Raw genomic sequence first — 55,626 nt, 5'->3', positions numbered from 1 at the left:
TCGACGAACGCCCGCCGGAACATCTTGTGCGGCGACATGCTCTGCATCAGCTCGTCGTTCTCGATCGTGCAGGCGTCCACCGTGTGCCGGAACAGCCGCCTCGGCCGCACCATCGTGCTGGACATCTTGCCGAGGACGATGTCCGCGTCAGTGCGCTTGGCGTGCTCGTACAGTCGCTCCAGCGCCTCGGGGCCCAGCTTGTCGTCGTGGTCGACGAACTGGACGTACTCGCCCTTGGCGTGCTCCATGCCGAGGTTGCGCGGGGCGCCCGGCCAGCCCGAGTTGGGCCGCGTGTGCACCTGGACGTTGGGGTGCCCGGCGGCGATCTTCTGCAGGCGGCTCAGGGTGTCGTCGGTCGAGCCGTCGTCGACGTAGACGATCTCGTACTCGTCGGCGGGCAGACTCTGCCCCAGCAGCGAGGGGGCGCACTCGTCGACGTACTTCCCGGTGTTGTAGACGGGAACGATCACACTGACCTTGACTCTGGGCATCCCAGGACACTACACAGCTACGTCACACGTCCGTCAAAGCACTCCCTTTTCCCCGTACCGGTCCCCGCGGGCAGGAAGCAGGCCCGGACCGCGGTTCCCGGCGCGGTCACGGCCATCATCGTGTACACGTACGTGTCCGCCTCCACCGCGTTGCCCACCTCGGCCGCGTGCCCGGAGCCCGCCCGGCCGGGCACGACCAGCTCGATCCGGTCGCCGATCCGGCCGCCCCACATCCGTGCCCAGGTCGTCCCGCAGATCTTGCTGTGCCGCAGCTCCACCCACGCGCCGGTGGCCGTCTCGTGCTGGGTGATGGTGTCCGGCTGAGGCGCACAGCGCATCGCCAGCGGGCTGCGGCCCTCGCAGTCCGCGCCCTGACAGCCAGGCCCGGACGCCACCGTCGCCGTGCTGCTCGCGGCGGTCGGCGACAGCGGAGTGGACCCGGAGGACCCCGGAAGCAGCACCAGGGCGAGGACCACGGCACTCACGGCCACCGCGCACACGGAGGCGAGCACGGCGAGCGCGGCGACACCGCGCTGCTCGGGGGCGGTGGGAGGAGCGGCGACCGGCGGAGTGTCCGTGCCCGCGGGCTTCGCCACCGGGGGAGTGGAGGCGGCCGTGGGCCCGGGGGCGGCAGGGGCAGTGGTCGTGGGCGCCGGTGCCGACGCCCCGCGTCCGCTCGCCTCCGACTCCGCGATCTCCCACAGCGCCACACACCGGCCCACCGGCTCCCCGGCCAGCCGGCACAGCTCCTCGACCGCCTCCCGGGGCGGCAGCGTCCGGCCGTTGAGATACCTCTCCCACGACGACTTGCTGTACGTCGTCTTCGCGGCGAGCCCCGCCATACTCAGCCCGGTCGCGGCCCGCAACTCCCGCAGTGCGGAGGCCAGTTGACTCATCCTCGCAGCGCCTTCCAGGTGTGCGGCCCGACCATGCCGTCCACATCGAGCCCGGACTGCTTCTGGAACGCCTTCACCGCGTGCTCCGTCAGCGGACCGAACATCCCGTCGATACCGCCCGGCGAGATCCCCGCCCGCCGGAGCAGACACTGCGCCTCGGCCACCGCGGGACCATTGCTGCCCGCGGCCAGATTCTCCTGCCGGGTACGGCTGTTGCCCGCGTACCAGTGCCCGCCGACCCGCTCCACCCGGCAGGAGTACGGCGACGGCGAGGCCGGCGCGGCGAGCGGCGCCGTCGACGACCGTGCCGTACCGCCACCGCCGTCGTCCATCAGCCGCACCGTCACCAGCACCGCCGACGCCACCGCCAGCACCAGCGTCACCGAACCCGCCACCAGCGCGATGCGCAGCACCCGGCGCTCGGGGGAGAGCGGGGGCCGCTGCGACAGCACGATCTCCGGCTCCGGGTCCGCCTCCGCCTCCGGTACGGCAGCCGTCCACGCCTCGGCCGCCACCTCGCGCAGCGCCAGCAGCCGGGTCGGGTCCTCGCCGCAGACCCGGGCCAGCGCCGCCACGGCCGGTACGGGAGGCAGGGCACGGGCGCCGAAATACCGCTCCCAGGACTTCGGGCTGTACTCCGTCCGCGCCGCCAACTGCCGCACGCTCAGCCCGCTGTGGTCCTTCAGCCAGCGCAGCCGCACCACCAACTGCCGGACCCGCGGGTCCAGTTCCGCAGGCAGCGCCTTCCAACGCGACATGTGCCCCCCAGTTCGCGTTCGGGGACCGGGGTCAGCGGTCCCTGCCGCGTCGCATTCTGCATCACGGACCACTCCTCGCACGGCTATTCGGTTCCGGCGCGCGAAGGGAATCGGCCAAGGTCCACAACGGTCCGCCGGGCGTCCCGTCCCACCGTCCCCGCTGCCCGTGTCCCCGCAGCTCAGAGGTGGTGGCGTCCCGTGTGGACGTCACCTCGGCCCAAGCCGTGGCGGGCTGCCCGGCGCGGCCCGCAATCTCGTTCCAGCACGACGACCGACTACCCGAAAGAGGAACCCATGCGACCGAATGTCGTGGCCAGGACCCTCGTCAGCCTCACCGCCGTCGCCGGTATCGCGGCCGGAGGTGTCGCGTTCGCCGCCCCCAGCTTCGCCGCGCCGGCCGCCTCCGTACAGGCCTCGTCCGTCTCGATCCAGGCGGTCCAGAACTTCGGCCTCACCGTCGCCGAGGCGAAGAAGGTGCAGACCTGGCTGAAGACGTACTGGAGCTACACCGACACCATCGACGGCCAGCTCGGCCCGAACAGCTGGAAGGCCTTCCAGCGCTGCCTGGCGACCTACTACGGCTACACCGGCGCGATCGACGGCGACCCGGGCGTCAACACCATCAAGGCCCTCCAGCGGCTGCTGCAGAACTGGGGCTACACCGGCGCCATCGACGGCGACGCGGGCACCGGCACCCGGGCCGCGTTCAAGAACTTCGCCAACGGCATCTGAGCGACGCCCTCCGAGGCCAACGGCGGCTGAAAATCGGTGTGTTGACGACCGCGGCCCGTCCTCTCCCGGGGGAGGGGACGGGCCGCGGTCGCGCGCTCCGTGGAACGGTCAGAGCTTCTCGGGCGTCCTGATGCCCAGCAGCGCCATGCCCCGGTGCAGGGTCCGGGCCGTGAGGTCCACCAGCAGCAGACGGTTCTCCTGCTGCTCCCGCGTATCGGCCTTGAGGACCGGGCACTGGTCGTAGAACGTCGTGAGCAGGGACGCCAGTTGGTACAGGTACGCCGTGAGCTTGTGCGGGGCGTACTCCTTCGCCGCGTCCGTGACCACCTCGCTGAACTGGTCCAGGTGCAGGCCCAACGCCCGCTCCGCACCGGTCAGTTCGAGCTCCGGACGGGCCAGCGGCCGGGCCTCGCCCGCCTTGCGCAGGATCGACTGGATACGGGCGTACGCGTACTGCAGGTACACCGACGTGTCACCGCTCAGCGACACCATCTGGTCCAGGTCGAACTTGTAGTCCCGCACGGCGGACGTCGACAGGTCGGCGTACTTCACGGCGCCGATCCCGACGTACCGCCCGTTCTCGACGATCTCCTCCTCCGTCAGGCCCACCTTCTCGGCCTTCTCCCGGACGACCGCGGTCGCCCGCTGTACCGCCTCGTCGAGCAGGTCCTCCAGCTTCACCGACACGCCCTCACGCGTCTTGAACGGCTTGCCGTCCTTGCCGAGGATCGTGCCGAACGCCAGCTGGAACGCCGTGACGTCGTCGTTCAGCCAGCCGGCCCGCCGCGCGGTCTCGAAGACCATCTTGAAGTGCAGGGACTGCCGGACGTCGACCACGTACAGGAGCGAGTTCGCCTTCAGGTTGAAGACGCGGTCCCTGATCGCGGACAGGTCGGTGGCCGCGTAGCCGTAGCCGCCGTCGGACTTGCGGACGATCAGCGGGGTCCGGTTGCCGTCCGGGCCCTTGATGTCGTCGAAGAACACGCACAGCGCGCCGTCCGAGATCTCCGCGACCCCGGACTCCTCAAGGAGCCGGCAGGTCTCGTCCAGCATGTCGTTGTAGCCCGACTCGCCGACGATGTCCGGGTCCCGGATCTCCATGTCCAGCTTCTCGAAGACGGAGAAGAAGTAGATCTTCGACTCGTCCACGAACTTCTGCCACGCGGCCAGCGTCTTCGGCTCGCCCGCCTGGAGATCCACCACCCGGCGCCGGGCCCGCGTCTTGAACTCCTCGTCGGAGTCGAAGAGTTTGCGGGCCGCCTTGTAGAGCCGGTCGAGGTTCGACATCGCCTCCTCGCCGGTGATCTGCGCGTCGCCGTGGTCCAACTCGCCCGGGTGCTCGTCCAGATACTGGATCAGCATGCCGAACTGGGTGCCCCAGTCGCCGATGTGGTGCCGCCGGACCACCGACTCGCCGGTGAACTCAAGGAGTTGGACCAGCGCGTCACCGATCACCGCGGAGCGGAGGTGGCCGACGTGCATCTCCTTCGCCACGTTCGGCTGCGCGTAGTCGATCACCGTCGTCCCCGGGTGCTCCGCGAGGGGCACGCCGAGGCGGGCCGGGTCGGCGTAGCGCGCGGCCAGGTTCTCGGTGATCGCCCTGTCGGTGATCGTGATGTTCAGGAAGCCGGGGCCGGAGACCTCGACGTCCTGGATCACACCGCCGGTCGTGATGTGCGAGACGACCTGCGTCGCCAGCTCCCGGGGGTTGGCCTTGGCCTTCTTGGCGAGGGCGAGGATGCCGTTCGCCTGGAAGTCGGCCCGGTCGCTACGTCGCAGCAGGGGGTCCGCGTCCGCCTCCGGCAGGGTGGCCGAGAGGGCGTTCGCGAGGCGCTGGTGGACTAGGTCGGTGAGCGACGTGACCGGAGCCATGGGGTGGGAGCCGTTCTCCTCGTGGGTTTGGTAGACACGGTCAGTATCCCACGGGGGGTAAAGCGAGTTTTTCGGGTGCGGGCCCGGTGGGGGCTGGTCGCGCAGTTCCCCGCGCCCCTTGTGGGCGGCTGCGCCGCCGTCCATGCCTCGGCCTTCGTGCGCCTGGGAGGTGGCTGCGCCGGCCCTCCGAGCCTCAGCGCCCGTGCTTCCGGGTCATGGCCTTGGAAAAGCCGTTTTCGTGGATGTCGGGTCGCCTGGGACAATGGCGGGGTCAGTCGTGCGACCGTACCGGCTGCCCCGTGCCAGAAAGAAGGACGTGCCGATCGTGGCTCAGAGCACCGAGACCACCGACTGGGTCTCCCGTTTCGCGGATGAGGTCATCGAGGAGTCGGAGCGTCGGGCCCCGGGCAAACCGGTCGTCGTCGCGTCCGGGCTGTCCCCGTCAGGGCCCATCCACCTCGGCAATCTGCGTGAGGTGATGACTCCGCACCTCGTCGCCGACGAGATCCGCCGCCGGGGTCACGAGGTCCGGCACCTCATCTCCTGGGACGACTACGACCGCTACCGCAAGGTGCCCAACGGGGTGGAAGGGACCGACGCCAGCTGGGCCGAGCACATCGGCAAGCCGCTGACCTCCGTCCCGGCCCCGGCCGGATCGCCGTACCCGAACTGGGCGGAGCACTTCAAGGCCGCGATGATCGCCTCGCTCGCCGAGCTGGGCGTGGAGTTCGACGGGATCAGCCAGACCGCGCAGTACACCTCCGGCGTGTACCGCGAGCAGATCCTGCACGCCATGAAGCACCGCGGCGACATCGACGCCATCCTGGAGCAGTACCGCACCAAGAAGGCCCCGGCCAAGAAGCAGCAGCAGAAGGCCGTCGACGCCGCCGAGCTGGAGGCCGAGGCGGGCTCCGGCGCGGCCGAGGAGGACGACGGCAGTTCCGGCTCCGCCGGCTACTTCCCGTACAAGCCCTTCTGCGGCGCCTGCGGCAAGGACCTCACCACCGTCACGGCGTACGACGACGACACCACCGAGCTGACGTACGTCTGCACCGAGGACGGCTTCACCGAGACCGTCCTGCTCAGCGAGTTCAACCGCGGCAAGCTGGTCTGGAAGGTCGACTGGCCGATGCGCTGGGCCTATGAGGGGGTCATTTTCGAGCCGAGCGGTGTGGACCACTCGTCTCCCGGGTCCTCCTTCCAGGTCGGTGGGCAGATCGTCGGGATCTTCGGCGGCGAGCGGCCCATCGGGCCCATGTACGCCTTCGTCGGCATCAGCGGCATGGCCAAGATGTCCAGCAGCAAGGGCGGGGTTCCCACCCCGGCAGACGCGCTCCAGATCATGGAACCGCAGCTCCTGCGCTGGCTCTACGCCCGCCGCCGCCCCAACCAGTCCTTCAAGATCGCCTTCGACCAGGAGATCCAGCGCCTCTACGACGAGTGGGACAAGCTGGACGGGAAGGTCGCGGACGGTTCCGCCCTGCCCGCCGACGTCGCCGCGCACTCCCGTGCCGTACGCACCGCCGCCGGTGAACTCCCGCGCACACCCCGCCCGTTGCCGTACCGGACCCTCGCGTCCGTCGCCGACATCACCGCCGGGGCCGAGGACCAGACGCTGCGCATCCTCGGCGAACTCGACCCCGCCAACCCGCTGTCCACCCTCGACGAGGTCCGCCCCCGGCTCGACAAGGCCGAGGCCTGGATCAACACGCACGTCCCCGCCGACCAGCGGACCATCGTGCGCGACGAACCCGACGTCGACCTCCTCAAGTCCCTCGACGAGCCCGCCCGGCAGTCCCTGCGGCTGCTCGCCGACGGACTCGCCGACCACTGGTCCCTGGACGGCCTGAGCCACCTCGTCTACGGCGTCCCGAAGGTCCAGGCCGGCTTCTCCGCCGACGCGACCGCGAAGGAACTCCCGCCGGAGATCAAGACCGCCCAGCGGACCTTCTTTGCCCTCCTCTACCACCTGCTCGTCAGCCGCGACACGGGCCCGCGCCTGCCCACGCTGCTGCTTGCGGTGGGGCAGGAGAGGGTGCGGACCCTGCTCGGCGAGTAGGCCGTTCTACGACGACGGGGGTGCCCGGTGCCATCGAGCACCGGGCACCCCCGTCGTCGTACGAGAAGCGCCTACGCGATGTGGTCTTCCTGGAGTTCCGCCGTGTGACGGTTGGTGAAACGGTTGACCATCCGGTCGGCCTCGCGCTGCGGGAGCGTGATGCCGTACGTGGCCTCCACGTCACCCCGGAACTGGCCCCCGGTCGGATAGCTGCCGTCTATCGACTTCTTGAAGATGAGGTAGTAGTCGTCCTCGGACGGCTCCGTGCCGCCGCCCGCACCCAGCTCACGGGTACGGCCCGGCCCCGCCGGGATCGGGAAGGTGCCGGTGTCCTCGGGCGAGGGCTCGGGTTCCGGCTGCTGCTCCTCGTACCGCTGTTGTTGTTGCGGGAACTGCTGCTGCTCGAACCGCCGTTGCTGTGCGAACTGCTGCTGTTCCTCCTCGTACTGCTGGAACTGCTCCGCCTGCTGCTGCTCCGCGTACCACTCCTGGTACGCGGCATCCGGGTCGTACGTCGGGTCGTAGCCGCCCTGGTACGCCACCGACTGGGGGTCGCGCGCCTGGAGCCACTGACTCTGCAGCTCGGCGTACTCCTGCTCCTGCTGTGTCTGCTGTTGCGGCCGCTCGTTCGCCGCGGGGGGCGGAAGCTGCTCCCGGACCGGCGCCGGGTTGTTCTGCACGGCCGGTGTCTGCGGCTCCGGCTCCCGCGCGGGTTCCAACTGCGGGGCGGGGGGCAGCAGTACGGGCTCGATGCCCGCCGCCGCCAGACCCGAGGGAGCCGTCTCCGCGAGCGGGACGCCGTAGCGCGCCAGCCGCAGCGGCATCAGGGACTCCACCGGGGCCTTGCGGCGCCACGCGCGGCCGAAGCGGGAGTGGAGCCGCGCCTGATAGACGAGACGATCCTGCTCCAGCTTGATGACCTGCTCGTAGGAACGCAGCTCCCACAGCTTCATCCGGCGCCAGAGGAGGAACGTCGGGAGAGGGGAGAGCAGCCAGCGGGTGAGGCGGACGCCCTCCATGTGCTTGTCGGCCGTGATGTCGGCGATCCGGCCGATCGCGTGCCGGGCCGCCTCGACGGAGACCACGAACAGGATCGGGATCACCGCGTGCATACCGACACCGAGCGGGTCGGGCCAGGCCGCCGCGCCGTTGAACGCGATCGTCGCGACCGTCAGCAGCCACGCCGTCTGGCGCAGCAGCGGGAAGGGAATCCTGATCCAGGTCAGGAGCAGGTCCAGGGCGAGCAGGACGCAGATGCCCGCGTCGATACCGACCGGGAACACGTAGGCGAAGTTGCCGAAGCCCTTCTTCAGGGCGAGTTCGCGTACGGCGGCGTACGAACCGGCGAAGCCGATACCGGCGATGACCATCGCACCGGAGACCACCACGCCGATGAGCACCCGGTGCATACGTGTGAGCTGAATGGGCGCGGACACCCGTACTCCCCTCCCCTTGCATGGTCTTGCGCGGAACAGGGTGGCACATGTGTGCGGCGTCCCGGGCGCCGGTCTGCCAGGAGCCCGGCGCCTACGAGAGACCGGGCTCCGTCAAATGGCTTGGCTGACCTGCGAGTTGAGGGCGAAAAACGGTGTGGATGTGACGGTCAGCTCTTCTTGCTCGCGGAGGCGGACGGAGAGGCCTTGGACGCCGGCTTGGACGGAGACGCGGAGGGGGACGCGGACTTGGAGGGGGACGCGGAGGGCGAACCGGCACCGCCGGTGCCGCTGCCCCCGCCGCTGCCGTTGGCCGACGAGACCGCCGCCACGACCTCCTTCGCGGCCTTCTCCGCCGCCTTCGTCAACGCGTCCGCGTCCGGCGTCTTGTCGCCCGCCAGACCCGCGCCGTTGTAGTCGATCGTGACGACCACGTTCTCGACCCGCGCCACCACCGTCTGCTGCTTGAAGGCGCCTTCCTTCTTCTTCAGGTCGTAGCGCACCGCCGTGGCCTCGGCACCCGCGCCCGCGAACGGCTCCGACTTGACGTTCTTCGCGCCGGTGACCGACTGCGCCTCCTGCACCTGCTTCGTGTAGTACGACGCGGCCAGCTTGTCGCCCTCGCCCTGCGTCTGCGAGGAGTCGAACCGCAGCAACGACACGTTCAGCCAGCGGAACTGCGAACCCTTGACCCCGTTGTTGTCCAGGCTCGTCCAGGAGCAACTGCCGCGCGACGCCGTGTCGGTCGACGTACCCTCCTTGCCCGACTTGGCCCCCTCCGGGACCAGGTCGGTCAACGTCTTCTTCGACAGCACCGCACACGGCTCGGGCAGCTTCTTGTACGCCGCCGCCTGCACCGGCGGAGCGGCCGTGGCGTTGGCGGAGGTCGTCGCGCCGACGCCCGTCGTGTCCTTGCCCGCCCTGTCCCCGGAACCGGAGTCCGAGGAGCAGCCGGCCGCGATCAGCATCACCGGGACCGCTGCCGCGCAGACAAGGACGCGGTGAAGACGCTTCGCTCGCTGGTGGTCCTGCTGGTCGCGCTGTGCTGGTTGATGCATGGTTCCTTCACTCATGACGCTCGTGGTTCCTGCCGTCGGATCGGGTCCGAGGGGCCACGGTACGCGGTGAGTCAGCTGTGCGGTCTCCGTTCACGGGCTTTGAGCGGGCCCCCGGAAGCGGCCGTCCGAGCCGCTAACCGTTGAGCGAGTCGGCCAGTTGCGCGGCCAGTTTCCGTGCCCTGTCCTGCATCTTCTGGCTGTCCGGGACCACGCCGACCGTCGCCGGCTGCTCCTCGTACTCGATGGTCACAATGACGTTGGACGTGCGAAACACCACAGTCACCGTCCGCTGCTTGGCCGTCGAACCGGAACTGCTCAACGCGTCGTCGAGGAACGCCTCGTCACCGAGATCGGAGAGCGTCCTGGGCTGGAGGGCGGCCGGGGCGGTGGAGTCGGAGGGGGAGGCGGAGGCCGAGTCCGAGGAGGACGCGGAAGAGGAGGGGGTGGTGGAGGCGGAGGCCGAGGCCGAGGGGGTGGCCGAGTCCGACGCGGCGCTCGTGCTCGCGGCCGGCTCCGGAAGATCCGCCGCCGTCTCCTTCGTCGCGAAGATCGTCTTCGCCTGGCTGTCGTCGCTCACGGCGTTGTCGTACGACACCACCCGCTCGAAATCGACCAGCAGATGGTCGGTCGCGTCCGTGGACTCCACCTTCCAACGGCAGCCCACCTTGCGGTCCGTGTCGTACGTCAGCGTCGCCTCGCCCGCGTAGGCCGCCGCGCGCTGCTCCGCGTCCGTCATCTGCTTGATGCCCGGGAGCAGGGAGTCCAGCGTGCTCTGGCCGACCGCTCCGCAGGGCTCCGGAAGCGTGCGGTACTTGCCCGGCTGGGCCGCCGCGGTCGCCGTACCGGCGTCGCCCGGGTTGGCGTCGTCCGTAGTGCCCCCGCTTCCCGAACCGCTCGTGCAGCCGGCCAGCAGCGCCATGAGGAGCGCGGCGGCGCCGGGTACGTATGCCTTCCGCTGCACGGTCGGGCTCCTCTCGACGACGATCAAGGGCTCTGGACGATGATCAAGGGTGCTGCCAGTGTCCCCGCTGGTTAATCGCTTGCCGCACCGGGGGACCTCCTGGAGACAATGTGTATCGCACGCACAGCCGTGAACGCCGGTCCGGTGTCCCTTTCGTTGACCTTGGCGCCGGTTTTGCGATTTTAGACTTCTGTTGTTTTCCGGGGGAATGAGGACGAAATGTCGTATGTGGAGATGCCGGGCGCGAAGGTCCCGATCCGTATGTGGACCGACCCGGCGTCGGTCGAGGAGGGCGCACTCCAGCAACTCCGCAACGTGGCCACCCTGCCCTGGATCAAGGGCCTCGCCGTCATGCCGGACGTGCACTACGGCAAGGGTGCGACGGTCGGCTCGGTCATCGCGATGCAGGGCGCGGTCTGCCCGGCGGCGGTCGGTGTCGACATCGGCTGCGGAATGTCCGCGGTCAGGACCTCCCTCACGGCCAACGACCTCCCCGGCGACCTCTCCCGCCTGCGCTCGAAGATCGAGCAGGCGATTCCGGTGGGGCGGGGGATGCATGACAGTCCGGTCGATCCCGGGCGGATGTATGGGTTCGCGACTGCCGGGTGGGACGACTTCTGGGGGCGGTTCGAGGGGGTTGCCGAATCGGTCAAATTCCGTCACGAGCGTGCACAGAAGCAGATGGGAACGCTCGGATCCGGCAACCACTTCACAGAAGTTTGCATAGGTGGCGATGGTTCGGTCTGGCTCATGCTCCACTCCGGATCCCGGAACATCGGCAAGGAACTGGCCGAGCACCACATCGGCACGGCCCAGAAGCTCCCGCACAACCAGGGCCTGGTCGACCGCGACCTCGCCGTCTTCATCGCGGACACCCCGCAGATGGCGGCGTACCGCAACGACCTCTTCTGGGCGCAGGAGTACGCGAAGTACAACCGCACCATCATGATGGCGCTCCTGAAGGACGTGATCCGCAAGGAGTTCAAGACGGCGAAGCCGACCTTCGAGCCGGAGATCTCGTGCCACCACAACTACGTGAGTGAGGAGCGGTACGAGGGTGTGGACCTGCTCGTCACCCGCAAGGGAGCGATCCGCGCCGGCTCCGGCGAGTACGGGATCATCCCGGGCTCGATGGGCACGGGGTCGTACATCGTGAAGGGCCTCGGCAACGAGAAGGCCTTCAACTCGGCCTCGCACGGCGCCGGTCGGCGCATGAGCCGCAGCGCGGCCAAGCGTCGCTTCTCGACCAAGGACCTGGAGGAGCAGACGCGGGGCGTGGAGTGCCGCAAGGACTCCGGCGTCGTGGACGAGATCCCGGGTGCGTACAAGCCGATCGAGCAGGTCATCGATCAGCAGCGGGACCTTGTGGAGGTCGTGGTGAAGCTCAAGCAGGTCGTCTGTGTGAAGGGTTGAGAAGTCAATGCGCCGGTCGCTCTGAGATCCTTCTGAGATCTCTGTGAATTCGCACTCTATTGCTGTGAATTCCGGCGGCTGGCGCATTTCAATTGATGTGCCGTTTGTGGAAACATTGGTTGCGCGCGTTCCTTATCGCTGGCCTCGAATTTCGCTGTGATGCTGCCCGAATGTTTCGCCGAACCCACCAGCAGCGTCTCGGAGGACAGCACATGTCTGAGCGGTACCAGAATCAGGGCGAGTTGAGCCGGCGGACCGTCGTGGCCGCCGGTGCGGCGACCGCGCTCGCGGCGACCGTGGTCGGCGGTGCCACCTCCGCCCGGGCCGCCACCGGCACCGAGGCGGCGGCCGGGCTGAAGGTCGGCGCCGGCAAGGCCGCGTTCACCCCCGCGGCCTCGCTCCTGCCGCTGGGCAACTTCACCGCCGTGCACGACGACCTCAACGTCCGTGTCCTGCTGGTGGAGTCCGGCTCCCGCCGGATCGCCCTCGCCGTGCTGGACCCGACCTCGATCAGCGCGGAGGCGATCGCGCTGATGCGGACCGCCATCACCGCGGCCAGTGGCGTCACCGCCGCGAACATCATGGTCACCGTCACGCACTGCTTCTCCGCGCCGCACGTCCAGGCGAGTTCGTCCTCGGCCGGTGCCGCCGCCTATCTGCAGAACATCGTCGCCGCGACCAAGAGCGCGGTCGCGGACGCGGTGAAGAACCTCCAGGACGCCGAGGTCGGCTACGGCACCGGTCGCTCCGACGTCGACGTCAACCGCAACGTCTCCACCGCCGACGGCTACTGGCTCGGTGTCAACGAGCAACTCCCCTCCGACAAGGGCGTGTACGTCGCCCGCTTCAACGACCTCGACGGCAACCCGATCGCCGTCCTGACCAACTACAACGTCCAGTCCTGCGTGATGCAGGACTCCGTCATGGCCGACGGCACCCTGCCCATCACCGCGGACCTCGCCGGCGCGGCCGTCGCGCACGTCGAGACCCAGTACCCAGGCGCCGTCGGCTTCTGGCTGGTCGGCGCGTGCGGCGACCAGTTCCCGGCCTACCGTTCGAAGCGGTACACGATCGACAAGGACAAGGGCTGGACCTACGGCGTCGATCTGCACGACGCCGGCTTCGCGCTGCTCACCGCGCAGGGCGAGCGGCTCGGCAACGAGATCGTGCGGGTCGCCCAGGGGATCAGCAAGTACGAGAGCGGCAAGAAGGTCGCCGTGCGGCTGGTCACCGACGACATCACCACGACGCAGGTCACCGGTCCGCAGGCCGGCGCGCCCATGAAGACCGTCACCTTCACCCCGACCGGCACCGCCCAGGTGCCCGTCTGGGTCTTCCAGGTCGGCAAGGGAGCCTTCGCGGGTGTGGAGCCGGAGTTGTCCACGACCACCGCGAATGCGATCCGCGAGAATTCGTCGTTCTCCAGCACTTTCGTCATGTCGATGTTCGAGGGCGGCGCCAAGAACATGCCCGACAAATGGAATTTCGACCAGGTCACCTACGAGGCGGTCGACGGCTTCTACATCCAGGGCACCGCGGAGAAGGCCGCCACCCGTATCGGGCGCATTATCAAGTCCCTGAAGTGAGGTGTGGAAAATGACGACAAGGCGCGCTTTCTGTGGTCGCCGCATTGGGCCTCGCGGCCTGCGACTCCGGCAGCGACAGCGGCAGCGGTAGTGGTGGCGGGCACGTGAAAGGTGCCACCGCCATCACCCAGGTCGTCGAGGGGCGGACCGTCACCAAGGTCTACGCCAACACCGGCGCGGCCCTCCCCGGGGCAAGGGCGGGCCGTACGTCATCGTGGAGCTCTCCCCGAACGACGACGGCGCGCTGCTGTGGGGAGGCGTGGGCGGGGGTGGGGGGCGCAGCGGGGAGCACCCAGCCGTCGGCGTCGTCATCGCCCTCGGCGTCCGATTCCAGCAGTCCGTACGTCATCCCCGGCCCGCAGGTCGGCTCGACCGGCGGACCCGCCACCATCAAGGCGGCGAAGGCCACCGTCGCCCAGGCCGGCACCGTCACGACACCGACGGCACTCGCTACGCCGCCGGCGACACCAAGGTAGCCACCGGCCACACCGTGAACCTGATCGTCGACGACTTCCAGCAGTTCACGTACAAGGACCCGAAGACCGGCAGGTCGCTGTCGTACAGCCTCTTCGTCCCGAAGGGCTACGACAAGACCAAGTCCTATCCGCTGGTCCTCTTCATGCACGACGCGAGCCTGATCGGCACCACCGTGCGGGCGACGCTGGTGCAGGGGCTGGGCGCGGTGTGCTGGGCCGCTCCGGCGGAGCGGCCGGCGTTCGTGCCGGCGCCGCAGTACCCGGAGGTGGTCGTCGGCGACGACTACAGGCCGACGTCGCTCTTCGACACCACCGCCGACCTGGTCCGGGAGCCGGCGGGCAAGTACAGCATCGACACCGAACGGCTGTACTCCACCGGGCAGTCGACGGGGGCGATGATGGCCCTCGGCCTGAACATCAAGTACCCCGATCTCTTCGCCGCTTCGCGACCCGCCGCCGGCCAGTGGCCCGCCGCCCAGGCCGCGCCGCTGGCGAAGAAGAACCTCTGGGTCACCGTCTCGCAGGGCGCCACCAAGGCGTATCCGGGGGAGAACGCCATCATGGCCGTCGTCGAGAAGGCCGGGACGAAGGTCGGCCGTGCGGTCTGGGACGGCCAGTCCACGGCGGCGGAGTTCGCTGCGGACGTCAAGGCCATGGTGGCCAAGGGCACCACGGTCAACTACTCGACGTTCAAGAAGGGTTCGACCCTGGCCGGAGGCCTGGCCAACGCGCACGGCGTCGAGCACAACTCCACCTGGCCGATCGCCTACACCATCGAAGGCATCCGGGAGTGGATCTTCCAGCAGCGGAAGTAGGCCCGCACCGGCTGGTCTCGGCTCAGCCGCCGAGGCGCTTCTCCAGGAGTGTCACCGCGTACGGGCTCCCCAACCCGCCGTCCTTCGCCCGCTGTTCGCCTACGACGGTGTAGCCCGCCGACTCGTAGTAGGCGCGCAGGCGGGGGTTGGCGGAGAGGCAGTCCAGACGGGCGTACGGGCGGCCCGTCGCGGTGATGCGGGATTCCGCCTGCGCGAGCAGCCGGCGTCCCGTGCCCGGCGGTGCCGTGTGCGGGGTCGTCATCAGGCGGTGGACGTAGCCGGCGTCGGGCGGGCGCGGGCCCCAGGCCGCCGGGTCGTCCCACCAGATCTCGCAGGCGCCGGCCAGGGTCTCGCCGGCGTACGCCAGCCACACCTCGCCCTCCCGCACGCGCCGCAGGAAGTGGGCCTCGTCCTTCTCTCCCGGCTTCCACTGGTCGATGCCCCGGGCCAGTTGCCACAGGGCCGCGCTGTCCCGGAGGCGGACGAGTGCGGCGGCGTCCGCCTCGGTGGCCTCGCGGTAGGTCAACTCCGGCCAGGTGGTGGGACGTTGTTCAAGCAGCTTGTCGCGCAGGGTGGTGGAGAGGGCCGTGGCGTCCAGGGGCAGGGCCTTGGTCACATAGTCCTCGACCGAGCCGTAGCGGCTGGTCAGCCCGGCCAGGAACAGGCGCATGACCGCTTCCGGGGCGTGGCCCCAGGCCGGCCAGGCCGGGGTGCGGCCGCCGTTGCGGGTCTGCCAGGCCAGGAGGAGGGCGGGGGTGGCGAGTTCGGTGAGGGTGAAGTCCTCCACGATCGTCTCCTCGGGGACGCCGAGCAGGCCGAGGACGAGTGCCGCGAGCAGGCCGGTGCGGTCCTTGCCGGACGCGCAGTGGAAGACGAGGGGGGTGTCCGTCTCGGCCGCCGCCGCGACCAGTTCCAGCGCCCGCGCGATCTCCTCCGTGCCGTCTTCTGCCACCTCCGCGTACCGCTCCGCCAGGTACGGCCCCGGGTCGATGTCGGGGGTCAACACCGCCTGGTCGTAAGGGCGATGCTCGATGCTCAGGTTGTGGTACGTGAACGACGCGTGCTCGGGGACACGGCCCCTGCGCTCGATCTCCCAGGGGTGGCGGAGGTCGATCACCGTGGCGATCCCGAGGCCGAGGAAGCGGGTCCAGTCGTCCGTGTTCTCGCTCAACTTGCCCAGGGAGTCGGCGCGGTAGAGGAGTCCGGGGCGGACGCGGCGGCCGTCCGGGGTCGGGTAGCCGCCCAGGTCACGGAAGTTGGGGAGATCGTCGAAGGGGAGGTGTCTGTCCACGGACGGTGACTTTATTCGGTGGCCGGGACTTCATACGGTGGCCGGTCGGCGGAACGCGTCGGCGTGGCGTGCGCACCAGTCGGCGAACGTGCGCGGCCTGCGGCCGAGCAGGCGCTCCACGGTGTCCGTCCCGAAGCCGACGGTGTCGGCGCGCATGAGTGCGAAGCCCTCGGTGACGGCGGCGGCGAGCGCCGGGGGCGCGCCGTGGGGGAAGCGGAACCGTACGATCTCGTCCGGTGTGGTGGTGGCCCTGACCTCGATGGTGCGGCCGACGGTCTCGGAGATGATCCGGACCTGCTCGGCGACGGTGAACGTCTCGTCGCCGGTGAGGACGTACTCCTCGCCCTCCTCCTCGTGGCCGGTCAGGACGTGGGCGGCGACCGCGGCGATGTCGGCGGGGTCGATCGGCGCGTAGCGGCCGGGGCCGACCGGGTCGAGGACGTAGCCGCCCTCGTGAATGGTGGGCAGCCAGTCGAGGGCGTTGGTCATGAAGCCGCCGGGCCGGAGGAAGGTGGCGGGGATGCCGGAGGCGCGGATGATCTGCTCGCGCTCGTGGTGCCAGCGGCCCATGGCGGGGACCGGGTCGAGCAGGACGTGGGCGGAGGACAGGTGCACGAGGTGCCGCACTCCGGCCGCGCGGGCGGCGGCCACCGCCGTGGTGGTGTGGTCTGTGCCGATGCCCTGGGTGAGCAGGAACAGTCTGTCCACGCCGGAGAGGGCGGGGGCGAGTGTGTCGGGGTCGCCCAGGTCTCCTACGACGAGTTCGGCGCGGTCGGACGGGGGCAGTCCGGCGGCTCGGGCGGGGTCGCGGACGAGGAGCCGTGACTTCTCGCCCCTGTCGTCGAGTTCGCGGGCGAGGGCCCGGCCGATGTTTCCGGTGGCGCCGGTGACCAGTATCATTGCGGCTCCCAAAGTCGTTTGCCGTCTAATGAGTTCGGGAGAACGCTAGCCGGTGAATGATTAGCCGTCAATCGACTTGCGTGAAGGGCCGCCATGTCCGAGTTCCTGGACCTGCACGGCAGGACGTCGAAGGTGCTCCGCTCCCTTGCCGACGCGGCCATGCGGCGCCACGGGCTGCACGTCGGCCAGAACCACCTGCTCGCCGTGCTCTGGGAACGCGACGGCGCCACCCCCGGCGAGGTCGCCGCCGCGCTGCACGTCACGACGCCCACCGTCGTCAAGATGGCCGACCGGATGACCGCGGCCGGACTCCTCACCCGGCGCCGCGACGACCGGGACAACCGGCTCGTCCGGCTCTGGCTCACCGACGCGGGGCGCGCGCTGCGCGAACCGGTCGAGGCGGAACGGCGGTTGATCGAGGAGCGGGTCACCGCGGACCTCACCGACGCCGAACGCGCGGCCCTCCTCAGCGCGTTGACGAAGGTCCACCGGTCGGCGAGCGATCTCCTGAACGGCGATCAGGTCTGACCGTCGCTCCCCGCTTCCTCACTTGTTCGGCGCATGCGTCACCGCGTAGATCATCACGAACGCGACGATGTGGATGCCGAAGAGGAAGTAGGCGAGGAAGTACCAGACCTTGCGCTCGTTCCTGGTCTCCTCGGCCAGCCGGCGCCGGTCCAGGGTCTCTTGGGAGTTGTCCGGGCGTACCTCTTCGTCCGGCATCACAGCTCCCGGTGCACCTTGGTGTTCGAGGCCTGGGCGCGTGGGCGGACGACGAGCAGGTCGATGTTGACGTGGCTGGGGCGGGTGACCGCCCAGGAGATCGTGTCGGCCACGTCGTCCGCCGTGAGCGGCTCGGCGACGCCCGCGTAGACCTTCGCCGCCTTCTCCGTGTCCCCGCCGAACCGGGTCAGCGCGAACTCGTCCGTCTTGACCATGCCCGGCGCGATCTCGATGACCCGGACCGGGGTGCCGACGATCTCCAGCCGCAGCGTCTCGGCGAGGACGTGGGCGCCGTGCTTGGCGGCGACATAGCCCGCGCCGCCCTCGTACGTGCCGTGGCCCGCCGTGGAGGAGACGACCACGACCGTGCCGTCTCCGCTCGCGGTGAGGGCGGGGAGCAGGGCCTGGGTGACGTTCAGCGTGCCGAGGACGTTCGTCTCGTACATCGTGCGCCAGTCGGCGGGGTCGCCGGTCGCGACCGGGTCGGCGCCGAGCGCGCCGCCCGCGTTGTTGATCAGGACGCCGATCGTCTTGAAGGCGGTCGCGAACTCGTCGACCGCGGCCCGGTCGGTGACGTCGAGCTCGTACGCGGTCGCCTTGTGGCCCGCCTTGTTGATCTCCTCGGCCAGCGTCTCGATGCGGTCCTTGCGGCGGGCGGTGAGGACGACGCGGTAACCGGCCGCGGCGAGCCGGCGGGCCGTGGCGGCGCCGATTCCGCCGCTCGCCCCGGTGACGACCGCGATACGGGATGCGGCGGACGGTGGGGCGGTGGCCATGGGCTGCTCCTCGGGAGGGATCAACTGGTTCGTGCGTACGACTCCGTCCAGGATAGGCGGGCCCGGCGGCGGCTCAGTTTCCGCGCGGCGCCCACATGATCACGGCCATCCCGGCCAGGCACACCAGGGCGCCGGCGAGGTCCCAGCGGTCGGGCCGGTAGCCGTCCGCGACCGCGCCCCAGGCCAGTGATCCGGCGACGAAGATCCCGCCGTACGCCGCGAGGATGCGGCCGAAGTGGGCGTCGGGCTGGAAGGTGGCGACGAAGCCGTACACGCCGAGGGCCATGACCCCGCCGACGGTCCACAGCCAGCCGCGGTGTTCGCGCACCCCCTGCCAGACCAGCCAGGCGCCGCCGATCTCGAAGACGGCGGCGACGACGAAGAGGGCCGCGGAGCGAAGTACGAGCATGACCGCCACCCCATCACACGGATGTCACCCGATCGCACGGGAGTCACCTGATCACCCGGGTGTCACCTGATGGACGGCGCCTGTCGCGTGCTCCGCGTGGGATACATCCGTACGACCACGGTGGCCTGCGGATGTACTGAGGAGTGGATGGCATGCGGGAAGTCGTACGGGTACTACGGGTCGGCGCCGTGGTGGGTGCCGCGTTCGCGGTGATGGGCGCGGCCCCCGGTGTGCCGGCTCCGGAGGCGGATCTCTCCTATCACGGCTCCGTCGCCATGACCGCGGGCCTGATCGACGTGCGGTTCACCCCGCGCAACCACGGTCCGTCCGCCGTCCCCGACGCGACCGTACGGCTGCGCTGGTCGAAGGCGCTCGCGGACCGGCAGACGCTGCCGGAGGGGTGTGCCCGGTCGGGGGAGCGGGTGGTGGTGTGCCGGACGGGGGCGCTGGCGGCGGACGAGGTGGGCGAGCGGATCGAGTTGCGGGTACGGCTGCGGGACGCGTCCTCCGAGGTGCTGCTGGAGCTGGACACGGTGTGGGGCGGCGGCGCGGTGGACGGGAACCGGGCCAATGACCAGCAGCGGGTGCTCGTCCTCGACACCGGTGACAGCTACTACTTCTGAGTCACGCCCGTAGTACCCCTGAGCCACTTGGCCGAGCTCGTCGTACGATCTCGATCTCCGCACGGCACAGGCGACGAGGGGTACGACATGTCCGGGAACGCGCGGGCGCGGCTGCTGGACGAGTTGTCCACCGTCTCGCGCCGGTACATGGCGTCCTACGCCCTGTTCAACCAGGCCGTCGCCGACCGCCTCGGGCTGCACCCCACGGATCTGCAGTGTCTGAACCTGCTCACGCTGGAGGCGGGGCCGGTGACGACGGGCCGGATCGCCGAGCTGACCGGGCTGACGACCGGGTCGGCGACGCGGCTCGTGGACCGGCTGGAGCGGGCGGGGTACGTCGTCCGGGAGCGGGACGCGGAGGACCGGCGGCGGGTCCTGGTGGCCACCGTCCCGGAGAAGATCACCGAGTTCGGCCGGATGTGGAACCGGCTGGGCGGCGGCTGGTTCACGCTCTTCGACGACCTCGCCGACGCCGAACTCGCCGTGATCGTCGGGCACATGAGGCGGACGGTGGAGTTCAGCGGGCGGCAGATCGCGCGGCTGCGGGCGGGGGAGGTCTGAGCGAGGGCCCAGGGGACGGCTAGGAAGGCGTTCCGTCGTCCCCGTCGTAGCGGCCCCGCGCCTCGTGGACTTCCTCGATGTGGGTCTCCGCCCAGTCCTTCACGGCGAGCAGCAGCATGCTCAGGCTGGCGCCGAGCGGGGTGAGTTCGTAGTCGACGCGGACCGGGACGGACGGGGTGACCGTGCGCGAGAGGATGCCGTCGCGTTCCAGTGAACGGAGCGTCTGCGTCAGCATTTTGGGACTGACGCCGGCGATCTTGCGGGCGAGGTCGCTGTAGCGCATCGGGCCCGGGGACAGGGCGGCGACGACCAGGCTGACCCACTTGTCGCTGATGCGGTCCAGCAGCTGGTTGGTGGGGCAGCTGCGGATGAACGCGTCGTACTCGACACGTGCCTGTTCGCGCTTCTGGGCCGCTGTCATGGTCGCCATGGGCCGTGGCCTCCGTTCACTTCCGGTCACTTGCGGGGTAGGTACACACCTTCAGGTAACTACTTCCCGATGGATAGTAGCTCTTCCTAGGGTTGTCGACAGCTGAGGAGATACCGAAGCGAACACCCCATACGAGGAGCTGTCCGGCATGCGTGCTGCAGTGGTGACGACGTTCGGCGGGCCCGAGGCGGTTCGGGTCGTGGAGACGGAAATTCCCGAGCCGGGCGCCCGGCAGGTGCGGATCAAGGTCGCGGCGGCCTCGCTGAACCCGGTGGACGCCGGAGTGCGCGCGGGCGCGTTCGGGGGCGCGGGCGAGCGGCTCGGATTCGGCTGGGACGTAGCCGGGACGGTGGACGCGACCGGCGTCGCCACCGGGTGGCAGGCCGGTGACGAGGTGGTCGCCCTGCACTACGGCGCGGTCAAGCCGCTGGGCACGCACGCCGATTACGTCGTCGTGGACACGGGCGCGGTGGCGAAGGCGCCGGAGGGCGTGGACGCGGTGCACGCCGCCACCCTCCCGCTGAACGCGCTGACCGCCGTACAGGCCCTGGATCTGCTGCAGTTGACGCCGGGTCAGACGTTGTTGGTGACGGGCGCGGCGGGGGCCGTGGGCGGCTTCGCCGTCCAACTCGCCGCGCAGCGTGGGGTATTGGTGACCGGACTCGCCCGGTCCGGTGACGAGGAGTTCGTACGGGCCCTGGGCGCAGCCGAGTTCACGAGCGAGGGGGTGCCTGCGGGGAGCGTCGACGCGGTGCTGGACGCGGCGGTCCTCGGGGAACGGGCGCTGGCGTGGGTGCGGGACGGGGGCGCGTTCGCCGGGGTGATTCCGCAGGCCGCGCCGGCTCCGGAGCGCGGGGTGCGGACCGGGGCGGTGGAGGTGAGCGCGGACGGGGCCCGGCTCGCCGAACTGGTCGCCCTGGTGGAGAAGGGCGTACTGACGCTGCGGGTGGCGGACACGTACCCCCTGGCGGACGCGGCCGGGGCGCACGCGCGACTCGCGGAGGGCGGGGTGCGGGGGCGGCTGGTGCTTGTGCCGTAGAGGATTCGGTCCCTTTGCCACGGGGGCCTGCCCGGCATCCGGGCCGTTCGGTATCCGGGCCCTTCGGCATCCGGCCCCGGGGGCGCCCGGTCGCCTGGGCCGTCCGGTCCCTTCGGCTCCGGCTTCGGAGCCCCTGGCACACGGTCCTCCTCGGCATCCGGAGCTCTTGGTGCGCGGCCTTCCGGGCGCCTGGCTTTCTTGGGGTCCGGTCTCCCTTGGGGGCCGGTCCCTTCGGTGCCCGGCCCGCCCGGTTTCCGGACCCGTTGGCACACGGTCCTCCTCGGCATCCGGAGCCCTTGGCGCCCAGCCCCCGAGCATCGGGTCCCCTTGGTATCCGGCCCCCTCCGCACGCGGCTCCCCTTCGCACCTACCCCCCTCCGCACCGGCCCCCCGAGCTGCCCCTAGGGGAGGGCTCCACCCTGCGTCTCCACCCGGATTTCCACCCGTGGGTCCGGGAGCTTTTCCGGTATCGGCGGGAGAGTCGATCTCAGGAAAACGCGAGGCGGGGCGACCGCCGGAGACCGAGGAGTGCGACGTCATGACGGACATGGAGCAGGCGCTGGCGATCAGCGGGGGCATCTTCGCGGTGATGATGCTGACGCAGTACGGGCGCCGGAAGTACGACCTGCACAAGGTGCTGATGCCGATCGGCACGGTGTCCGCGGTCGGCTACTTCTATCTGAAGGGGACGCCCACCCAGACCGTCGACATCGTGGTCTATCTGGTGGGCGCCGCGATCGGGCTCGCCTGCGGTGTCGTCGCCACCCTCACCACCGGCGTGGAGCGCGACCCGGCCTCGGGCAAGGTCCACACCCGCTGCGGTGCCGGCTTCGTGGCGATCTGGACGGCGGTGGTCGCCCTGCGCGTCGCCTTCATCTACCTCGCCGAGCACAACACCTGGTTCCGCGACCAGCTCGGCACGTTCATGGCGGAGCACCACATAGTCCAGGACGCCATCGCACCGTTCTTCGTCATCATGGCGCTGGCCATGGTCCTCACCCGGGTGTTCCTGCTCCTGGCCCGCGTGCGCCTCCTGGCGCCGGCCGGGGCCCAGGGTCAGGCCCTCATCCAGGAGTCTTCACCAGTCCGTGGATGAACGCGTACTTCACGGCGTGCGCCCGGTCCCGCAGATGAGCCTTGGAGAAGAGGTTGTTGATATGGGTCTTCACCGTGGCCTCGCTCACCACCAGCCGTTCGGCGATACCCCGGTTGGTGAGCCCCTCGCCGATCAGCGTGAGCACCTCCACCTCCCGGGGGGTGAGGTCCGGGGCGAGTCCCGCCCCCGCCCGCTGGACGGGGGCGCCGCCCCGCGCCGCGGCGGCGACGAGCCGGTCCCGTACGGCGGGGTCGAGCACGGACTGCCCGGCGGCCGCCGCCCGCACCGCGCGGGTGATGTCCTCCCGGCCGGACTCCTTGGTCAGGTAGCCGCGGGCGCCGGCGCCGAGCGCGGCGAGGATGTACTCCTCGTCGGCGAAGGTGGTGAGCACCACGACGGCGACCCCGGGGAAGCGTTCGCCGATCAGCCGGGTGGCCTCCACGCCGTCCACCCGGGGCATGTTGAGATCCATGAGGATCACATCGGGCGCGTGCTCCTCGGCCGCCCGCACGGCCTCCCCGCCGTCCTTCGCGGTCGCCACGACCTCCACACCGGACTGCAGATCCAGTACGGTCGCCAGCGCCTCCCGCACCGCGGTCTGGTCGTCGGCCACAACTACCCTGACAACAGGCCGCTGTTCGCCCCGCTGCTCGTCGCTCATCCCGGGATCACCACGCGCACCTGCCAGCCTCCTGCGTCGTCGCCGTCCACGATCGGCCCGGCCGTGACCGTGCCGCCCACCAGGTCGAGCCGCTCGCGCATCCCGACAAGACCCATCCCGCTCCCCGCACCGGCCAACGGCCGCGAGCCCTCCGGCGGCGCGGAGTTCACCACCTCGAAGACGGTCTCCCCGGCCTGCCGTTCCGCACTTTCCAGGTACTCCAGTCGCATGCGGACCGGGGCGCCGGGCGCGTACTTGTGCGCGTTGGTCAGCGCCTCCTGGGCGCAGCGCACGATCACCTGGGCGAGGCGGACGGGCAGTTCGCGCGGCGGCCCGTCGACGGTCAGCGTACCGGCGTCGGAGGCGGACGCCAGCAGCGACCGCAGCGTCTCCACCAGCGGCAGCGCGTCCTCCCGCAGGTCCCCGACCGTGCGCTGCACCTCGGTCAGCCCCGAGCGGACCAGGCTCTGCGCCCGCTGGGCCGCCTGCCGTGCCCGGTCGACGTCACCGGACTCCAACAGGGCGTCGGTGACCTCCAGTTGCATGTTCACCCCGGCCAGCGAGTGGGCCAGTACGTCGTGTACGTCCCGGGCGATCCGGGCCCGCTCGGCCAGCGCCTCCGCCCTCGCCTCGGCCCGCGCGGCCAGCTCGGCCTGCTCGGCGGCGGCCCGCGCGGAGCGCAACGCGCCCGTATGGGCGCGGTTGGAGATACCGACCAGCACACTGACACCGGTGAAGGCGCCCACGATCCACGAGGCGCCATGGCCACCCCACGGCACCAGCAGCGCGCCCGCGCACAGGGCACTGGTGAGCGCCGCGAACGGCAGCGCGCGGCGGGCTTCGAGACGGTACCCGGCGTGCCCGGTCACGAAGTAGGCGAACAGGGCCGAGGCCCCGGAGGTCTCCAGGTTCATCAGTGCCGCCGCCCCGACCGCCCAGGTACACAGCACCGCGAGCTGCACGCCGGGCGGGAACCGGCCCTCGGGGATGAGCCGGGTGCACAGCAGCAGCGACTCCAGGACGAGCAGACACAGCACCGCGAGCCCGGTACCGGAGGTGCCGAGCGGACGCACGGTGAGCGCGGCGATGGTGACGGCGGCGACCGTGCCGAAGACCTGGACGGGGTTGTTGTCCGCCGTGAACCACCGGTTCAGGGCCTGAGTTCGGTTCACTGCGGCTCTCTTCCCACTCCCGTCCGGGCTCTCTTCGCACTGCCGTCCGGCCGGAGCGAAAGCTACCAGCGTGCCCGTCGGCCGTCAGTGACCATGGTCCTCGGGCGCCCTGCGCGGCAGCAGCCGTACGAGACACAGGCACAGGGCGACGGCCGCGCCGACCACGGCGAGGCTCACCAGCAGGGCATGGGTCGTACCGCCGCCGACCGCCTTGAAGTACACGGTGGTCACGGCCGCCGCCCCGACCGCGTTGGCCAGCTGCTGCACCGCGTTGAGCGAACCGCTCGCGCTGCCGGCCTCGGCCGGTTCGATGTCGCCGATGGTGATGTCGTAGACCGTGCCGAAGCAGGTGCCCATACCGAGCCCGACCAGAAGGAGAGGTGGCACGAGAGCCCAACCACCCACTGCCGTCCCGGAGTTGGCGACGAGTGCGGCGAGGCAGCCGCAGCCCGCCAGGACGAGCAGGAGGCCTGTGACGGCGAGTCGGCGGCCGAAGCGGTGGATGAGCCGGTAGCAGGCGATCGACGCGACGACGATTCCGGCGGAGAGGGGGATCAGGCCGAGCGCGGTGCCCGCGGGGGAGCGGCCGAGGCCCTGTTGGAAGTAGAGGGAGATGACATAGAGGAGTCCGGCGACGGCGGCGAAGACGACGACGCCGAGGAGGAGACCGGCGGTGAAGCCCCGGTTGTGGAGGAGCGAGGGCCGGATGAGCGGGGCGGGCGCGGTGCGCTGACGGTGGCAGAAGCCCGCGAACAGGGCGAGGCCGAGCAGCAGGAGGGCGGGGGCGCGTCCCGTCCAGCCGTGCTGTGAGCCGTCGATGAGCCCGCCGAGCAGACCGAGCATGGCACCCGCGATCAGCGCCGAGCCCGGGCCGTCGACGGGGGCGGTGCCGTCGCCGGTGTCGCGGGGGAGGAGCCGCAGGGCGGCGAGCAGGGCGGCGCCGCCGAGGAGGAGGTTGATGAGAAACATGGACCGCCAGCCGAGGCCGCCGATGTCGGCGTCCACGAGGAACCCGGCGAGGATCGGCCCGCCCACCGCCGACAGTCCCATCACCGGCCCGAACAGACTGAACGCCTTGCCGATCTGGTCCCGGGGCCAGCTCGTGCCGAGGATGCCGAAGCCCTGCGGGATGAGCAGCGCCCCGAAGGCGCCCTGCACCAGCCGGGCGACCACCAGAAAGGCGGGGCCCGGGGCGAGCCCGCAGGCCAGGGAGGCGGCGACGAACCCGGCGAGCCCGACGAGGAAGAGCCGCCGCCGGCCGTACCGGTCGCCGAGCCGTCCGCCAAGGACGAGGAGCACGCCGAGGGCGAGGGCGTAGGAGGCGCCGAGCCACTGGACGAGGCCGGGACCGCCGCCCAGGTCCCGGGTGATGGTCGGGGCGGCGATGTTGGTGATCGTCGAGTCGAGGAGGTCCAGGACGTCGGCGGCGAGGACGACGCCGAGGATCGCCCAGCGGGAGCGGGCGGAGAGAGGAGGACCAGCGGTGGATTTGTTTGCGTCATGCAGTGTCTGCGTCACGCAGATGAATATCCATGGTTGCCCTCGCCCGGTCAACCGGATTGACGGGGGAGGGCGTGCCAGGACTCGCCCACTGCCCTGAGGGCGTGGGGGACCCCCGGTGGCGTTTGTCCTCGCGGCCGACGGCCCCCGGCCTTCGGCCGCGAGGTGCCCCCGCGTCGACGCCCTCCTCCGCCTGGCAGCTGCGCGCGCCAGGCCCCGCTCGCCCGTGCTCATGAGGCGCCGATGCTTTCCTCCGACCTGATCCGTCGGAGAGGTCTCAGTGCCGGCCCTGCGCGTAAGCCGCAGGCGACACCCCGACCGTCGTCGTGAAGTCCCGGACCAGGTGGGCCTGGTCGGCGTAGCCCAGGTCCGCGGCGAGGCCCGCCCAGTCCACGGGCTCCTCGGTGCCCGCGCGCTCCAGGGCCTCGTGGATGCGGTAGCGCAGGATGACCCACTTGGGGCCGACGCCGACGTACGCGGCGAAGAGGCGCTGCAGCAGCCGTACGGACAGGCCCTCGGCGCGGGCGAAGTCGGTGACGCGGCGGATCGTGCGGTCGGTGCGGATGCGGTCGACGAGGGTGGTGGCCAGTTCGGCCTGCGGGTCCGGGCGCGGGTCGAGGGCCAGCAGGAAGGCGTCGAGCGCGGCGACACGGTCGTTCTCGTCGGCCGGGTCGAGGACGGTGGCGGGGTCGGTGTCCGGGAACACCTCGGGCTGCCGCACCCGCGCCCCCGTCCACTCCGACACCGGGCGGTCGGGGACGGCGCTCCGGAAGGCGCCGGGCCGGAACTTGATCCCGCAGACCCGCCCCCGCCCCTCCAGCTTCTGGGCGAAGAGGCCGTGCGGGATGCCCGCGATCTCGACGAAGGCGTCCTCGCCGGCCAGTCGCTGGAAGACGATGTGCACGGCCGGGTGCGGGACGACGTGGGAGACGTAGGGCTCGGTGAGGTCCCAGTCGATCAGCCAGTAGTGCTCGATGTACGGGCGGAGGGGCGGGGCTGGTTCGGGGCGGCGGAAGTGCACGCGGGTAAGGAGTTCGGCGGGGTCGACGATTCCCCGGGTGTCGTCGGCTTCTCCGGCGGCGCTGCGGCGTGGGGCGGCCATGTGGGGATCGTAGGACCGGCCACTGACAACGGGCGGAAGACCGCGTCCTGATGCCTGGAATATGTGCGGCGGGGTGGCCGTTGGAGGGTATAGTTGAATAATCAACAACCTGGAGGGTGAACGACCATGCAGTTCGGGATCTTCAGCGTCGGCGACGTCACACCGGACCCGACCACCGGACGGACGCCGACCGAGCGCGAGCGCATCAAGGCCATGGTCGCCATCGCGCTGAAGGCCGAGGAGGTCGGGCTCGACGTCTTCGCGACCGGCGAGCACCACAACCCGCCGTTCGTGCCCTCGTCGCCCACGACGATGCTCGGCTTCATCGCCGCGCAGACCGAGAAGCTGATCCTCTCCACCTCCACCACCCTCATCACCACCAACGACCCGGTGAAGATCGCCGAGGACTTCGCGATGCTCCAGCACCTGGCCGACGGCCGGGTCGACCTGATGATGGGCCGCGGCAACACCGGCCCGGTCTACCCCTGGTTCGGGCAGGACATCCGGCAGGGCATCAACCTCTCCATCGAGAACTACGCCCTGCTGCGCCGCCTGTGGCGCGAGGACGTCGTGAACTGGGAGGGCAAGTTCCGCTCCCCGCTCCAGGGCTTCACCTCCACGCCCCGCCCGCTGGACGACGTACCGCCGTTCGTCTGGCACGGCTCGATCCGCAGCCCGGAGATCGCCGAACAGGCGGCCTTCTACGGCGACGGCTTCTTCCACAACAACATCTTCTGGCCGGCCGACCACACCAAGCGGATGGTCGAGCTGTACCGGGAGCGGTACGCGCACTACGGCCACGGCACGCCGGAACAGGCGATCGTCGGCCTCGGCGGCCAGGTCTTCATGCGGAAGAACTCCCAGGACGCGGTACGCGAGTTCCGCCCGTACTTCGACAACGCCCCGGTCTACGGCCACGGGCCCTCCCTGGAGGACTTCACCGACCAGACCCCGCTGACCGTCGGCTCCCCGCAGGAGGTCATCGAGAAGACCCTCGCCTTCCGCGACTACGCCGGCGACTACCAGCGCCAGCTGTTCCTGCTCGACCACGCCGGGCTGCCGCTCAAGACGGTTCTGGAGCAGCTCGACCTGCTGGGCGAGGAGGTCGTACCGGTCCTGCGCAAGGAGTTCGCGGCGAACCGTCCGGCGGACGTGCCGGAGGCGCCGACCCACGAGTCCCTGAAGTCCGCCAAGGCCGCCGCACCGGAAGGGGTGACCGTCGCATGAAGCTCGTAGTCGTCTCGGCGGGGCTGAGCGTTCCGTCGTCCACGAGGCTGCTGGCCGACCGGCTGGCGGCGGCGGTGGACCGCCGGACCCCCGTCGACATCCAGGTCGTGGAGCTGCGCGACCTCGCCGTGGAGATAGCGCACAACTTCACCAACGGCTTCCCCGGCCGTTCCCTCGCCGCCGCGCTGGACGCGGTCACGGAGGCGGCCGGGCTGATCGTCGTCACCCCGGTGTTCTCGGCGTCCTACAGCGGACTTTTCAAGTCCTTCTTCGACGTCCTGGACAAGGACGCACTGGCCGGGAAGCCGGTGCTGATCGCGGCGACCGGCGGCAGCGCGCGGCACTCGCTGGTACTGGAACACGCCCTGCGCCCGCTCTTCGCCTACCTGCGAGCCGTCGTCGTTCCGACCGCGGTCTACGCCGCCTCCGAGGACTGGGGCGCGGAGGGCCTGCCGGAGCGGATCGAACGGGCGGCGGTTGAGCTGGCGGCCCTGATGACGGGCCTGTCGACAGCCCGTCCGGCGAAGAAGCAGACGGTCGTACCGTTCGCGGAGCAGCTGGCGGCGCTGGCGCCCTCGAAGTAACCGCACCGGTCGGCACGAACCGGGTCATCGGGCGCCGACCGTGAGAAGACGGTAGGAGCTCTGCCCGGGTTGCGTCCACCACGGTGAGAGGCAGGTAAAAAGGGTGATCGTAGACCTGCCCCCACCGCCCTACCGCCGGAGGCCTTGGCACACTGGTAGACGTGCCCCAGACTGTGCTGCTCGCCGAAGACGACCGTGCCATCCGTCATGCCCTGGAGCGGGCCCTGACCCTGGAGGGCTACCAGGTGACCGCGGTCGCCGACGGTGTCGAGGCGCTCGCGCAGGCCCACCGCACCCCACCGGACGTGCTGCTTCTCGACGTGATGATGCCCGGCATCGACGGCCTCCAGGTCTGCCGGGTACTGCGCGCCGAGGGCGACCGCACCCCGATCCTCATGCTCACTGCCCTCGTGGAGACCGCCGACCGCATCGCGGGTCTGGACGCGGGCGCCGACGACTACGTGGTGAAGCCCTTCGACGTGGAGGAGGTCTTCGCGAGGCTGCGCGCCCTGCTCCGCCGCACCAGCCCGGTCCCGGCGAACGGCGTCCAGGGCTCGTCCGGCACCTCCGCCGACGCACTGAGGGACGAGCCGCAGTCGCAGTCGTCGGCGTTCTCCTCCTCCGACAAGCAGATCTCGGCAGCCGGCCTGCGGATGGACCTCCAGGCCCGCCGCGTCTGGCGCGGGACCCGCGAACTGGAGCTGACCCGGACCGAGTTCGAACTCCTCGAACTCCTGGTGCGCAACGCGGGCATCGTCCTCGACCACTCCACCATCTACGACCGCATCTGGGGCTACGACTTCGGCCCCGGCTCCAAGAACCTCGCCGTCTACGTCGGCTATCTTCGCCGCAAGCTCGACGAGCCCGGCGCACCGCAGCTGATCCACACGGTGCGTGGCGTGGGTTACGTGCTGCGGGAGGACTGAGTGGGCCGCCTGCGGCGGCTGGCCGCCGCCCGGCGGCCGAGACTGGTCTCGCTCCGTACGACCTTCGTGCTGTCCTTCGCGGCGGTGACCGCGGCCGTCACCCTCCTCGTCGGCGTGCTGTCCTACGGCGCGGCGGCCCGGCTGGTCCGGGTCGACCAGGAGTCCGTGTTCGACCAGGTCGTACAGGATCTGCAGGACGAGGTGCGCACGCACCAGATGACACCGGACGACTTCTCCTCCTCCGCGCCCGGCCACGACATCGTGCGCCCGGCCCGTACGGATGTGCAGGTCCTCGGGCCGGCCGGCAACGTCCTCGACAGCGGCAGCCCGGCGCTGCCCGTCACCGGTGACGACCGGGCGGTCGCGGGCGAGAAGGTGGCCGGGAAGACGGTCGAGCACAAGGACGTCGCCGTCGCCGAGGACGTGTACCGCATCGCGACCGTCTCGCTGGGCCGCGGTCAGGGGGCGGTGCAGGTGGCGCAGGAGTTCAGCGACACCGAGGATCTGCTGCGGGCCTTGCAGCAGCGGACGTTCGTGCTGATGGCGGCGGTCGTGGTGCTGGCCGGCCTGTGTGGCTGGTGGCTGGCCCGGCGCATCACCCGGCGCCTGATCATCCTCACCGCGGCGGCCGAGGACGTGGCCCGCACCCGCCGCCTCGGCGTGCAGGTCCCGGTCACCGGCTACGACGAGGTGGGCCGCCTCGGTCGCGCCTTCGACCGGATGCTCGGCCGGCTCGCACAGTCGGAGGAGGACCAGCGCCGCCTGATCCAGGACGCGGGTCACGAACTGCGCACCCCCCTCACGTCGTTGCGCACGAACATCTCCCTGCTCCGCCGCATGGACGAACTGCCGCCCGGAACCCGCGAGGAACTGGTCGCGGACCTCTCCCAGGAGGCCCGCGAACTCACCGACCTGGTCAACGAGTTGGTGGACCTGGCGGCAGGCCAGTCCGACACCGAACCGCCCCAGCAGGTGGACCTCGCCGACATAGCGGAGGACGTCGCGGTGCTGGCCCGCCGCCGCACCGGCCGCGACATCACCGTCCGCGCGAGCGGCGACACGACGACCGACGGCCGCCCCGGCATGCTCCAGCGCGCGATCTCCAACCTGGTCGAGAACGCGGCCAAGTTCGACCGCGCGGGCCAGACCCCGATCGAGATCGCGGTCTCCGGCCCCGCCCGCCCCGGCACGGTCCGCGTAGAGGTACTGGACCGAGGCCCCGGAGTCTCGGAGACCGACCTCTTCCGCATCTTCGACCGCTTCTACCGCGCCGCCGACGCCCGCTCCCTCCCCGGCTCGGGCCTCGGCCTCTCCATCGTCCGCGAGGTGGCCCTCGCCCACGGGGGAGCCCCCTTCGCGCTACGACGGGAGGGCGGCGGCGCGGTGATCGGGTTCACGGTCGGGGGAGTGGCCGAACCGCGTGCCGGGGCGGGGGCACGTGGCCGGGGCTGACGGGCTTCACGGCCATCTGCTCTGGGCCGCGCAATTCCGCCCCGATGGTCGTCTCGGCCCCGGTGTCCGTGTTTTTCGGTACGGCTCGGCGACCGCCGTGGTCAGCCCCGGGCTGTCCGGGCGGAACCGGATAGCGGTCGACGGGGCGGCGGACGACGCGCTCGTCCTCGTACGGGACGAGGTTCTGGCAGAGGCCGGGCCGGGCTACCGCCCGTTCGGGGACGCGGAGTTGATCGCCGCGCTGGTGCGGGGGACGCCCGGGCTGGTGGCCGCCGGTGGCCCCGGGTTCCTCTGGATGGAGACGGCGGAGCCGCCGTCCGCCGTCCCGGAGGGCGTGCGGTGGCTCGACGCGGAGGGGGAGCGGGAGGCGGCGGCTCTCTTCGAGGACTCGTTCCCCGACTCGTACGCACGCCCCGGCCGTCCCGGCGTCCGCCGCTGGGCCGGTGCCCGCGACCACGGCCCGGACGGCACCGGCGCGCTGCTCGCCGTGGCCGGGGACGCCTGGTCCGGGGCCGGGTGCGGCTTCATGGCCGGGGTCGTGACACGGCCTCGGGCGCGGGGGCGTGGACTGGGCGTGGCCGTGTCACGGTTTGTCGTCGACGCGCTGGTAAGGGAGTACGGGCGCGCCGCGCTGATGGTGGACGCCGACAACCCGGCCGCGATCGCCGCGTACCGGCGGGCCGGGATGCGGGGCCGGGAGTTCGCGGCGGCGGCCCGCGCCCGGGGGAGCGCGGGGCCTTCGTAGAGCCTGTGCGGGTGCGGCCGCGATCAGCCGTTCAGCCGTTCGAGGGCGTGCGGCCGAAGCAGCGCTCCAACTCGTTCAGGTCGTAGAACTTGCTGCCCTTCGAGACGGGACGGCAGCCGGTCTTGAACGCGGTCTCCTTCTCGTTGTAGAGCATGCGCACGAGGTAGGTGCTGCCCTTGCGGTAGACGTCCCACTGGATGTTCGAGCCGAGCGGGGCGACGGTGGCACCGCGCCAGGAGTTGGTGGCGTAGGTGTACGGGTGCTCGGCCGTGACGGCCTGCGTGCTGCCGGGCAGGCCCATCAGCGCGGCCAGCGGGATGATCTCCTCGGCGTGCGTGAAGCGGAGTTCGGCGCCAAGGTCGCTCGTGCCGTCGCGCTTGGCCTCGACCTTCTTGAAGAAGTCGTCGAGCAGGACGCCGGCCATCCTGTACGTGATGTCGCTGTCCGCGAAGCCCGGCCCCTTCTCGTAGAAGTCCTCGGCGTCGGAGATGTACCCGAACCAGTCGGCGTCGCGCGCCGAGATGTACCGGTCCATGCCCCAGCCCTTGCCGCCCGGGCTCTCCTCGCTCATCGCGGGGGCGATGGCGTACAGGTTGTAGACGGCGGTGGCGGCCTCGACGTCCGTGCCGATCGACGAGAACTCGCCCGCCGTGATCCGGTCCACGAACGCGGGCTTGAACAGCTTCCGCAGTACGTCGCGGGCGGCGTGGTGGGTCTTCGGCTGGTCGGTGACGGCCGTGAGGGTGTCTGCGAGCCGCTTGTCGTTCGCGATGTAGTCGCGGTACGCCGCCCCGCCCGCGGCCTTGTGGAAGTAGAGCAGGTCCTTGTCGGTACGGGTCGCGCCGATGAGGGAGGTGAGGTCGGGGTCGGCCTGGGCGAGGGCGGCGCCGTAGAGGTTGGCGCTGTCGACGGCGCGCCCCTGACCCGAACTGACGACGTCGATGGGCTCCTTGTCCTTCGCGATCGAGGCGAAGAGGGTCGGCAGCCGCTTCGCCATCCGGGTCGCGGTGGCCTGGATCTCCGCCTTGCCGCGCGCGCTGAGGTTGCCGTACCCGATCGTGCTCATCGCGGCTTCGAGGGCCTGCGTCTTCGGCCCGAACTCCCGTCCCTTCGCGGTGAGTTGGCCCTCCGCCTCGGCCTTGCCCCACAGCGCGAGGATCAGGTCGCCGTCCGAGCCGTCGGTCGCGGAGCGCGAACCGTGCCGGGACACGTTCTCGGTGAAGACGGGGGTGAAACCGGCCGGGGCCTTCTGGTACGAGCGGGAGTTCCGCTCCGGCGTGTACACGGCCTTCGTGCCGTAGCTGTCGGTGTGGGCGCTGCCGCCGGGGGCGGCCTGAGCGGCGAACGGGGTGGCCAGCAGCGCGGCCGTGCCGAGGACCGCGGCGAGGGTGACACGTCTCATGAGCTGCATGTTTCGCGTAGGAGGTGAACGCCGGGTGCACTGGGGGTGACTCCGAGGGCTCCAGTCGTGGGTGTCCGGGGGCGACGCGCGGGGTGAGGGGGACGGTGGTGTGAGGTATGGGGCCGGCTTCCTCCGGCCAGTCGTTGGAGTCGTTCGAGTCGCAGGGCAGAATGCAGCGCATGTTCGGACCCGCGCCGCTCCAACGCCTGTCCCTGCCCGAGGAGTTCGCCCTGCTGTCGTACGGGGATAACGGCAGGGTGCCCAACTCCCGTCAGGCCGCGGCCGGTTGCGCGGCGGCGGAACTCGGTGAACTGGCGCTGCGGAGAAGGCTGTTGGTCAGACCGAGGAAGACCAGGAAACTGGGCGTCGAGATCTACCAGAAACGCGGCGAGATCGAACTGTCGGCCAACGCGGCCAACGCGGCCAACGCGGTCAACGCGGTCAACGCGGTCAACGCGGCCAACACGGCCGGTACGGGCCTGACTTGGGCGGACGACCTGCTGTCCGCCCTGTGCGCCCGCACCACCGCCCTCGCTCCCCGCCCCCTCACGGTGACCCGCTGGCTCAGGGAACGCGGCCGGGAAGCACTCGCGCTGCACACGAGCGCGCTCACCGGGCGAGGCGTACTGCGCCACAGACCCGGCACCCTCCTCACCAGAACACGCCACCACCCGGACACCGCCCTCCGCGGCGCCCTGATCGACGGCGTCCGCGCCGTCCGCGCCGAACAGGTGCCGCTGGACGAACACATGCCGTTCCTCTGCGACTTGCTGGACGGCGCCGACCTGACGAAGGACTTCGGCCTCACCACGACCCGCCCCCAACGCCTCGAACGCGCCAGGGGCACCGGCGCGGCAGGCGCCCTCCCGGAAGCCCTGCGCGACACGAGCACCGTGCTGGGCTTCTCACTGCCGGCCCGGGAGGGCCGGACGATCACGGTCGGCGACTAGGGGCTCTCCGGCGGATCAGGCCGTAGGAAGACCGCGGCGCCTGATCGGCGCCGGTGGGCGGGGGCTGGTGCGTCCAACTGCAAGGCGGAGGAGGGAGGCGACGCGGTGGGGGCACCTCCCGGCCGAAGGCTGGGGGACGTCGGCGACCGACGACAACGCCGCTGGGGGTCTCCCCCACGCCTTTGGGGCAGTGGGGGAGGGCGTGCCAGATCCCGCGTCCGCGGCATGATCCGCCGGACAGGCCCTAACCGTCCTTCCGGGCCACCCCGCCGTAGATGCCGATGGGCGGGGCGTCCGGGTTCGGCGTCTGTTCCGGGCGCCAGTGGGTGACGCGGACCAGGCCCGGGTCGACGAGGGTGAAGTCGCCGAAGAAGTCCAGGACTTGGGCGTGGGTGCGGAGGTTCAGGGTGGCGGTGGCCCGGTTGTAGACGGACGCCGCCTCCTCGCGATGGTCCTCGTGGACGTCACCGGTGGCGTGGGAGAGGACGAGATAGGAACCGGCCGGCAGCGCGTCGCGCAGGGTGGCGACGATGCCGTACGGGTCTCCGTCGTCGGCGAGGAAGTGCACGACGGCCACCAGCAGTACGGCCACCGGCCGGTCGAAGTCGATGGCCTTGCGGACCTCGGGGTGGTCGAGGATGGCGCGGGGATCGCGCAGGTCGGCCAGGATGACGGAGGTGTCGGTGTCCTCCATGAGAGCCATCGAGTGGGTGCTGACGATCGGGTCGTTGTCGACGTAGACGATCCGGGTGTCCGGGGCGATGGCGTGCGCGATCTGATGCACGTTCGGCTCGGTCGGCAGCCCGGTCCCGATGTCGAGGATCTGCCGCACCCCGCCTTCCTCCACCACATGCCGGACGGCCCGGTGCATGAAACGCCGGTTGGCCCGGACGCCCTCCCGCACCTCGGGAGCGGCCTTGATGAACTGCTCTGCGGCGTCCCGGTCGACCGGGTAGTTGTCCTTGCCTCCGAGGAAGTAGTCGTACATCCGCGCCGGGTGGGGCTTGCTGGTGTCGATGATCAGTGGCTGGGCGCCACTGCCGTCCCCGCTGGGAGAGGTCATGAGGCCAGGCTCCGTCTTGGTGAGTGGCTGTCAGATCATCATCCTGGCACGCCCGCTGTGGTCCGGGTGACGACTCTGCCGGATCGGGAATTGACAAATGGGCTTGCGATATGGCCTCGGTGAATTATTCGAACCGGCTGCAATTTCTCTTGAATTAATTGACAGAGGGGCTCCGGTGTGGCCTCGACAACTCGCCCCGGAAATACGTCTGTTCACGGGAAAAGGGAATTGACAGGGGTGTTGTAATTCCCTACGGTCCAGGCGCCAGGTCTTTGTCGATCGCACCCGAGGTTGTTCATTGATGACGACGTCCACGACCACGTCCGTGACCACACCCCTGACATTGCCCAGGTCGAGACAGCGGATGATCCTCCCCGTTCTCATGCTGTGCTCGCTGCTGATCTGGCTGGACAACACCGTCCTGAGCACCGCCCTGGAGACCCTCGCCGACCCCGTCCGCGGACTGGACGCCGGCCCGGCCGAACTCCAGTGGGCCACGGGCGCGTACACCCTGGCCTTCGCCACCTTGATGTTCACCGCCGGCGCACTGGGCGACCGCTTCGGACACCGGGCCGTACTCACCGTCGGACTCGTGGTCTTCGCCGGGGCCTCGGTGTGGGCGGCGTACGCGGGCGACGCGGGCCAACTGATCGCCGCACGGGCCGCGATGGGCGTGGGCAGCGCGCTGATCATGCCCGCCACCCTGGCCATTCTCGTGTGGACCTTCACCGGCCCCGCGCGGTCGACCGCGATCGCCGTATTCTCGACGTCCGCCGGTGCCGGAATGGCGGTGGGCCCGGTGCTGGCCGGCGTACTTCTCGACCATTTCTGGTGGGGCTCGGTCTTTCTGGTCAATGTCCCGGTCGTGGCGGTCGCGTCGGCAGGCACCGCCGTCCTGGTCCCGAATTTCCGCAGCCCCGCCCGGCGCCCCCTGGACCCGGCCGGAATGCTGCTGTCGATCAGCGGACTCGCCGCGTTGTCCTACGGGCTGATCCGCGCCGGACAGGTGACCGCCTGGAGCCGTACGGACGTCTGGGCCCCGATCGCCGTCGGACTGGTCCTGCTGGCCGCCTTCGTCCTCGTCGAACTGCGCGCCGAGGTGCCCGGCTTCGATCCCCGGCTGCTCGCCCGGCGCACCTTCGGCGGCGGCAACGCGGCCCTCGGACTGCTGCTCTTCGCCGTGGCCGCCGTCACCTTCTGCAACGCGTTCTACCTACAGGGCGCGCGTGGCTTCTCGCCGACGGAAGCGGGCCTGGCCGGTCTTCCGACCGCGGTCGGTGCGATCGCCGGAGCGCCCCTGGGCGCGCGGCTGGTCCGCCGCACCTCGCTCCCGGCCGTCGCCCCGCCGTCGCTCGCCGTGGCGGCGCTGACCATGGGCGCGTACGGGTTCCTCGGACTGGACACCCCGCTCGTCCGCATCGAGATCCTGCTGCTGGTGCAGGGGCTCGCCATCGGCATGGTGATCGGCCCGGTGACGGCGGTGCTGATCGGCTCCCTGCCGTTGGAACGGGCCGGCGCCGGATCGGCCGTCACCAACACCGTGCGGCAGACCGGCAGCGTGCTCGGGATCGCGGTCGGCGGCACGATCATGTCGATCGTCTACCGGCGCGCGATCGAACCCGCGCTGAGCGACGTCCCCGGCCCGGTACGGGACCGGGCGCGGATCTCCGCCGAACAGGCCCGGCACACCGCCACTACGCTCCACCGGCCCGCTCTCGCCCACGCCGCCGACGACGCGTTCCTGCACGCCATGCACGTCGGCGCCGCCTGGATCATGCTCGCCGCACTCCTCGGGGCGGCCGCGCTGACGTTCGCTCTGCGGCCCGGGGCGGCCACCGATTCCGTGGCGAGTGCGGTGCCCGATCCCGAGCCCCTCCGCCTACCCGGTGACGGGGCCGAAGCGGAGGCCGAGTGACCGGGGGCCGAGTGGCCGGGTCGGCGAGCCGGACGACACCACGCCGACCAGGATTCGGTCGTTGTGCCCCGGAGACGGAGCACCGATGCTCACTTCTCGGAGTCGGACCAGGTCACCGCAAGTGCTCGCAGATCTGCTCGGGGGCGCCGTCGCCGCCCAGCGCTCGACCGACGTGTAGCCGGGGTGCAGAAGGGACTCGAACCGGATCGTCGCGTAGACGTACCCGACCTGGACGCGCCCGTCCGCCCCGGGTTCAGGGCCGGTCGTCTGCGCGTACTCCCGCAGTTCGTCGTCGACGCCGACCATGAGGGACAGGTCGAGTTCGAGGGTGCCGCTCGCGGAGCAGTCGACCGGCTCGCTCTTGAAACGGGACGTGAACGGGAGGACGAGCCGGTCACCGCCGGGCAGGGTGATCTCAAGTGGCGGTACGGCACGGGCCGTTGGCGCCAGGTCGGCCGGATTGGCCAACGCCCTGGCGACGTTCCGAGGGCGCAGACAGATGTCGTGGCCGTGGATCAGCCCCACACGTCCCCCTCCGTCCCGGATCGAACGGCGGCACCTTCTCACGTCCCGCCGCCCGGGCGCTTGACGGTTTCGTGCGCGCGGCCCGTTCATGAGGGTCCTCTTTGAGGAGCCGCTAGTTCTGGCGGGGCCCTCCGGCCGTGATCTCGCCGGATCCCCGCTCGATCAGCCGGGTCGGAATGGTGACCGCGCGGGTGGGTGACCGGTCGCCGTCCAGTCTGCTGAAGAGCATCTCGGCGGCCGTCCTGCCCAACTGCTCGACGTCCTGGGCGATGACGGAGATCCCGGGGCTGAGGATGTCGGCCAGGGGGAAGTCGTCGAAGCCCACGTGGGCGACGGTGTCCTGGAGGCCGAGTGCGCGCAGCGCTCGCACGGCCCCTATGGTGACGAAGTTCTGGCTGGTGAACAGCGCGGTGGGCGGGTTCGGCAGTGCCAGGAGCCGCCGGGTCGCGGCGATCGCGGATTCCTCGCTGGCCCCGGTGTGCCGGACGATCTCGTCGTCGTACTCGATGTGCCCGACTTCCAGGGCGTGCCGGTAGCCGTCGAAACGCTGGGCGGCGGTGGAGATGGTCGCGCGGTCGCCGAGGTAGGCGATGCGGCGGTGGCCGGACTTCAGCAGGTGGTTGACGGCGGTGAGGGAACCCTGCCGGTTGTCGGAGACGACGGTGTCCGCGTCGAGCAGGCTGGGCTCGCGGTCGACGAAGACCATGCAGGTGCCCGAACGCTGCTCGCTGATCAGATAGCTGTGGTCGCGGCCGGCCGGCACGATCACCAGGCCGTCGACCCGCCGGTCGATGAGAGCACGGGCCAACTCCCGTTCCCGGGCCGGGTCCTCGTCGAGGCTTCCGACCAGCACGAGCACTCCGCGCGCCCGTGCCACGTTCTCGACGGTTCGGCTCAGGGCCGCCGAGAAGGGGTTCGCCGAGTCCTCGACGAGCATCCCGATCGTGGCCGTCCTGCCGTCCCCGCGGCGCAGACTGCTGGCGGTCAGGTTCGGCCGGTAGCCCAGTTTGTCGGCCGCCTCGCGCACCCGGGCGGCAATGGCCGGATCGACGGTGGGCACCTCGTTGACCACGCGGGAGACCGTCTTGATGGCGACGCCTGCCAGTGCCGCCACCTCGCGCATGGTGGGGCGGCTGCGGGGGGACGGCGACGGCGGCTCGCCCTGAGTCATCGTTGTCTCCAACTGATTACGCGTTACCGACTTGTTGCCGACGCATGTTTACCAGTGACTTGACGCGCTCGTCCATACGGGCCCACTATCCCGTCGAGTCAACGTTGTCTCGGCGTCGACCAAGGGACGGCTCGAAAGGGATCACGTCATGAACCTCTCCTCCAGCCAGGCGTCGGGCCTCCGCAGTCGGCGCACCCGGGCGGCAGCCATCGGCGTCACCATGTGCCTCGGTGCCACCCTCGCCGCCTGCGGCTCCTCCGACTCAGGCTCCTCGTCGTCCGGCAGCGGGAAGGTAGGCGTTTCACTGATCCTGAAGACGCTGAGCAACCCGTACTTCGTGAGCATGGAGAAGGACGCCAAGACCCAGGCCGCCAAGGACAAGGTGAGCCTCACCGTGGCGGCGGGAACGTCGGACGGCGACACCCAGACCCAGATCACCGCCATAGACAACGCCGTCTCGCGCGGCGACAAGGGCATCCTGATCACCACCAACGGCGACGCGGTGAACACCGCGCTGAAGCGCGCCAAGCAGGCCGGTCTCTTCGTGATCGCCCTGGACACCGCACCCAACCCGGCGAACGTCGCGGACATCACCTACGCGACCGACAACGAGCAGGCGGGCAAGCTCGACGGCCAGTACGCGGCGGCGGCCCTGGACGGCAAGCCCGCGGTCATCGCCATGCTCGACCTGTTCAACAACCAGGTCGTCTCGGTGGACATCGACCGCGACCACGGCTTCCTGGAGGGCATGGGCATCGACCCGGGCAGCAAGACCGAGAACGGCAAGGAGGCCAAGACCGGGAAGTACACCGCCGGCAAGGGCGGCACCTACACGGTCGCCTGCCACCAGCCCACCCAGGGCGCCATCGACGGCGGACGCACCGCGATGGAGAACTGCCTGTCGGCCAACCCGAACATCAACGTGGTCTACGCGATCAACGAGCCGGCGGGCGAGGGCGCGTACAACGCGCTGAAGGCGGCGAACAAGGAGAAGAGCGTCGCGATCTACGCGATCGACGGCAGCTGCTCGGGCCTGAAGAACGTCACCAGCGGAGAGTTCGCCGCGGACGCCGTGCAGTACCCGGGCAAGATGGCGGCCCTCGGCGTCAGCTCCATCGCGAAGCTGGCCCGCGGCGGCAGCAAGCCCAGCGTCACCAACGGCAAGTCGTTCTACGACACCGGCACCGCGCTGGTCGCCGCCAAGGCCATCGGGGGTCTGACGGTCCAGTCCCCGACGCAGGCCGCTTCCGCCTGCTGGGGCAGCTGACCCGGTAGCCCGGGTGGGCCGCCGGCAGCCGTCACGGCACCGGCGGTCCACCCGCACCACACGATCCGACGAGCCCGTACGTCATGAGTTCGTGCTCGTACGTCATCAGCCCGTCATGAGCCCGTACCTCATGGGTCCGTACCTCATGAGCTTCTACGAAGGCCCGCACGAGGGACAGAACCGGAAGGACCCCCTGTGACCACCCACGTGGACAGTGAAGCGACACCGGCGCCGGCGGAGGACTTCCTCAACCGGCCCGCCACGCTGGCCCAGCGCATCCAGTCGGTGCTGCACCGTCAGCCGGCACTCAGCCCGGCGATCGTCCTGGTGCTCGCCGCCATCGTGTTCTCCCTGGTCAACGAGCGCTTCTACGCGTTGCAGAACCTGTCGCTCATCGCCCAACAGGTAGCCGTCATCGGCTCGTTGGCCGTCGGCCAGACCGTCATCATCCTCACGGCCGGCATCGACCTGTCCATCGGCGCGGTCATGGTGCTGGCCTCGCTGCTGATGTCGAAGCTCGTCGCCGACAACCACCTGCCGGGCGTGCTGGCCCTGCTCGCGGGAGCCGCCGTCGCCGTTGCCGCCCAGGCCGTCAACGGGCTGCTGGTGACCAGGATCAAGCTGCCACCGTTCATCGTTACGCTCGGCACCCTCAGCATCTTCACCGCGATCACGCTGATCTACGCCAAGGGCCAGACCGTCTCACTCCAGCCCGGCAACATCCTCATGTGGAGCGCGGACACGGTCTCCGTCGGGCAACTGAACCTGACCACCGGCGTCCTGCTCATGATCGCCCTGTACGCGGTCGTCGGCTACGCGCTGCGCTACACCGCCTGGGGCCGGCACCTGTACGCCGTGGGCGACGACATCGAGGCCGCCCGCCTCGCCGGCATCTCCGTCAACCGGGTGCTGCTGAGCGCCTACGTGGTCGGCGGTTTCGCCATCGCGGTGGGCGCCTGGATCCTGGTCGGCCGGGTCGGCGGCGGCGACCCGAACAGCGGTCTCAACGCCAACCTGCAGTCCATCACCGCCGTCGTCATCGGCGGCACCAGCCTGTTCGGCGGACGCGGCGTGGTGCTCGGCTCGCTGATCGGCGCGCTCATCGTCCAGGTCTTCGTCAACGGTCTTGCACTGGCCGGGATCGACCCCAACTACCAAGTCCTGACAGTCGGCGTCCTGGTGATCGCGGCTGTCTCCGTCGACCAGTGGATCCGGAGTGTGAAGTCGTGACGACCCCCACCGCCCCCGTTCTCGAAGCCAAGGGCCTGGTCAAGGTCTTCGGCCGGGTCGTCGGCCTGAGCGACGTCGACCTCACCCTCTACCCCGGCGAGGTCCTCGCCGTCATCGGCGACAACGGCGCCGGCAAGTCCACCCTGATCAAATGCCTCTCCGGGGCGCTCGTCCCCGACCGGGGCAGCATCCTGGTCGACGGCTCCGAGGTGAACTTCAAGCGCCCGCAGGACGCCCGCGAGGCCGGCATCGAGACGGTCTACCAGACCCTCGCGGTGGCCCCGGCGCTGGACATCGCCAGCAACCTGTTCCTCGCCCGCGAGATCCGCCGCAAGGGTGTGCTCGGCTCGGTGTTCCGCATGCTCGACACCGGCGAGATGAAGCGTCAGGCGTCCGACCACATCAAGCGGCTGGGCATCAGCACCCTCCAGAACATCAACCAGGCCGTGGAAACGCTCTCCGGCGGCCAGCGGCAGTCGGTGGCCGTCGCCCGCGCGGGCGCCTTCGGCGGCCGGGTCGTCATCCTCGACGAACCCACCGCCGCGCTGGGCGTCCGCGAGACCGGCCAGGTGCTCAAACTCGTCCGCGACCTGCGCGACCAGGGCCTCGGCATCATCCTGATCAGCCACAACATGCCCAACGTCTTCGACGTCGCCGACCGCATCCACATCCAGCGCCTCGGCAGCTGTGCCGGGGTCATCACCCCGCAGTCGCACTCCATGGAGGACGCGGTGGCCATCATGACCGGGGCGAAGAAGCTCGTTCCGGAAGCCGGGTGACAGGCGGGGGCGGTGGCGTTACGTCCGACACGTACCGGATTGGCGCTACGGCCGACACGTTCCGGATCGCCGAGGGCCACCTCGGCGACGAACCCACCGTGACGGTCTCCGCGCCGGACGGTGCCGTGCGCGCCGTCCTCGCCCTGCGCGGAGCGACGCTGCTGAGCTGGCAGGTCGGAAGCGGAGCGGCCGGGCAGCCCACGGAACTGACGGAACTCACGGACGGCTACCGCGACGAGGCGGAACTGCGGTCGCAGGACGGCGTACGGGCGGGCCTGCTCGCCCCGTTCCCCAACCGCGTCGCCGACGGCCGCTACCACCACGACGGCCGTGAGCACGACCTGCTGCCCGGCCGCGCCGGGGACCGCACGATCTACCACGGCTTCGCGCGCGAAGCGCCGTTCCGGCTCGTCGCGGCCACCATGACGCCCGACTCGGCACGGCTGCTGCTGCGCAGCACGACCGTCCGACCGGGCCGGTACCCCGGCTACCCGTTCGCCCTCGACCTGGAGGTGGAGTACACGATCGGCCGCCGTGACCTGGGCATCGAGATCCGGGCGACGAACGTGGGGGAGACCACCGCCCCCTACGCGGCGGGCTGGCACCCGTATTTCACCCTCTCCCGCCCCATCGACGACATGGTCCTGCGGATCCCGGCCCACACCCTGATCCGCACCGACGCCTCCCTCATCCCCCTGCCCGGAACGGAAGCCCTGCTGCCTCTGGACCGCTGCCCCGACATGGACTTCCGTACGCCGAGGAGGCTCGGCACCGCCGTCATCGACGCCTGCTTCGCCGACCTGGCTCCCGGCCCCGGCGGCCGGACCGAGACGGTACTGAGCGACCCCGTGACCGGAGCCGAGCTACGGGTGTGGCAGTACGGCGGCTACCTGCACGTGTTCACCGGCGACACCCTGGCCCGCGACCGGCGCGCGTCCATCGCCCTGGAGCCCGTCGAGGTACTCACCGACGCCTTCAACCGCCCGGAACTCGCCGCCGCCCTGTCACTGGAGCCGGGCCGGCGGCGGGAGTTCCGTTTCGGGGTCGTGTACTTGCCCTCGACGCACTGAGCCGGCGTCAGCCGACCGCTGTCGCCTCCGGTTCTCGGACCGACTCCGTCCCCGACTCCGGCTCCGGCTCCGTGATGATCGCCTCGGCATCGTCGAAGTGCTCGGCCGGCAGGGCGGCCTGGGATGTCACCGCGCGAATGGCAGGACAGGACCGACAGCGCCTGACAGGCCGGCCGGCGCGCCCGGTTCCACGACGCAACGCCAATGCGACAGACAACCGTCAAGTGGCGGGAGACAGGGCCCTGTTGTCGGTAACGTCCTGTATCAACCGGCGTAGAAAACGATCAATGATCATGGAAGCCGGATCACGGGGCGGGAGCACATGACAAACCAGCCGGTGTTCGTCCTGGGCGAGGAACTGCAGGCTCTGGAGCGGGCCGAGTTCGAGACCGAGGCGGAGTTCCAGGAACTGCTCGCACGTCATCCACGGGTGCTGGACTTCGGCTCGCTGGCCGATGGCCGACCGCTGCGACTGGTGCTGGTGGCCCGGGAGATGGGGGTGCCGACGAGCACGGACAGTGCCCCGGCGTACTGGCTGGACCACCTCTTCGTCGACGCCGACGGCGTGCCGACCCTGGTCGAGGTCAAGCGGGCCACGGACACCCGCATCCGGCGTGCGGTCGTCGGCCAGATGCTCGACTACGCGGCGAACGCCGCCCGTTACTGGCCGGCCCCACTGCTACGGCGTTCCTTCGAGGACACCTGCGCCAAGGACGGCAGATCGCTGGAGGAGGCGTACGGGGAACTCCTCGGCGACCAGGACGACCGGCCCGCGGAGGAGTTCTGGACGACGGTCGAGGAGCGGCTGGCCGCCGGACAGATGCGGCTGCTGTTCGTCGCCGACCGGATTCCGCTGGAGCTGCGGGCGATCGTCGAGTTCCTGAACCGCCAACTGCGCCAGACCGACGTGTACGCCGTCGAGCTGACCCAGTACCGCGGCGGCGGCGACCTCCGTGTCCTCGTCCCCCGGGTGCACGGCGAGGTCGCCACGGCGGCGAAGTCCCCCTCGGGCCACGCACCCCCCACGCAGCGGACCACCCGCGCCGACATGGACGCGGCGATCGCGTCGCGCCCCGACCCGGACGTACGGCGGACCGCGACCGCCCTGCTCGATCACGCGGCGTCCGAGGGCCGGCTGGAGTGCGGCACGGCCAAGTACCGGAGCATGCGCATCTACTACCGAGTCTCCGGCCGGGACGTACCGATCGCGACGCTCTCCCTCCGCGAAGACCCGGCGAAGGACGACCTCTCCTTCGCCTTCGGCTCAATCACCTATCACCTCGGCCACGAGCGGGCGGCGGCATTTGCGGCTTCCCTGCCGACCCTCCCCGGCCTGGCGGAGAGGCTGGAGGCGCTACCGGCGAAGGGCTACAACGGCTGGCCCTCCGTCTCGCTGACCACCCTCGCGTCCGAACCTTCCGCCGTGGAGGGGATTCTGTCCGCGATTCAGCAGCTCGTCGACGGTGAGGGGGCCTCCGCCTGACGACGGGCGGCCGGGGGCCGGACGAACACCTGAGCTTCCGGCACTGAAAAGGGCGAGGCCCGAAGACCCCGCCCGAATCCCACGAAACCCCAGCTCACGGCCAAACAAGGCAGTACGGCTGATGCCCCGCCTCATGCAACCGGTGGCTGAAGTCCTGCCACTCGTGCAGCGAATGGGAGCGGGAGGGGGCTGACCTGGGGTTCCTTGACGATGTGTGCGCCGACCAGGGGAAACGCCTCTCGGTAGTTCTCACTGGTCTACGCCGTTTCCCAGGCTCATGTGCCCTGGATGTGCCCCCATGGGCATCTACCGAAGTACGTCGATGAGGGTTTCGCACAGGGCCTTGGCATCAGTGAGGGCCTGTCGGCACATGTCCTCGGTGGGTACGAGGCGCTGGCCGATTCGTGCGGATGAACCGGGCACCCGGGCCAGGTACTTCTCGTCCACGATGCCGTCGTTGTGGGTGAAAACGTGCCGGGCGGCCCAGGTTTCGAGGAGGCGCTGCCATGCTTGCGGGCCGAGGACGGTCCGCAGGTCGGAGAAGCCGGCGTCGATGATCAGATCGGCCATGGGGTCGAGACGCTGGAAGATAGCCCCTTTGCCGTTCAGGAGGCTGTCCGCATGCGGTACGGCCGTGCGGAAGAGGGAGGAAGCCAGGTATTCCACGACTCCGACCACGCTCTTGACAGTGTCCACCCAGCCGCGAGCGAAGACTCCTTGCTCGCGCAGCAGTGCCTTTGCGTCCGAAGGCAGAGCTTCCAGCGCGTCCAGGCGAGCTGTATCGGCCTGGAGCGCGTCGAAGGCAACCGATGTGGCCGGGAGCGGACCGCATCCGGGGCAGTACCGGTGTTCGCTGAAGACGGCGTAGTTGATGTGGCAGCCCGGGCACGTGCGGATACGGACGAGCTGTTCCTCGTCGATCCCAGGCAGGGGACGGGGAAAGAAGGACTGCGATTCGTACGAGAAGGAGAGGCCGCCGCTCCGTGAGCCACGGGGTAGACGGCTGAACATCTTCCGTAACTCGTGACTGACTAGTTGGCGACCGAAGTCGCTCACGGCCTGCACGGCACGGTTGCGTTGGTGTTCGGTCACGAACTCCGAGTGCTCCGCATGGTGACCGCAGTAGACGCACCACAGGATGAGATCGTCAGGCAACGCCTCGTACTGCCGGGCGTCCATACGGAAGACCAACGAACACTCGGGGCACTGACGGCCGAAGAACCCTTGGTCGTCGGAGGGCATGCTGACGCGCATCTCGAACGAGTCGCCCTGGTGGCCGACGAATTCCGCGCCATCGGCCATTCTGAACCTGTGGTTGTCGCGCATGAGTTGATTGTTCCCCTCGGCACTGACAGTGCCGTCTGAACGTGTGATGTGCGGCTCGTTCGGTGATGGCGCCTGACGGCACCCTGGCACTGGACGAGACGCGGGTCAGCGGTGGCAGGTGGCGCGTTCCCTAAAGAGGTCGAAGCCGCGCTGCAGCATTGCGACCGTGCGGTCCGTGGCCCAGAACAGCACCTTGGGGGAGCTGGTGATTTGGGTGAGGTTCACGCGCCCTTGGGTGTCCACGATGTTGCGCTCCAGGACGCTGAGGGTGCCGTGCATGTCGCCGTGTGCCAGCGAGCTGCAGCTGCTCCATACGACCTCGGCCTGGCCCGAACCCATGGGCGTCAAGGCGCCCGCTTCACGCACGATCTCGGAGTAAGTCGCCGGCTTGAGGGCCTTCTTGGCGTCGGCCGGGGCCGTGCCCGCGTTGACCACAAGGTCAGTCAGCTGCTGCATCCGTACGTTCAGCGGGCGCCGGGGCTGCTGCTGGAGGAGGGCGGCCATGACGTCGGCGTGCTTGTGCTCGCCGGCCTGCATACAGAGCCGCCGTTGCACGCGTACGAGTCGTTGGGCGGGCCCGAGCATCCACACCGCGCGGGCGCTGTTCTCGAAGGCGCCGCGCAGGAGCGAATACTGCCCGTGGGTGTGGAGCGTGACGGACACCGCGTTGTCCTGCGGGTCGCCCGCGAACGTGGAGCGGAAGCAGTGGAGGTGGTCGACGGCCACACTCAGGGCGTTCCAGGCGTTGTGCGAGACCTGGTACGGGTCTGTTTTGGCGTCGTCGCCGGCCAGGGCGCTGCCGGGCTGAACCTGCCACTGCTTGGAGTCGGACTGGGTGAGGCTCTCGTACGGCCGGGCGCTATCCAGCAGCGCCAGGATCCGCCTGAGGAATTGATCTTCCTCGGTTGTGGTTGTCACGGCTTGAGCCTATGGGTGAGGGCCGCGACGGTGCGCGGAATTTACATACATACCCGAACTGTCAATTCTGGAAGAGCCGGAAACCCGGCACCGATCGCAACTGCGTACTCATGCCCCGTAGTGGCGTCGGTCCGGAGATCTGAGGGAATCGATCACGTGATGCATAGAGCGATGAGAATTCGGGTGATCACGTGCGTGATGGTGTAGGCCAGCAGAGATGCTTGTGCCCGTCGAGACGGAGAATCCCGACGGTGAGACTGCGCAGGCCGGACATGGTGGGGCCTGGAAGTCCCTGTTGCAGCGCAGATACCGGCCGTGCCCTCATGTCGGGCTCACCCGGCTCGATGGTGGTGCCGCTGCCTCCGCACCTCGCTCAGGGGACCTCGACGTTGTCCACGATTTCCTCGCATCGCCGCTGCAGCGGGGCGGCATGGGACCAGCTACTGACGGATTCACTGACAGGTTTCCCCTGCCCATCGCGAAAACGCGTTGTGGCCTACAGCGCGGGTGGCGATCCTGAAGAACGTGGATCAAAACGTACGCGGCTTTGCCCTCGACATGGTGCGCAGTCTTCTTCCCACCTTCGATCCGGTGCGTCGAAGCCGGGTGCGCCGGGCCGCCCGCAGTCTGGTGGACTGTGAGCCGTGGCCCGCAGATGACGTCACCGTTGGAGGCGACGTCGCCAAGCTCGCTCTCGTGAACCTGTTGTACCTGCAGCGAGAGACCCGTAGAACGGCCTCGTCCGGCGGCGGGGAAGCAGCGGTCCGGCTGGCGAGGTCCTCGATCGAGACGTGTCTGCTTGGAATGATGTCCCTGGGAGCTCATCGTCAACGGGCCGTCGACAGCGGGCTATTGGGGTAATAACGGACTCCTATTGGTAGGGGCCGAGTATGGAACATGCGCGGCGGTCTGCGAGTCAGTCGAGAAGCCGGATTTCGATGGCCAGGGTGCCCAGGGCCTCCTTCTCGGGTGGATAGATGGCGCGAATATTGGCGAGTTGCTCGTCGCGGGTGGCGGTGGGGTTGACGTTTGAGGGTCCCTCGCCGTCGAGCAGGGCTCCGAAGCCTGCGTACTCGATCACGCGCTTGACCTCGACCTCGCAGGTCTCGTCCGTGCCCTTGATGCGGAATCGGATGACGTCACCGGCCACGAGGTCAGCGAGGTGTGGGTATTTGACCCGTACCTCGATGGTCTTGATGCCGGCGCTGACGAGGTCGAAGTACCGACGGTAGAGGTTGAGTTCGCGGACGCGTGGGGTGGTGTTGCTCATGGGGCGGGAATGCTCCTGGTCGCTGGTGCGGTGATCAGGCGGCCGATCTCGGATGCGGAGTACGAGCGGAAGAAGTGCCGGGGGTCGGACAGTAGGGTCTCGGCCATGGCCAGCAGTTGGTCGGCGTACTCGGTGACATTGCTGGGCCATTGTCGGGTGTCGAGCATCCAGGCGGCGGCGCCTTCGGGCAAGGGGGCGTGGCCTTCGCGGATGAGGGACTTGGAGAGTTTCGCGCCGGTGTCGGTGACGACTTGTGGGCAGAACAGGCGGGCGGGGAGCTGGGCACGAGTGAGGCCGACGGCTTGGAGGGCTTCGTCGACGAGGAGGGAGCCGAAGACCCAGTCGCCGCCCTTGACCATGACGTGCAGAGTTCCACCTGCCCCCGTGCTGGTGAGGGCGAGTTCCTTGACGAGATTGCGGTACAGGGTGGCCAAGTCGAGGTAGGCGCCGGCGGTAGGAGTGATGGTGACCTGGTGAGGGCCGTGGTGGAGGCAGACGGCATCGACCTCGGCACCTTCTCGGTCGGTGAGGTGCACGCGCGTGCGTTCGGCGTGCTTCTCGGACCAGCCGCAGCCGGGGTGCGGGCAGGGGATTCGAAGGTGTGGGGTGCCGGTGGAGGGGGCGAGCCACCAGCGGGCGGCGTCGAGCCGGGGCAGTAGCCGCAGCCAGGTGCGGCGGAAGTGTTCGCCGGCTTGCTGGTGGGTGTAGGTCTCGACGCGGTGTGGGATGCCCAGGCGCCGGGAGAGAGCCGTGAACAGGGGTTGGTACAGGGCGGCGACGAGGTCGGTCAGAGCCTGGTCGCCGAGGGCCTGGGCGTAGGCGCGTTGGTAGCGGTGGCCGCTGGCCGGGTCTGTAGCCAGTTCGTACGGAGCGTTGTCGAGGGCGCTGAAGAGCACCTCGGTGGGGATGCCGAAGCGGTCACGCAGGCGGGCCGCCATGGCGAAGGCGAGCGATTGTACGAGCGAGGTGCCGATGTGCGGGGCGCCGTTGATCTGGGTGCCGACGACGAGCACGATCCGCTCGGGCGGAGCGGCCAGGATGCGTGGCGTCAGGACGTCCTCGGCGCGGAGAAGGGCGTTGGCGAGGACGGTGTTCGGTGAGACGAGGTGGGGCGTCATGGATGTCCCCTTGTGGTCAGGTCGGAGGGAAGTAGGTGTTGCCGGGTCTGACGGGGCGTCCCTGGCACTAGAGACCGGCGTCAGTGCGCGCTTCTTCTTGGGCACAGGCGACGTACGGGTGTTGGAGCGCGGTGCGGAGGGCTTCTGAGTCGGTGAGGGTGTCGTCGTCCGGTAGCTCGCACCAGCCGCCGAACCAGTCGTCGAGCCGCTCCATGCCGGGTGCGACGAGCCAGGAGTTGGTGGAGAGGTGCCGTACCGGCAGGTCGTCCCAGAGGTCGGCGGTGCCGGTCGCGATGGCGTAGTAGAGGCGCTCGTTGGGCCCGTCGTAGAGCACCGGGCCGATCGACGCACCGTTACCGCGAAGGCGGGCTAGGGCCAGGAGACCGGTCTCGGCCGAGGTGCGCACGAGGTCCCAGCCGTCGCCGACCTTCAGCAGACGCAGTCCGGGCACGTCGCTGACCATGGGTGCGCTGCGCAGCGCGTCGCGTACGGAGATCATGTGTCCCCCTGCGGCCGGAGATTGGGGCTCGTGCCGACGGAAGGCGCGGACTCCGTGGTCGACTTGAAGGAGCGGACCACGATCAGACGGCCGCCCGTTCGCCCTATCTGCCGCTTGCGTTCGGTGCCGATGCTCCTGGGGCCGAGGTGGCTGAGGGCGGGGACCACGGCGCCGTAGGTGTCGGGTAGTTCGAGGGTGTCGACCAGCCCGATGAAGGCGGGGGAGCGGATGGCCACCGTGGCGTCGCGGTCGGTGAAGACGCCGCAGAGGGCCAGTTCGTGTCGGCGGCAGTAGTCGGTGAGGCAGTCGACGAGCGCCGCATGGCGGACCAGGCCGCCGGTGACGTGTCGTAGGTAGCCGAAGACCTGCGGGAAGGCGACGCGTCGGCGTTCCGTGATGAGTTCGTCGTCCATGTCCACAGCGTCGGTCGGCGTGAACGGCCTTGAAATGACCTGCTGTTGTACTTCCGTTGCACTTCCCGCCCCACGTCGTCACCGAGAGTGCTTCCATACGTGACGGAGGGAGGTAATCCGTGGTCAGCGTGCGGCAGTGGACGGGCCGGGAAGCGAGCGTTCTGCGCGCTGCTCTGCGAATGAGCATGCGGGCTTTCGCCGAGCACCTGGGTGTCGCGCTGCGTACGGTGGCCAAGTGGGAGAGCCTGGGAGCCGAAACCCAGCCCCGGCCTGATACCCAGGCGATCCTCGACACCGCGCTCGCTCGTGCCGACGCTGCTGCCCATGCCCGGTTCGAGGCGGTGCTGTTCCCGGAGCGGAAGAGCGTGCGGCCGGCGGACTACGAGACCTGGACCGAGGACATCGAGCGCGCCGTAGTCTGCGTCAGCCGCCAGGACTTCCCCTTCGCCGCGACCTTGTTGAACCGCTGGCTGGCGAGCCGTGACGCGCACGGCCTGGATGACAAGGGCCTTTATCTGTACGGGCGTTCGCTTGTCCTGCTCGGTGATGTACAACGAGATCAGGGCGCGATCCTCGGCCCGCTGTCTGCCCGACAGTCCTACCTGACCGCGCGCGACATGTTCTCCGAGCTCGCGATCCCGCGCCGGGTCGCCCAGATCGAGCTGTCCCTCGCCGTCGTGCAGGAGATGTCAGGTCAGCTCGAAGCCTCCGCTCGATGGTATGAGCAACTCGCCGCCGACCAGCGGCTCAGCCGACGGGACCGAGCCCGGGCCCGGTTGTGGATCGGCACGGCGCTGAGCAAGGAGGGCAACAACGAGTACGCCACCAACCTCATGGCTGCTGCCACCCGCGAGTTCGAAGAACTCGGTGAGCCGGAGGACTGGTCCGTGGCGCACCAGAAGCTCGCCCTGGCCCACCGCGGCGCCGGCGACCTGAAACAGGCCCTGCACTACATCGACATCGCGCGCACCACCGGCACGGTTGACTCCCCGATGCAGCGAGTGCGGTTGGACACCGCGTACGGGCACATCCTTCTGTCGGATGCGGCGACCCGGAATGATGGGCTGTCCGTCCTCGATCAGGCGGCGCAGGTGGCCCGGCAGTTCGGGCTGAGCCACCAGTTGCGCAGCATCGAGGGCATCCGAAAGGGCCAGCAGGGATGAGTCAGGGAGTGCCAGTGCCGGAGCACCAGCAGCGTCAGATCACCGACGAGCAGTTCCACGATGCGACGTTGATCTGGAACTACCATCAGATGGGACACGAGGTGCGCCCCTGCTCGGCGGCGATCGGCCTGGGAAGTCACGACCTGGGCGTGGCCACCACGACCGCCGACCTCTACCGCGTCGGCCTCTTCCCTGTCGTGGTGTTCAGCGGCGGCAACAGCCCCACCACCCGCGCCCGTTTCCCGCGCGGCGAGGCCGTCCACTACCGCGAGCACGCGCTGACCCTGGGCATGCCGGACGAGGCGATCATGATCGAGTCGAAGGCGGCGAACACCGGCCAGAACATCACCTTCTCTCGGGAGTTGCTGGCCGAGGCGGGCGTGGAGGTGGAGTCGCTGCTGCTGATCTCCAAGCCGTACATGGAGCGCCGCTCGTACGCGACCTGTCGCAAGCTGTGGCCCGAGGCTGAAGTCGTCTGCGCCTCCGAGTCGTTGGAGTTGGACGACTACATCAAGTCCATCGGCGACGAAAAGCTCGTCGTCGACATGCTCGTCGGGGACCTGCAACGGGTGATCGAGTACCCGAAGGTCGGCTTCGCCGTCGAGCAGAACGTACCGGGGGATGTGCATGACGCTTACGAGCGCCTCCTGGGCGCCGGCTTCGACAGCCGACTCATCAACAGCTGACACACGTCGACTCGGGGCGAGCGGCGGGGCGTGCGCGATCCACCAGCCGAACCTGTTTCCTCGGCTGTCCACGCTGGCCAAGCTGTTTGCCGCCGACCGGTGGATCGTCCTCGACGATGTTCAGTTCGCTCGCCGGGACTACCAGCAGCGCACCCGGCTCGCGGCTCTCGACGACCCGAGCAGGCAGCAGTGGCTCACACTCCCCACGCACCTGCCCAACGGACGCCCGACGCTCGTCAACCAGACGTTGCTCGTCGAGCCGCGCCTGTCTCGCCGAACGGTCAGCCTGCTCATTCGCCAGTACTACGGGCGTAGCCGCTACTGGCCTGCGGTGAGTGAGGTCCTGGACGTGGTCCTCGATCGGTTCGAGAACACGGACCGTGTGGCGGACCTCGCGAGGACATCGACCCTCGCCCTGCTCACCGCTCTCGGCTGGAATGGTGAAGTGCTGGAAAGCAGCGCCATGCCGACTCGCCAGGGCCGGTCCGAGCGACTGGCCGACCTCGCCGTGGCCACCGGCAGCAATTACTACCTGTGTGGCACCGGCGGCCTGCGCTACCTCGACTACCAGCCGTTCGCCGTCCATGGCATCACCGTTGTGCCTTTCCACACCCCTGTGGATGCAGGCGACCGGCTCTGGAAGTGGGCCCGACGGGTCAGCAGCCTCTGGGCGTTGAGTGCGACCGGCCCGAGTGAACTGGCGACCAGACTGACTGCCGAACGAGAAGTTCGCCTCAACGGAGATCACGCGTGAGTGATCAGCCCGACAAGCCGTTCCTCCAGATCGTGGTCTGCGCGGCCGGGGTCACCGCTGACGTCAGCAAGTTGATCACCGCAGCGCACGAGCGGCACTGGGACGTCGGTGTCGTCGCCACCCCGCAAGGGCTCGGCTTCCTCGATCTGGAGGCGGTCGAGGCGCAGACCGGTCTCCCTATCCGCTCGGCCGCACCTGCTGCCGTTCAGCGAGACCCGCACCCGCAAGGCGATCGACGACGCCCTCACGGAAACGGAAGCCGAGGCGGAAGACGAGGGCGACCCATCCGGCTCTCAGGGAACATCAGCGCCCCCAGCGAAACCAATGTGCCCTGGCCGCCTGACGGCCCCTCTGGGGACATGAAAAAGGCGAGGCCCGAAGACCCCGCCCGAATCCCACGAAACCCCAGGTCACGGCCAAACAAGGCAGTACGGCTGATGCCCCGCCTCATGCAACCGGTGGCTGAAGTCCTGCCACTCGTGCAGCAGTTGGTAGACATTGAACGCGTCCCGAGGTCCGCCCCGGTCCGGCACCGTCGACCAGATGAACGCAGCCGCGCCCACCGCCTCCTCGCCGATTCCGCGGAGCGGGTCGACGACCGTCATCGGGAGTTTGACGACGGCGTAGTCGGGGTGGAGGACGACAAGTTCAAGCGGGGGCACCTTGTTGAGCGGGACGCCCTCGATGCCGGTGAGGACCATCGCGGCCATCGTCTCCGGCTTGATCTTGGTGAACATGCCGTTCATCCCGAGCTCGTCGCCGCCGAGTTCCTCGGGGCGCATCGAGATCGGGACGCGGGCCGCGGTCGCGCCGTCGGGCGCGCCGAAGTATTTGTACGTCACCCCCACCCGACCACCATTCCTGCTCCCCGCCCGCAACTGATCGATCCGACGTTCGATACGTCGCTCATCCCGATCCGACTCACCCGAACCCGAACCCGAACCCGAACCCAAACCGGGTCCGGACCCGCCCTGCCGCGCCTCGGCGGCCTCCTCCGCGTCGCGTCGGTGCTTCCCCCGCCGGGCACGCCGAGGACCCAGATCGTCAGTCCCCTCGCCCAGTCCGCCACCGCGATGCATATCTCCACCCGACTGCTTTTCTGGGACGCGTGGCCCCAGCCGCGCAACCCGATCATCGTGTCAGTGACCTCCCCCACGGCCGCCCGCCGAAACGTGCGCTGAAACACCTGTCCGCAGGATCTGCGCAAGCCCTGTACACCGGCGCCCGCATGAGCTGTGTGTATCTGTGTGTATCACCTCCCAGTCTCGCAGATGGGTGGGGGCCCGTGCCCGCGCTCCCGCCGCCTACCCTGAGGAGGTAACTGAGGTCCCGGAGTCCGAGAAGTCGGAGAAGTCGCAGGTCATGAGCCAAACGCCAAGCGAAACGCCAAGCGAACCGGCAAGCGAACCGGCAGGTGTCCTGCCCGGCGCACTGCCCTATCCCTACGAAGCACCCGTCTCGCAGGCTCTTTTCGACCGTGCGTCGGTCGTCACACCGGGCGGTGTGAACTCCCCGGTGCGCGCCTTCCGAGCCGTGGGCGGCACGCCCCGGTTCATGGTGTCCGGCAACGGGCCCTATCTGACGGACGCCGACGGGCGCGAGTACGTCGACCTCGTGTGCTCCTGGGGGCCGATGATCCTCGGGCACTCCCAGCCCGAGGTGATCGCCGCCGTGCAGGACGCCGTCTCGCGCGGGACCTCCTTCGGGGCCCCCGGTGAGGGCGAGGTCGCGCTCGCCGAGGAGATCGTCGCCCGGGTCGGGCCGGTGCAGCAGGTGCGGCTCGTCAGCAGCGGCACCGAGGCGACCATGTCCGCGATCCGGCTCGCCCGTGGGTTCACCGGGCGGCCCAAGGTCATCAAGTTCGCCGGGTGTTACCACGGTCACGTCGATGCCCTTCTCGCCGCCGCGGGCAGTGGCGTCGCCACCTTCGCGCTGCCCGACACCCCCGGCGTCACCGGCGCCCAGGCCGGCGACACGATCGTCCTGCCGTACAACGATCTCGAAGCCGTGAACGAGGCCTTCCACCGGCATCCCGGTGAGATCGCGTGCGTGATCACGGAGGCTTCGCCCGGGAACATGGGGGTCGTGCCGCCGGCGGCGGGGTTCAACCAGGGGCTCAAGGACGCCTGCAGCAAGAACGGTGCCCTCTTCATCTCCGACGAGGTCATGACCGGGTTCCGGACCAGCCGGGCCGGGTGGTTCGGGATCGACGGGGTCACGCCCGACCTCATGACCTTCGGCAAGGTCATGGGCGGTGGCTTCCCCGCCGCCGCGTTCGGCGGGCGTGCCGACATCATGGGGCACCTCGCTCCCGCCGGGCCCGTCTACCAGGCCGGCACTCTCTCCGGGAACCCCGTCGCCACCGCCGCCGGTCTCGCCCAGCTGCGGCTCCTCGACGACGCGGCCTACGAGACGGTGGACGCCGTATCCGCGCAGATCCAGGCGCTGGTCACCGAGGCGCTCAGCAAGGAGGGTGTCGCGCACCGGCTGCAGAACGCCTCCAACATGTTCTCCGTGTTCTTCACCGACCGGAGCGTGCGCAACTACGAGGACGCCAAGGCACAGGAGTCGTACCGCTTCACCGCCTTCTTCCACTCGATGCTGGCGCAGGGTGTCTATCTGCCTCCCTCGTCCTTCGAGTCCTGGTTCGTTTCCACGGCCCACGACGAACGGGCCATCCAGCGGATCGCCGACGCCCTCCCGGCGGCGGCCAGAGCGGCGGCGGAGGCCACCCGATGAGCAGCAGCGCCACCCATGACATCACCGTCGTGCACGTCATGCGGCACGGTGAAGTCGCCAACCCCGACGGGGTGTTGTACGGGCGGCTGCCCGGCTACCACCTCTCCGAGCTGGGGCG

The 55,626-nt window shown here is 69.8% G+C and carries 56 protein-coding genes and 1 pseudogene (2 of these 57 running past the window's edge); 28 read left to right on the top strand and 29 right to left on the bottom strand.

Annotated elements, in window-relative coordinates:
* The 3 genes in view from AB0I51_RS09535 to AB0I51_RS09525 are tightly spaced (at most 17 nt apart) and all read right to left on the bottom strand, a layout consistent with a single transcriptional unit that may run on beyond the window.
* Positions 1-491 carry the 5' portion of a glycosyltransferase family A protein gene (locus tag AB0I51_RS09535; protein WP_362973057.1) on the bottom strand. It extends 1,444 nt beyond the left edge of the window, so the window shows 491 of its 1,935 coding nt (coding positions 1-491); its start codon is at positions 489-491; its stop codon lies beyond the left edge, outside the window.
* Between the two features lie 17 nt (positions 492-508).
* Positions 509-1,387 (bottom strand): DUF2690 domain-containing protein, encoded by an 879-nt coding sequence (locus AB0I51_RS09530; RefSeq protein WP_362973055.1) that lies wholly within the window; start codon positions 1,385-1,387, stop codon positions 509-511.
* The gene (locus AB0I51_RS09525; protein WP_362973053.1) at positions 1,384-2,145 is read right to left on the bottom strand and encodes a peptidoglycan-binding protein; all 762 of its coding nucleotides are present in this window, start codon (positions 2,143-2,145) and stop codon (positions 1,384-1,386) included. The genes AB0I51_RS09530 and AB0I51_RS09525 overlap by 4 nt, the downstream gene beginning before the upstream one ends.
* Before the next feature lie 294 nt (positions 2,146-2,439).
* Here AB0I51_RS09525 and AB0I51_RS09520 point away from each other — a divergent pair, with 294 nt between their 5' ends.
* Entirely contained in the window at positions 2,440-2,877 is a 438-nt protein-coding gene (locus AB0I51_RS09520; RefSeq protein WP_362973051.1) for a peptidoglycan-binding protein, read from the top strand.
* 108 nt (positions 2,878-2,985) lie between these two features.
* Here AB0I51_RS09520 and argS read toward each other — a convergent pair whose 3' ends face one another.
* Positions 2,986-4,749 carry an arginine--tRNA ligase gene (gene argS, locus AB0I51_RS09515; RefSeq protein WP_362973049.1) on the bottom strand — a complete coding sequence of 588 codons (1,764 nt, stop codon included), beginning with the start codon at positions 4,747-4,749 and terminating at the stop codon, positions 2,986-2,988.
* A 316-nt stretch (positions 4,750-5,065) separates the two neighbouring features.
* Here argS and lysS point away from each other — a divergent pair, with 316 nt between their 5' ends.
* Positions 5,066-6,808: a lysine--tRNA ligase gene (lysS, locus tag AB0I51_RS09510; protein WP_362973047.1), complete on the top strand. Its 1,743-nt coding sequence runs from the start codon at positions 5,066-5,068 to the stop codon at positions 6,806-6,808.
* A 71-nt stretch (positions 6,809-6,879) separates the two neighbouring features.
* On the opposite strand, the gene AB0I51_RS09505 is transcribed toward lysS, so the two are convergent.
* From AB0I51_RS09505 to AB0I51_RS09495, 3 genes are all read right to left on the bottom strand, one after another.
* Positions 6,880-8,217 carry a DUF2637 domain-containing protein gene (locus AB0I51_RS09505; RefSeq protein WP_362973135.1) on the bottom strand — a complete coding sequence of 446 codons (1,338 nt, stop codon included), beginning with the start codon at positions 8,215-8,217 and terminating at the stop codon, positions 6,880-6,882.
* Between the two features lie 194 nt (positions 8,218-8,411).
* Positions 8,412-9,314, bottom strand: a complete 903-nt coding sequence (locus AB0I51_RS09500) for a DUF3558 domain-containing protein (RefSeq protein WP_362973045.1) — start codon at positions 9,312-9,314, stop codon at positions 8,412-8,414.
* Positions 9,315-9,432: 118 nt separating this feature from the next.
* On the bottom strand, positions 9,433-10,260 hold the full coding sequence (locus AB0I51_RS09495) for a DUF3558 domain-containing protein (protein WP_362973043.1): 828 nt from the start codon (positions 10,258-10,260) through the stop codon (positions 9,433-9,435).
* 219 nt (positions 10,261-10,479) lie between these two features.
* Here AB0I51_RS09495 and AB0I51_RS09490 point away from each other — a divergent pair, with 219 nt between their 5' ends.
* From AB0I51_RS09490 to AB0I51_RS09480, 3 genes are all read left to right on the top strand, one after another.
* On the top strand, positions 10,480-11,673 hold the full coding sequence (locus AB0I51_RS09490) for an RtcB family protein (protein ID WP_362973041.1): 1,194 nt from the start codon (positions 10,480-10,482) through the stop codon (positions 11,671-11,673).
* A gap of 212 nt (positions 11,674-11,885) precedes the next feature.
* On the top strand, positions 11,886-13,259 hold the full coding sequence (locus tag AB0I51_RS09485; RefSeq protein ID WP_362973039.1) for a hypothetical protein: 1,374 nt from the start codon (positions 11,886-11,888) through the stop codon (positions 13,257-13,259).
* Positions 13,260-13,473: 214 nt separating this feature from the next.
* A complete protein-coding gene (locus AB0I51_RS09480; RefSeq protein WP_362973037.1) occupies positions 13,474-14,550 on the top strand; it encodes a hypothetical protein in 1,077 nt (358 codons plus the stop codon).
* A 22-nt stretch (positions 14,551-14,572) separates the two neighbouring features.
* Here the strand turns inward: AB0I51_RS09480 and AB0I51_RS09475 are convergent, their stop codons facing one another.
* Together AB0I51_RS09475 and AB0I51_RS09470 are read right to left on the bottom strand one after the other, a co-directional pair.
* A complete protein-coding gene (locus AB0I51_RS09475; RefSeq protein ID WP_362973035.1) occupies positions 14,573-15,841 on the bottom strand; it encodes a GNAT family N-acetyltransferase in 1,269 nt (422 codons plus the stop codon).
* 30 nt (positions 15,842-15,871) lie between these two features.
* A complete protein-coding gene (locus AB0I51_RS09470; RefSeq protein ID WP_362973033.1) occupies positions 15,872-16,741 on the bottom strand; it encodes an NAD(P)H-binding protein in 870 nt (289 codons plus the stop codon).
* Positions 16,742-16,834: 93 nt separating this feature from the next.
* Between AB0I51_RS09470 and AB0I51_RS09465 the strand changes: the two genes are divergently transcribed.
* Complete coding sequence (locus tag AB0I51_RS09465) at positions 16,835-17,269, top strand: MarR family winged helix-turn-helix transcriptional regulator (protein WP_362973031.1); 435 nt, start codon at positions 16,835-16,837, stop codon at positions 17,267-17,269.
* Positions 17,270-17,287: 18 nt separating this feature from the next.
* Here AB0I51_RS09465 and AB0I51_RS09460 read toward each other — a convergent pair whose 3' ends face one another.
* The 3 genes from AB0I51_RS09460 to AB0I51_RS09450 form a co-directional block, all read right to left on the bottom strand.
* Complete coding sequence (locus tag AB0I51_RS09460; RefSeq protein ID WP_362973029.1) at positions 17,288-17,464, bottom strand: hypothetical protein; 177 nt, start codon at positions 17,462-17,464, stop codon at positions 17,288-17,290.
* Positions 17,464-18,240, bottom strand: coding sequence for an SDR family NAD(P)-dependent oxidoreductase (locus AB0I51_RS09455; protein ID WP_362973027.1), 777 nt, complete (start codon positions 18,238-18,240; stop codon positions 17,464-17,466). The genes AB0I51_RS09460 and AB0I51_RS09455 overlap by 1 nt, the downstream gene beginning before the upstream one ends.
* A 73-nt stretch (positions 18,241-18,313) precedes the next feature.
* Positions 18,314-18,649, bottom strand: a complete 336-nt coding sequence (locus AB0I51_RS09450) for a YnfA family protein (protein ID WP_362973025.1) — start codon at positions 18,647-18,649, stop codon at positions 18,314-18,316.
* Between the two features lie 212 nt (positions 18,650-18,861).
* On the opposite strand from AB0I51_RS09450, the gene AB0I51_RS09445 reads away from it, so the two are divergent.
* Together AB0I51_RS09445 and AB0I51_RS09440 are read left to right on the top strand one after the other, a co-directional pair.
* A complete protein-coding gene (locus AB0I51_RS09445) occupies positions 18,862-19,272 on the top strand; it encodes a hypothetical protein (protein ID WP_362973133.1) in 411 nt (136 codons plus the stop codon).
* Between the two features lie 87 nt (positions 19,273-19,359).
* A complete protein-coding gene (locus AB0I51_RS09440) occupies positions 19,360-19,833 on the top strand; it encodes a MarR family transcriptional regulator (RefSeq protein WP_359609076.1) in 474 nt (157 codons plus the stop codon).
* 19 nt (positions 19,834-19,852) lie between these two features.
* Here AB0I51_RS09440 and AB0I51_RS09435 read toward each other — a convergent pair whose 3' ends face one another.
* Entirely contained in the window at positions 19,853-20,263 is a 411-nt protein-coding gene (locus tag AB0I51_RS09435; protein WP_362973023.1) for a helix-turn-helix domain-containing protein, read from the bottom strand.
* Positions 20,264-20,411: 148 nt separating this feature from the next.
* On the opposite strand from AB0I51_RS09435, the gene AB0I51_RS09430 reads away from it, so the two are divergent.
* Both AB0I51_RS09430 and AB0I51_RS09425 read left to right on the top strand, forming a co-directional pair.
* Positions 20,412-21,302 carry an NADP-dependent oxidoreductase gene (locus AB0I51_RS09430; protein ID WP_362973021.1) on the top strand — a complete coding sequence of 297 codons (891 nt, stop codon included), beginning with the start codon at positions 20,412-20,414 and terminating at the stop codon, positions 21,300-21,302.
* A 538-nt stretch (positions 21,303-21,840) separates the two neighbouring features.
* The gene (locus AB0I51_RS09425; protein WP_362973019.1) at positions 21,841-22,398 is read left to right on the top strand and encodes a hypothetical protein; all 558 of its coding nucleotides are present in this window, start codon (positions 21,841-21,843) and stop codon (positions 22,396-22,398) included.
* On the opposite strand, the gene AB0I51_RS09420 is transcribed toward AB0I51_RS09425, so the two are convergent.
* The 4 genes from AB0I51_RS09420 to AB0I51_RS09405 all read right to left on the bottom strand — a co-directional run bounded on the left by AB0I51_RS09420 (position 22,367) and on the right by AB0I51_RS09405 (position 26,833).
* Positions 22,367-23,059 (bottom strand): response regulator transcription factor, encoded by a 693-nt coding sequence (locus AB0I51_RS09420; protein ID WP_362973017.1) that lies wholly within the window; start codon positions 23,057-23,059, stop codon positions 22,367-22,369. The two genes, AB0I51_RS09425 and AB0I51_RS09420, sit on opposite strands and share 32 nt — an antisense overlap.
* Complete coding sequence (locus tag AB0I51_RS09415) at positions 23,056-24,231, bottom strand: histidine kinase (RefSeq protein ID WP_362973015.1); 1,176 nt, start codon at positions 24,229-24,231, stop codon at positions 23,056-23,058. The genes AB0I51_RS09420 and AB0I51_RS09415 overlap by 4 nt, the downstream gene beginning before the upstream one ends.
* A gap of 84 nt (positions 24,232-24,315) precedes the next feature.
* On the bottom strand, positions 24,316-25,749 hold the full coding sequence (locus AB0I51_RS09410; protein WP_362973013.1) for an MFS transporter: 1,434 nt from the start codon (positions 25,747-25,749) through the stop codon (positions 24,316-24,318).
* A 259-nt stretch (positions 25,750-26,008) separates the two neighbouring features.
* Entirely contained in the window at positions 26,009-26,833 is an 825-nt protein-coding gene (locus AB0I51_RS09405) for a helix-turn-helix domain-containing protein (protein WP_362973011.1), read from the bottom strand.
* A gap of 126 nt (positions 26,834-26,959) precedes the next feature.
* Between AB0I51_RS09405 and AB0I51_RS09400 the strand changes: the two genes are divergently transcribed.
* From AB0I51_RS09400 to AB0I51_RS09380, 5 genes are all read left to right on the top strand, one after another.
* A complete protein-coding gene (locus AB0I51_RS09400; protein WP_362973009.1) occupies positions 26,960-28,060 on the top strand; it encodes an LLM class flavin-dependent oxidoreductase in 1,101 nt (366 codons plus the stop codon).
* Positions 28,057-28,644, top strand: a complete 588-nt coding sequence (locus tag AB0I51_RS09395) for an FMN reductase (RefSeq protein WP_362973007.1) — start codon at positions 28,057-28,059, stop codon at positions 28,642-28,644. Before AB0I51_RS09400 ends, AB0I51_RS09395 begins: the two co-directional genes overlap by 4 nt.
* Before the next feature lie 161 nt (positions 28,645-28,805).
* Positions 28,806-29,570, top strand: a complete 765-nt coding sequence (locus AB0I51_RS09390; RefSeq protein ID WP_362973005.1) for a response regulator transcription factor — start codon at positions 28,806-28,808, stop codon at positions 29,568-29,570.
* Positions 29,571-31,022 (top strand): HAMP domain-containing sensor histidine kinase, encoded by a 1,452-nt coding sequence (locus AB0I51_RS09385; protein WP_362973003.1) that lies wholly within the window; start codon positions 29,571-29,573, stop codon positions 31,020-31,022. It abuts the gene before it with no gap.
* Between the two features lie 97 nt (positions 31,023-31,119).
* Positions 31,120-31,767 carry a GNAT family N-acetyltransferase gene (locus AB0I51_RS09380; RefSeq protein ID WP_362973001.1) on the top strand — a complete coding sequence of 216 codons (648 nt, stop codon included), beginning with the start codon at positions 31,120-31,122 and terminating at the stop codon, positions 31,765-31,767.
* Between the two features lie 31 nt (positions 31,768-31,798).
* Here AB0I51_RS09380 and AB0I51_RS09375 read toward each other — a convergent pair whose 3' ends face one another.
* Entirely contained in the window at positions 31,799-33,169 is a 1,371-nt protein-coding gene (locus AB0I51_RS09375) for a histidine-type phosphatase (RefSeq protein WP_362972999.1), read from the bottom strand.
* Positions 33,170-33,348: 179 nt separating this feature from the next.
* Between AB0I51_RS09375 and AB0I51_RS09370 the strand changes: the two genes are divergently transcribed.
* The gene (locus AB0I51_RS09370; protein WP_362972997.1) at positions 33,349-34,119 is read left to right on the top strand and encodes a GPP34 family phosphoprotein; all 771 of its coding nucleotides are present in this window, start codon (positions 33,349-33,351) and stop codon (positions 34,117-34,119) included.
* A gap of 244 nt (positions 34,120-34,363) precedes the next feature.
* Here the strand turns inward: AB0I51_RS09370 and AB0I51_RS09365 are convergent, their stop codons facing one another.
* On the bottom strand, positions 34,364-35,182 hold the full coding sequence (locus AB0I51_RS09365) for an SAM-dependent methyltransferase (RefSeq protein WP_362972995.1): 819 nt from the start codon (positions 35,180-35,182) through the stop codon (positions 34,364-34,366).
* Positions 35,183-35,483: 301 nt separating this feature from the next.
* Here AB0I51_RS09365 and AB0I51_RS09360 point away from each other — a divergent pair, with 301 nt between their 5' ends.
* A complete protein-coding gene (locus tag AB0I51_RS09360; RefSeq protein ID WP_362972993.1) occupies positions 35,484-37,097 on the top strand; it encodes an MFS transporter in 1,614 nt (537 codons plus the stop codon).
* Here AB0I51_RS09360 and AB0I51_RS09355 read toward each other — a convergent pair.
* Both AB0I51_RS09355 and AB0I51_RS09350 read right to left on the bottom strand, forming a co-directional pair.
* Positions 37,062-37,622 (bottom strand): hypothetical protein, encoded by a 561-nt coding sequence (locus AB0I51_RS09355; RefSeq protein WP_362972991.1) that lies wholly within the window; start codon positions 37,620-37,622, stop codon positions 37,062-37,064. The genes AB0I51_RS09360 and AB0I51_RS09355 overlap by 36 nt on opposite strands.
* 112 nt (positions 37,623-37,734) lie before the next feature.
* Positions 37,735-38,793: a LacI family DNA-binding transcriptional regulator gene (locus AB0I51_RS09350; RefSeq protein WP_362972989.1), complete on the bottom strand. Its 1,059-nt coding sequence runs from the start codon at positions 38,791-38,793 to the stop codon at positions 37,735-37,737.
* A 148-nt stretch (positions 38,794-38,941) separates the two neighbouring features.
* Between AB0I51_RS09350 and AB0I51_RS09345 the strand changes: the two genes are divergently transcribed.
* The 4 genes from AB0I51_RS09345 (at position 38,942) to AB0I51_RS09330 (ending at position 43,139) form a co-directional block, all read left to right on the top strand.
* Positions 38,942-40,060 carry a substrate-binding domain-containing protein gene (locus AB0I51_RS09345; RefSeq protein ID WP_362972987.1) on the top strand — a complete coding sequence of 373 codons (1,119 nt, stop codon included), beginning with the start codon at positions 38,942-38,944 and terminating at the stop codon, positions 40,058-40,060.
* A gap of 195 nt (positions 40,061-40,255) precedes the next feature.
* On the top strand, positions 40,256-41,290 hold the full coding sequence (locus AB0I51_RS09340) for an ABC transporter permease (RefSeq protein WP_362972985.1): 1,035 nt from the start codon (positions 40,256-40,258) through the stop codon (positions 41,288-41,290).
* Positions 41,287-42,069, top strand: a complete 783-nt coding sequence (locus AB0I51_RS09335; RefSeq protein ID WP_362972983.1) for an ATP-binding cassette domain-containing protein — start codon at positions 41,287-41,289, stop codon at positions 42,067-42,069. The genes AB0I51_RS09340 and AB0I51_RS09335 overlap by 4 nt, the downstream gene beginning before the upstream one ends.
* Positions 42,066-43,139 (top strand): aldose 1-epimerase, encoded by a 1,074-nt coding sequence (locus AB0I51_RS09330; protein ID WP_362972981.1) that lies wholly within the window; start codon positions 42,066-42,068, stop codon positions 43,137-43,139. The genes AB0I51_RS09335 and AB0I51_RS09330 overlap by 4 nt, the downstream gene beginning before the upstream one ends.
* 7 nt (positions 43,140-43,146) lie before the next feature.
* Here the strand turns inward: AB0I51_RS09330 and AB0I51_RS09325 are convergent, their stop codons facing one another.
* A complete protein-coding gene (locus AB0I51_RS09325) occupies positions 43,147-43,269 on the bottom strand; it encodes a hypothetical protein (RefSeq protein WP_362972979.1) in 123 nt (40 codons plus the stop codon).
* 192 nt (positions 43,270-43,461) lie between these two features.
* On the opposite strand from AB0I51_RS09325, the gene AB0I51_RS09320 reads away from it, so the two are divergent.
* Positions 43,462-44,622, top strand: a complete 1,161-nt coding sequence (locus AB0I51_RS09320) for a hypothetical protein (protein ID WP_362972977.1) — start codon at positions 43,462-43,464, stop codon at positions 44,620-44,622.
* A 306-nt stretch (positions 44,623-44,928) separates the two neighbouring features.
* Here AB0I51_RS09320 and AB0I51_RS09315 read toward each other — a convergent pair whose 3' ends face one another.
* From AB0I51_RS09315 to AB0I51_RS09290, 6 genes are all read right to left on the bottom strand, one after another.
* The gene (locus AB0I51_RS09315; RefSeq protein ID WP_362972975.1) at positions 44,929-45,948 is read right to left on the bottom strand and encodes a hypothetical protein; all 1,020 of its coding nucleotides are present in this window, start codon (positions 45,946-45,948) and stop codon (positions 44,929-44,931) included.
* Between the two features lie 105 nt (positions 45,949-46,053).
* Complete coding sequence (locus tag AB0I51_RS09310; RefSeq protein ID WP_362972973.1) at positions 46,054-46,866, bottom strand: hypothetical protein; 813 nt, start codon at positions 46,864-46,866, stop codon at positions 46,054-46,056.
* Positions 46,867-47,782: 916 nt separating this feature from the next.
* Complete coding sequence (locus tag AB0I51_RS09305) at positions 47,783-48,136, bottom strand: ASCH domain-containing protein (protein ID WP_362972971.1); 354 nt, start codon at positions 48,134-48,136, stop codon at positions 47,783-47,785.
* A complete protein-coding gene (locus AB0I51_RS09300) occupies positions 48,133-49,254 on the bottom strand; it encodes a hypothetical protein (protein ID WP_362972969.1) in 1,122 nt (373 codons plus the stop codon). Before AB0I51_RS09300 ends, AB0I51_RS09305 begins: the two co-directional genes overlap by 4 nt.
* A gap of 67 nt (positions 49,255-49,321) precedes the next feature.
* Positions 49,322-49,753, bottom strand: a complete 432-nt coding sequence (locus AB0I51_RS09295; protein ID WP_362972967.1) for a hypothetical protein — start codon at positions 49,751-49,753, stop codon at positions 49,322-49,324.
* A complete protein-coding gene (locus tag AB0I51_RS09290) occupies positions 49,750-50,166 on the bottom strand; it encodes a hypothetical protein (protein ID WP_362972965.1) in 417 nt (138 codons plus the stop codon). The genes AB0I51_RS09295 and AB0I51_RS09290 overlap by 4 nt, the downstream gene beginning before the upstream one ends.
* A gap of 119 nt (positions 50,167-50,285) precedes the next feature.
* On the opposite strand from AB0I51_RS09290, the gene AB0I51_RS09285 reads away from it, so the two are divergent.
* The 4 genes and pseudogenes from AB0I51_RS09285 to AB0I51_RS09270 all read left to right on the top strand — a co-directional run.
* A complete protein-coding gene (locus AB0I51_RS09285) occupies positions 50,286-51,329 on the top strand; it encodes a hypothetical protein (protein ID WP_362972963.1) in 1,044 nt (347 codons plus the stop codon).
* Complete coding sequence (locus AB0I51_RS09280; protein ID WP_362972961.1) at positions 51,326-52,015, top strand: YdcF family protein; 690 nt, start codon at positions 51,326-51,328, stop codon at positions 52,013-52,015. The genes AB0I51_RS09285 and AB0I51_RS09280 overlap by 4 nt, the downstream gene beginning before the upstream one ends.
* Complete coding sequence (locus tag AB0I51_RS09275) at positions 51,957-52,769, top strand: WbqC family protein (RefSeq protein ID WP_362972959.1); 813 nt, start codon at positions 51,957-51,959, stop codon at positions 52,767-52,769. Before AB0I51_RS09280 ends, AB0I51_RS09275 begins: the two co-directional genes overlap by 59 nt.
* Positions 52,766-52,960, top strand: a pseudogene (locus AB0I51_RS09270) (flavoprotein); the annotation flags it as partial. The gene AB0I51_RS09275 and the pseudogene AB0I51_RS09270, both read left to right, overlap by 4 nt.
* 219 nt (positions 52,961-53,179) lie before the next feature.
* Here AB0I51_RS09270 and AB0I51_RS09265 read toward each other — a convergent pair.
* Positions 53,180-53,848 (bottom strand): hypothetical protein, encoded by a 669-nt coding sequence (locus AB0I51_RS09265; RefSeq protein WP_362972957.1) that lies wholly within the window; start codon positions 53,846-53,848, stop codon positions 53,180-53,182.
* A gap of 352 nt (positions 53,849-54,200) precedes the next feature.
* On the opposite strand from AB0I51_RS09265, the gene hemL reads away from it, so the two are divergent.
* Both hemL and AB0I51_RS09255 read left to right on the top strand, forming a co-directional pair.
* Entirely contained in the window at positions 54,201-55,508 is a 1,308-nt protein-coding gene (gene hemL, locus AB0I51_RS09260; protein WP_362973131.1) for a glutamate-1-semialdehyde 2,1-aminomutase, read from the top strand.
* Positions 55,505-55,626, top strand: partial view of a histidine phosphatase family protein gene (locus AB0I51_RS09255; protein ID WP_362972955.1) — the 5' end (the start) only. The gene runs 568 nt beyond the window's last position; 122 of the gene's 690 nt are visible here — the first part of the coding sequence; the start codon lies at positions 55,505-55,507; its stop codon lies beyond the right edge, outside the window. Before hemL ends, AB0I51_RS09255 begins: the two co-directional genes overlap by 4 nt.

Origin of the sequence: Streptomyces sp. NPDC050549 (assembly GCF_040655035.1) — a bacterium.
In the GTDB taxonomy this organism is placed as follows: domain Bacteria; phylum Actinomycetota; class Actinomycetes; order Streptomycetales; family Streptomycetaceae; genus Streptomyces.
The sequence above is the reverse complement of the archived record's forward strand: the minus strand, read 5'-3'. Positions and strand labels throughout refer to the sequence as shown.

Bases quoted from the DNA above. Each gene is read 5' to 3' on its own strand.
- AB0I51_RS09530 (WP_362973055.1), bottom strand. From the start codon at position 1,387: ATGAGTCAACTGGCCTCCGCACTGCGGGAGTTGCGGGCCGCGACCGGG.
- AB0I51_RS09525 (WP_362973053.1), bottom strand. From the start codon at position 2,145: ATGTCGCGTTGGAAGGCGCTGCCTGCGGAACTGGACCCGCGGGTCCGG.
- AB0I51_RS09520 (WP_362973051.1), top strand. From the start codon at position 2,440: ATGCGACCGAATGTCGTGGCCAGGACCCTCGTCAGCCTCACCGCCGTC.
- argS (WP_362973049.1), bottom strand. From the start codon at position 4,749: ATGGCTCCGGTCACGTCGCTCACCGACCTAGTCCACCAGCGCCTCGCG.
- AB0I51_RS09505 (WP_362973135.1), bottom strand. From the start codon at position 8,217: ATGCACCGGGTGCTCATCGGCGTGGTGGTCTCCGGTGCGATGGTCATC.
- AB0I51_RS09500 (WP_362973045.1), bottom strand. From the start codon at position 9,314: ATGAGTGAAGGAACCATGCATCAACCAGCACAGCGCGACCAGCAGGAC.
- AB0I51_RS09490 (WP_362973041.1), top strand. From the start codon at position 10,480: ATGTCGTATGTGGAGATGCCGGGCGCGAAGGTCCCGATCCGTATGTGG.
- AB0I51_RS09485 (WP_362973039.1), top strand. From the start codon at position 11,886: ATGTCTGAGCGGTACCAGAATCAGGGCGAGTTGAGCCGGCGGACCGTC.
- AB0I51_RS09470 (WP_362973033.1), bottom strand. From the start codon at position 16,741: ATGATACTGGTCACCGGCGCCACCGGAAACATCGGCCGGGCCCTCGCC.
- AB0I51_RS09465 (WP_362973031.1), top strand. From the start codon at position 16,835: ATGTCCGAGTTCCTGGACCTGCACGGCAGGACGTCGAAGGTGCTCCGC.
- AB0I51_RS09460 (WP_362973029.1), bottom strand. From the start codon at position 17,464: ATGCCGGACGAAGAGGTACGCCCGGACAACTCCCAAGAGACCCTGGAC.
- AB0I51_RS09455 (WP_362973027.1), bottom strand. From the start codon at position 18,240: ATGGCCACCGCCCCACCGTCCGCCGCATCCCGTATCGCGGTCGTCACC.
- AB0I51_RS09450 (WP_362973025.1), bottom strand. From the start codon at position 18,649: ATGCTCGTACTTCGCTCCGCGGCCCTCTTCGTCGTCGCCGCCGTCTTC.
- AB0I51_RS09445 (WP_362973133.1), top strand. From the start codon at position 18,862: ATGGGCGCGGCCCCCGGTGTGCCGGCTCCGGAGGCGGATCTCTCCTAT.
- AB0I51_RS09440 (WP_359609076.1), top strand. From the start codon at position 19,360: ATGTCCGGGAACGCGCGGGCGCGGCTGCTGGACGAGTTGTCCACCGTC.
- AB0I51_RS09435 (WP_362973023.1), bottom strand. From the start codon at position 20,263: ATGGCGACCATGACAGCGGCCCAGAAGCGCGAACAGGCACGTGTCGAG.
- AB0I51_RS09430 (WP_362973021.1), top strand. From the start codon at position 20,412: ATGCGTGCTGCAGTGGTGACGACGTTCGGCGGGCCCGAGGCGGTTCGG.
- AB0I51_RS09425 (WP_362973019.1), top strand. From the start codon at position 21,841: ATGACGGACATGGAGCAGGCGCTGGCGATCAGCGGGGGCATCTTCGCG.
- AB0I51_RS09420 (WP_362973017.1), bottom strand. From the start codon at position 23,059: ATGAGCGACGAGCAGCGGGGCGAACAGCGGCCTGTTGTCAGGGTAGTT.
- AB0I51_RS09405 (WP_362973011.1), bottom strand. From the start codon at position 26,833: ATGGCCGCCCCACGCCGCAGCGCCGCCGGAGAAGCCGACGACACCCGG.
- AB0I51_RS09400 (WP_362973009.1), top strand. From the start codon at position 26,960: ATGCAGTTCGGGATCTTCAGCGTCGGCGACGTCACACCGGACCCGACC.
- AB0I51_RS09395 (WP_362973007.1), top strand. From the start codon at position 28,057: ATGAAGCTCGTAGTCGTCTCGGCGGGGCTGAGCGTTCCGTCGTCCACG.
- AB0I51_RS09375 (WP_362972999.1), bottom strand. From the start codon at position 33,169: ATGAGACGTGTCACCCTCGCCGCGGTCCTCGGCACGGCCGCGCTGCTG.
- AB0I51_RS09370 (WP_362972997.1), top strand. From the start codon at position 33,349: ATGTTCGGACCCGCGCCGCTCCAACGCCTGTCCCTGCCCGAGGAGTTC.
- AB0I51_RS09365 (WP_362972995.1), bottom strand. From the start codon at position 35,182: ATGACCTCTCCCAGCGGGGACGGCAGTGGCGCCCAGCCACTGATCATC.
- AB0I51_RS09360 (WP_362972993.1), top strand. From the start codon at position 35,484: ATGACGACGTCCACGACCACGTCCGTGACCACACCCCTGACATTGCCC.
- AB0I51_RS09350 (WP_362972989.1), bottom strand. From the start codon at position 38,793: ATGACTCAGGGCGAGCCGCCGTCGCCGTCCCCCCGCAGCCGCCCCACC.
- AB0I51_RS09345 (WP_362972987.1), top strand. From the start codon at position 38,942: ATGAACCTCTCCTCCAGCCAGGCGTCGGGCCTCCGCAGTCGGCGCACC.
- AB0I51_RS09320 (WP_362972977.1), top strand. From the start codon at position 43,462: ATGACAAACCAGCCGGTGTTCGTCCTGGGCGAGGAACTGCAGGCTCTG.
- AB0I51_RS09315 (WP_362972975.1), bottom strand. From the start codon at position 45,948: ATGCGCGACAACCACAGGTTCAGAATGGCCGATGGCGCGGAATTCGTC.
- AB0I51_RS09305 (WP_362972971.1), bottom strand. From the start codon at position 48,136: ATGAGCAACACCACCCCACGCGTCCGCGAACTCAACCTCTACCGTCGG.
- AB0I51_RS09300 (WP_362972969.1), bottom strand. From the start codon at position 49,254: ATGACGCCCCACCTCGTCTCACCGAACACCGTCCTCGCCAACGCCCTT.
- AB0I51_RS09295 (WP_362972967.1), bottom strand. From the start codon at position 49,753: ATGATCTCCGTACGCGACGCGCTGCGCAGCGCACCCATGGTCAGCGAC.
- AB0I51_RS09290 (WP_362972965.1), bottom strand. From the start codon at position 50,166: ATGGACGACGAACTCATCACGGAACGCCGACGCGTCGCCTTCCCGCAG.
- AB0I51_RS09280 (WP_362972961.1), top strand. From the start codon at position 51,326: ATGAGTCAGGGAGTGCCAGTGCCGGAGCACCAGCAGCGTCAGATCACC.
- AB0I51_RS09275 (WP_362972959.1), top strand. From the start codon at position 51,957: ATGACGCTTACGAGCGCCTCCTGGGCGCCGGCTTCGACAGCCGACTCA.
- AB0I51_RS09265 (WP_362972957.1), bottom strand. From the start codon at position 53,848: ATGCATCGCGGTGGCGGACTGGGCGAGGGGACTGACGATCTGGGTCCT.